60 protein-coding genes (1 of these 60 only partly in view) are annotated in these 55075 nt (G+C 58.0%); 25 read left to right on the plus strand and 35 right to left on the minus strand.

The window, feature by feature from the left end; translation table 11 throughout:
- Positions 1–1305 (minus strand): vWA domain-containing protein, encoded by a 1305-nt coding sequence (locus KO498_RS08545; protein ID WP_215959491.1) that lies wholly within the window; start codon positions 1303–1305, stop codon positions 1–3.
- Positions 1306–1390: 85 nt separating this feature from the next.
- Here KO498_RS08545 and KO498_RS08550 point away from each other — a divergent pair, with 85 nt between their 5' ends.
- The 5 genes from KO498_RS08550 to KO498_RS08570 all read left to right on the plus strand — a co-directional run bounded on the left by KO498_RS08550 (position 1391) and on the right by KO498_RS08570 (position 5671).
- Positions 1391–2161 (plus strand): DUF6502 family protein, encoded by a 771-nt coding sequence (locus KO498_RS08550; protein ID WP_215959492.1) that lies wholly within the window; start codon positions 1391–1393, stop codon positions 2159–2161.
- Positions 2154–2405, plus strand: a complete 252-nt coding sequence (locus KO498_RS08555) for a hypothetical protein (RefSeq protein WP_215959493.1) — start codon at positions 2154–2156, stop codon at positions 2403–2405. The genes KO498_RS08550 and KO498_RS08555 overlap by 8 nt, the downstream gene beginning before the upstream one ends.
- A gap of 339 nt (positions 2406–2744) precedes the next feature.
- Entirely contained in the window at positions 2745–3215 is a 471-nt protein-coding gene (gene greA / locus KO498_RS08560) for a transcription elongation factor GreA (protein WP_215959494.1), read from the plus strand.
- Positions 3216–3231: 16 nt separating this feature from the next.
- Positions 3232–4245 (plus strand): hypothetical protein, encoded by a 1014-nt coding sequence (locus KO498_RS08565; protein WP_215959495.1) that lies wholly within the window; start codon positions 3232–3234, stop codon positions 4243–4245.
- Between the two features lie 52 nt (positions 4246–4297).
- Entirely contained in the window at positions 4298–5671 is a 1374-nt protein-coding gene (locus KO498_RS08570) for a T6SS phospholipase effector Tle1-like catalytic domain-containing protein (RefSeq protein ID WP_215959496.1), read from the plus strand.
- On the opposite strand, the gene KO498_RS08575 is transcribed toward KO498_RS08570, so the two are convergent.
- From KO498_RS08575 to KO498_RS08595, 5 genes are read right to left on the minus strand one after another with little or no spacing between them, the layout of a single operon-like run.
- A complete protein-coding gene (locus tag KO498_RS08575) occupies positions 5664–6914 on the minus strand; it encodes a molybdenum cofactor synthesis domain-containing protein (RefSeq protein WP_215959497.1) in 1251 nt (416 codons plus the stop codon). The two genes, KO498_RS08570 and KO498_RS08575, sit on opposite strands and share 8 nt — an antisense overlap.
- Positions 6911–7402, minus strand: a complete 492-nt coding sequence (mobB, locus tag KO498_RS08580; protein ID WP_215959498.1) for a molybdopterin-guanine dinucleotide biosynthesis protein B — start codon at positions 7400–7402, stop codon at positions 6911–6913. The genes KO498_RS08575 and mobB overlap by 4 nt, the downstream gene beginning before the upstream one ends.
- A complete protein-coding gene (gene mobA / locus KO498_RS08585) occupies positions 7399–7989 on the minus strand; it encodes a molybdenum cofactor guanylyltransferase MobA (protein ID WP_215959499.1) in 591 nt (196 codons plus the stop codon). The genes mobB and mobA overlap by 4 nt, the downstream gene beginning before the upstream one ends.
- Positions 7986–8492 (minus strand): hypothetical protein, encoded by a 507-nt coding sequence (locus KO498_RS08590; protein ID WP_215959500.1) that lies wholly within the window; start codon positions 8490–8492, stop codon positions 7986–7988. Before KO498_RS08590 ends, mobA begins: the two co-directional genes overlap by 4 nt.
- On the minus strand, positions 8489–9322 hold the full coding sequence (locus KO498_RS08595; protein WP_215959501.1) for a formate dehydrogenase accessory sulfurtransferase FdhD: 834 nt from the start codon (positions 9320–9322) through the stop codon (positions 8489–8491). Before KO498_RS08595 ends, KO498_RS08590 begins: the two co-directional genes overlap by 4 nt.
- A 52-nt stretch (positions 9323–9374) precedes the next feature.
- Between KO498_RS08595 and KO498_RS08600 the strand changes: the two genes are divergently transcribed.
- Together KO498_RS08600 and KO498_RS08605 are read left to right on the plus strand one after the other, a co-directional pair.
- On the plus strand, positions 9375–10091 hold the full coding sequence (locus KO498_RS08600) for an AzlC family ABC transporter permease (RefSeq protein WP_215959502.1): 717 nt from the start codon (positions 9375–9377) through the stop codon (positions 10089–10091).
- Entirely contained in the window at positions 10088–10414 is a 327-nt protein-coding gene (locus KO498_RS08605) for an AzlD domain-containing protein (protein WP_215959503.1), read from the plus strand. The genes KO498_RS08600 and KO498_RS08605 overlap by 4 nt, the downstream gene beginning before the upstream one ends.
- Positions 10415–10416: 2 nt before the next feature.
- On the opposite strand, the gene KO498_RS08610 is transcribed toward KO498_RS08605, so the two are convergent.
- The 5 genes from KO498_RS08610 to KO498_RS08630 form a co-directional block, all read right to left on the minus strand.
- Positions 10417–11043: a hypothetical protein gene (locus tag KO498_RS08610; protein ID WP_215959504.1), complete on the minus strand. Its 627-nt coding sequence runs from the start codon at positions 11041–11043 to the stop codon at positions 10417–10419.
- 24 nt (positions 11044–11067) lie between these two features.
- Complete coding sequence (locus tag KO498_RS08615; protein WP_215959505.1) at positions 11068–11202, minus strand: aa3-type cytochrome c oxidase subunit IV; 135 nt, start codon at positions 11200–11202, stop codon at positions 11068–11070.
- Positions 11203–11279: 77 nt separating this feature from the next.
- A complete protein-coding gene (locus KO498_RS08620) occupies positions 11280–11726 on the minus strand; it encodes a DUF6173 family protein (RefSeq protein ID WP_215959506.1) in 447 nt (148 codons plus the stop codon).
- Positions 11727–11728: 2 nt separating this feature from the next.
- Positions 11729–12775 (minus strand): MBL fold metallo-hydrolase, encoded by a 1047-nt coding sequence (locus KO498_RS08625; protein WP_215959507.1) that lies wholly within the window; start codon positions 12773–12775, stop codon positions 11729–11731.
- Entirely contained in the window at positions 12775–14499 is a 1725-nt protein-coding gene (locus tag KO498_RS08630; RefSeq protein WP_215959508.1) for an acyl-CoA dehydrogenase, read from the minus strand. The genes KO498_RS08625 and KO498_RS08630 overlap by 1 nt, the downstream gene beginning before the upstream one ends.
- A 121-nt stretch (positions 14500–14620) precedes the next feature.
- Here KO498_RS08630 and KO498_RS08635 point away from each other — a divergent pair, with 121 nt between their 5' ends.
- A complete protein-coding gene (locus KO498_RS08635) occupies positions 14621–15583 on the plus strand; it encodes an L-threonylcarbamoyladenylate synthase (protein ID WP_215959509.1) in 963 nt (320 codons plus the stop codon).
- Here KO498_RS08635 and KO498_RS08640 read toward each other — a convergent pair.
- Positions 15560–16126 (minus strand): YqgE/AlgH family protein, encoded by a 567-nt coding sequence (locus KO498_RS08640; RefSeq protein WP_215959510.1) that lies wholly within the window; start codon positions 16124–16126, stop codon positions 15560–15562. The genes KO498_RS08635 and KO498_RS08640 overlap by 24 nt on opposite strands.
- 115 nt (positions 16127–16241) lie before the next feature.
- On the opposite strand from KO498_RS08640, the gene KO498_RS08645 reads away from it, so the two are divergent.
- Positions 16242–17030: a protein-disulfide reductase DsbD domain-containing protein gene (locus KO498_RS08645; protein WP_215959511.1), complete on the plus strand. Its 789-nt coding sequence runs from the start codon at positions 16242–16244 to the stop codon at positions 17028–17030.
- Here the strand turns inward: KO498_RS08645 and KO498_RS08650 are convergent.
- The 5 genes from KO498_RS08650 to KO498_RS08670 are packed head-to-tail and all read right to left on the minus strand — an operon-like array spanning position 17017 to position 23633.
- Complete coding sequence (locus tag KO498_RS08650; protein WP_215959512.1) at positions 17017–20394, minus strand: efflux RND transporter permease subunit; 3378 nt, start codon at positions 20392–20394, stop codon at positions 17017–17019. The genes KO498_RS08645 and KO498_RS08650 overlap by 14 nt on opposite strands.
- Before the next feature lie 3 nt (positions 20395–20397).
- Complete coding sequence (locus KO498_RS08655; RefSeq protein ID WP_215959513.1) at positions 20398–21855, minus strand: efflux RND transporter periplasmic adaptor subunit; 1458 nt, start codon at positions 21853–21855, stop codon at positions 20398–20400.
- 28 nt (positions 21856–21883) lie between these two features.
- On the minus strand, positions 21884–22348 hold the full coding sequence (locus KO498_RS08660) for an NUDIX domain-containing protein (RefSeq protein ID WP_215959514.1): 465 nt from the start codon (positions 22346–22348) through the stop codon (positions 21884–21886).
- A complete protein-coding gene (moaB, locus tag KO498_RS08665) occupies positions 22345–22869 on the minus strand; it encodes a molybdenum cofactor biosynthesis protein B (RefSeq protein WP_215959515.1) in 525 nt (174 codons plus the stop codon). The genes KO498_RS08660 and moaB overlap by 4 nt, the downstream gene beginning before the upstream one ends.
- Positions 22869–23633, minus strand: a complete 765-nt coding sequence (locus KO498_RS08670) for a uracil-DNA glycosylase (protein ID WP_215959516.1) — start codon at positions 23631–23633, stop codon at positions 22869–22871. Before KO498_RS08670 ends, moaB begins: the two co-directional genes overlap by 1 nt.
- A 115-nt stretch (positions 23634–23748) precedes the next feature.
- On the opposite strand from KO498_RS08670, the gene KO498_RS08675 reads away from it, so the two are divergent.
- From KO498_RS08675 to KO498_RS08705, 7 genes are all read left to right on the plus strand, one after another.
- Positions 23749–24705, plus strand: coding sequence for an aspartate carbamoyltransferase catalytic subunit (locus tag KO498_RS08675; RefSeq protein ID WP_215959517.1), 957 nt, complete (start codon positions 23749–23751; stop codon positions 24703–24705).
- Positions 24698–25198 (plus strand): hypothetical protein, encoded by a 501-nt coding sequence (locus KO498_RS08680; RefSeq protein WP_215959518.1) that lies wholly within the window; start codon positions 24698–24700, stop codon positions 25196–25198. Before KO498_RS08675 ends, KO498_RS08680 begins: the two co-directional genes overlap by 8 nt.
- Positions 25191–26474, plus strand: a complete 1284-nt coding sequence (gene pyrC / locus KO498_RS08685; protein WP_215959519.1) for a dihydroorotase — start codon at positions 25191–25193, stop codon at positions 26472–26474. Before KO498_RS08680 ends, pyrC begins: the two co-directional genes overlap by 8 nt.
- Positions 26474–27076: a glycerol-3-phosphate 1-O-acyltransferase PlsY gene (gene plsY / locus KO498_RS08690; RefSeq protein WP_215959520.1), complete on the plus strand. Its 603-nt coding sequence runs from the start codon at positions 26474–26476 to the stop codon at positions 27074–27076. Before pyrC ends, plsY begins: the two co-directional genes overlap by 1 nt.
- Positions 27077–27169: 93 nt before the next feature.
- Positions 27170–27703, plus strand: a complete 534-nt coding sequence (locus tag KO498_RS08695) for a GbsR/MarR family transcriptional regulator (RefSeq protein ID WP_252731350.1) — start codon at positions 27170–27172, stop codon at positions 27701–27703.
- A 61-nt stretch (positions 27704–27764) separates the two neighbouring features.
- Positions 27765–28190, plus strand: coding sequence for a hypothetical protein (locus tag KO498_RS08700; RefSeq protein ID WP_215959521.1), 426 nt, complete (start codon positions 27765–27767; stop codon positions 28188–28190).
- 14 nt (positions 28191–28204) lie between these two features.
- Entirely contained in the window at positions 28205–28534 is a 330-nt protein-coding gene (locus tag KO498_RS08705; RefSeq protein ID WP_215959522.1) for a hypothetical protein, read from the plus strand.
- Between the two features lie 202 nt (positions 28535–28736).
- On the opposite strand, the gene KO498_RS08710 is transcribed toward KO498_RS08705, so the two are convergent.
- From KO498_RS08710 to KO498_RS08720, 3 genes are read right to left on the minus strand one after another with little or no spacing between them, the layout of a single operon-like run.
- The gene (locus KO498_RS08710; protein ID WP_215959523.1) at positions 28737–30107 is read right to left on the minus strand and encodes a glutamate--cysteine ligase; all 1371 of its coding nucleotides are present in this window, start codon (positions 30105–30107) and stop codon (positions 28737–28739) included.
- Between the two features lie 33 nt (positions 30108–30140).
- Entirely contained in the window at positions 30141–30680 is a 540-nt protein-coding gene (locus KO498_RS08715; protein WP_215959524.1) for a hypothetical protein, read from the minus strand.
- Positions 30677–31402: a 16S rRNA (uracil(1498)-N(3))-methyltransferase gene (locus tag KO498_RS08720; RefSeq protein ID WP_215959525.1), complete on the minus strand. Its 726-nt coding sequence runs from the start codon at positions 31400–31402 to the stop codon at positions 30677–30679. Before KO498_RS08720 ends, KO498_RS08715 begins: the two co-directional genes overlap by 4 nt.
- Before the next feature lie 11 nt (positions 31403–31413).
- Between KO498_RS08720 and ubiA the strand changes: the two genes are divergently transcribed.
- From ubiA to KO498_RS08735, 3 genes are all read left to right on the plus strand, one after another.
- Positions 31414–32385 (plus strand): 4-hydroxybenzoate octaprenyltransferase, encoded by a 972-nt coding sequence (gene ubiA, locus KO498_RS08725; RefSeq protein WP_215959526.1) that lies wholly within the window; start codon positions 31414–31416, stop codon positions 32383–32385.
- A 113-nt stretch (positions 32386–32498) separates the two neighbouring features.
- Positions 32499–34367, plus strand: a complete 1869-nt coding sequence (locus KO498_RS08730; protein ID WP_252731351.1) for an OmpA family protein — start codon at positions 32499–32501, stop codon at positions 34365–34367.
- Positions 34367–34699, plus strand: coding sequence for a hypothetical protein (locus KO498_RS08735; protein WP_215959528.1), 333 nt, complete (start codon positions 34367–34369; stop codon positions 34697–34699). The genes KO498_RS08730 and KO498_RS08735 overlap by 1 nt, the downstream gene beginning before the upstream one ends.
- Here KO498_RS08735 and KO498_RS08740 read toward each other — a convergent pair.
- Genes KO498_RS08740 through pgsA form a run of 4 tightly spaced genes read right to left on the minus strand, consistent with a single transcriptional unit; the run spans position 34696 to position 37215 of the window.
- Positions 34696–35850: a winged helix-turn-helix domain-containing protein gene (locus tag KO498_RS08740; RefSeq protein WP_215959529.1), complete on the minus strand. Its 1155-nt coding sequence runs from the start codon at positions 35848–35850 to the stop codon at positions 34696–34698. The two genes, KO498_RS08735 and KO498_RS08740, sit on opposite strands and share 4 nt — an antisense overlap.
- Positions 35847–36296, minus strand: coding sequence for a molybdenum cofactor biosynthesis protein MoaE (locus KO498_RS08745; protein ID WP_215959530.1), 450 nt, complete (start codon positions 36294–36296; stop codon positions 35847–35849). Before KO498_RS08745 ends, KO498_RS08740 begins: the two co-directional genes overlap by 4 nt.
- Positions 36297–36299: 3 nt before the next feature.
- Positions 36300–36545: a molybdopterin converting factor subunit 1 gene (moaD, locus tag KO498_RS08750; protein ID WP_215959531.1), complete on the minus strand. Its 246-nt coding sequence runs from the start codon at positions 36543–36545 to the stop codon at positions 36300–36302.
- A 4-nt stretch (positions 36546–36549) separates the two neighbouring features.
- Positions 36550–37215 (minus strand): CDP-diacylglycerol--glycerol-3-phosphate 3-phosphatidyltransferase, encoded by a 666-nt coding sequence (pgsA, locus tag KO498_RS08755; RefSeq protein ID WP_215959532.1) that lies wholly within the window; start codon positions 37213–37215, stop codon positions 36550–36552.
- 216 nt (positions 37216–37431) lie between these two features.
- Between pgsA and KO498_RS08760 the strand changes: the two genes are divergently transcribed.
- Together KO498_RS08760 and KO498_RS08765 are read left to right on the plus strand one after the other, a co-directional pair.
- The gene (locus KO498_RS08760) at positions 37432–37803 is read left to right on the plus strand and encodes a BrnA antitoxin family protein (RefSeq protein ID WP_215959533.1); all 372 of its coding nucleotides are present in this window, start codon (positions 37432–37434) and stop codon (positions 37801–37803) included.
- A 44-nt stretch (positions 37804–37847) separates the two neighbouring features.
- The gene (locus KO498_RS08765) at positions 37848–39050 is read left to right on the plus strand and encodes an MFS transporter (protein ID WP_215959534.1); all 1203 of its coding nucleotides are present in this window, start codon (positions 37848–37850) and stop codon (positions 39048–39050) included.
- On the opposite strand, the gene uvrC is transcribed toward KO498_RS08765, so the two are convergent.
- From uvrC to KO498_RS08800, 7 genes are all read right to left on the minus strand, one after another.
- The gene (uvrC, locus tag KO498_RS08770) at positions 39047–40927 is read right to left on the minus strand and encodes an excinuclease ABC subunit UvrC (protein ID WP_215959535.1); all 1881 of its coding nucleotides are present in this window, start codon (positions 40925–40927) and stop codon (positions 39047–39049) included. The genes KO498_RS08765 and uvrC overlap by 4 nt on opposite strands.
- Positions 40928–41228: 301 nt before the next feature.
- Complete coding sequence (locus tag KO498_RS08775) at positions 41229–42008, minus strand: SDR family oxidoreductase (protein WP_215959536.1); 780 nt, start codon at positions 42006–42008, stop codon at positions 41229–41231.
- On the minus strand, positions 42005–42967 hold the full coding sequence (locus KO498_RS08780; RefSeq protein WP_215959537.1) for a calcium/sodium antiporter: 963 nt from the start codon (positions 42965–42967) through the stop codon (positions 42005–42007). The genes KO498_RS08775 and KO498_RS08780 overlap by 4 nt, the downstream gene beginning before the upstream one ends.
- Positions 42968–42970: 3 nt before the next feature.
- Positions 42971–43135 carry a hypothetical protein gene (locus KO498_RS08785; RefSeq protein ID WP_215959538.1) on the minus strand — a complete coding sequence of 55 codons (165 nt, stop codon included), beginning with the start codon at positions 43133–43135 and terminating at the stop codon, positions 42971–42973.
- A 4-nt stretch (positions 43136–43139) separates the two neighbouring features.
- Positions 43140–43937: a S49 family peptidase gene (locus KO498_RS08790; RefSeq protein WP_215959539.1), complete on the minus strand. Its 798-nt coding sequence runs from the start codon at positions 43935–43937 to the stop codon at positions 43140–43142.
- 100 nt (positions 43938–44037) lie between these two features.
- Complete coding sequence (locus KO498_RS08795; protein WP_215959540.1) at positions 44038–44799, minus strand: ABC transporter permease; 762 nt, start codon at positions 44797–44799, stop codon at positions 44038–44040.
- A complete protein-coding gene (locus KO498_RS08800; protein ID WP_215959541.1) occupies positions 44796–45722 on the minus strand; it encodes an ABC transporter ATP-binding protein in 927 nt (308 codons plus the stop codon). Before KO498_RS08800 ends, KO498_RS08795 begins: the two co-directional genes overlap by 4 nt.
- Positions 45723–45858: 136 nt before the next feature.
- On the opposite strand from KO498_RS08800, the gene KO498_RS08805 reads away from it, so the two are divergent.
- Positions 45859–46839: a DMT family transporter gene (locus KO498_RS08805; protein WP_215959542.1), complete on the plus strand. Its 981-nt coding sequence runs from the start codon at positions 45859–45861 to the stop codon at positions 46837–46839.
- Here the strand turns inward: KO498_RS08805 and KO498_RS08810 are convergent.
- On the minus strand, positions 46836–47708 hold the full coding sequence (locus tag KO498_RS08810; protein ID WP_215959543.1) for a crotonase/enoyl-CoA hydratase family protein: 873 nt from the start codon (positions 47706–47708) through the stop codon (positions 46836–46838). The two genes, KO498_RS08805 and KO498_RS08810, sit on opposite strands and share 4 nt — an antisense overlap.
- 227 nt (positions 47709–47935) lie before the next feature.
- Between KO498_RS08810 and KO498_RS08815 the strand changes: the two genes are divergently transcribed.
- Positions 47936–48679 carry a hypothetical protein gene (locus KO498_RS08815; RefSeq protein ID WP_215959544.1) on the plus strand — a complete coding sequence of 248 codons (744 nt, stop codon included), beginning with the start codon at positions 47936–47938 and terminating at the stop codon, positions 48677–48679.
- Here the strand turns inward: KO498_RS08815 and KO498_RS08820 are convergent.
- Complete coding sequence (locus tag KO498_RS08820; protein WP_215959545.1) at positions 48662–49345, minus strand: hypothetical protein; 684 nt, start codon at positions 49343–49345, stop codon at positions 48662–48664. The genes KO498_RS08815 and KO498_RS08820 overlap by 18 nt on opposite strands.
- A gap of 256 nt (positions 49346–49601) precedes the next feature.
- On the opposite strand from KO498_RS08820, the gene kynU reads away from it, so the two are divergent.
- Entirely contained in the window at positions 49602–50798 is a 1197-nt protein-coding gene (gene kynU, locus KO498_RS08825; RefSeq protein ID WP_215959546.1) for a kynureninase, read from the plus strand.
- Here kynU and KO498_RS08830 read toward each other — a convergent pair.
- Both KO498_RS08830 and KO498_RS08835 read right to left on the minus strand, forming a co-directional pair.
- Positions 50791–51675: a CobW family GTP-binding protein gene (locus tag KO498_RS08830; protein WP_215959547.1), complete on the minus strand. Its 885-nt coding sequence runs from the start codon at positions 51673–51675 to the stop codon at positions 50791–50793. The genes kynU and KO498_RS08830 overlap by 8 nt on opposite strands.
- On the minus strand, positions 51672–53315 hold the full coding sequence (locus KO498_RS08835; protein WP_215959548.1) for an amidohydrolase: 1644 nt from the start codon (positions 53313–53315) through the stop codon (positions 51672–51674). Before KO498_RS08835 ends, KO498_RS08830 begins: the two co-directional genes overlap by 4 nt.
- A 199-nt stretch (positions 53316–53514) precedes the next feature.
- On the opposite strand from KO498_RS08835, the gene KO498_RS08840 reads away from it, so the two are divergent.
- Positions 53515–55075, plus strand: partial view of an ABC transporter substrate-binding protein gene (locus KO498_RS08840; protein WP_215959549.1) — the 5' portion only. 5 nt of this gene lie beyond the right edge of the window; 1561 of the gene's 1566 nt are visible here — the first part of the coding sequence; its start codon is at positions 53515–53517; its stop codon lies beyond the right edge, outside the window.

Below are 55075 nucleotides of genomic sequence, written 5' to 3' on the forward strand. Positions count from 1 at the left end.
TTATTGGCTGCAAACACCGCGGCTATAGTTGCCGACTTGGCGGATCGCGCCTTTAGCTTCGCGACGTTGGCCTGTGAGTTCGCTGGTCAGCACGCGTCCCAATAGCTCCTTGAGCTTGGTGACTTTGTAACAGGCGATCGTGGGTTCGGCGTGGCTGTTACCCACGCCGCTGTCGTCGGTCAGGAACATATAGCGCCCGCCCGACACCAGCGCCGCCTGCCGCATCAGGAACTCGCTCTCTTTTGCCACGCCGCTCGCGCCGAGGCCAAAGATTTGCACATTCTTGCCAGCGAGTTTTTCAGATGCCCGCAGGAAACGCTTGGCCTTGTTGTCATGCGCTGGTGCGTCGGCGATGTGAAACATCAACCGCTCGCCTTTGCCGCGCCGCCAGTTCAGCTGGCTTGCCGCTTCAAACGCCTCTGCCGCTGCTTCGGGGTAGTCGCCGCCGCCGCTCGCGTTAAGCCCGCGCAGCCAGTTCTGCATCTCGCTCTGGCTCTGGGTAAAGCCGAAGTTTTTCACTTTATACACATCGCCGTTGTCGCGATAAGCGATCAGCCCGTAGCGGATGTTGACACCCGGCGCGGCGTGCTTGGCGGCGCGGACAATGCCTTGAAACTCCTTGGTGAGCCAAGCCAACTCGTCGCCCATGCTGCCCGTGGTGTCAAAAACAAATGCAAGGTCGAGAAAGTCGGGTTTCCAACCGGCATTTGTTGCGACTTTCAATGGGGTTAGCGCGGTGTTTCCTGAGCGTATGACAGTGCTTGATTGCTGCTGTCCGCTGGCAAAGCTCTTGAGCTCGACGCGCGAGGCACCACCCGCGCCATGCACCGAGGGAAACACGCTGACAACACCGTCAACACCTGAGTAGCCGCTGTAAAACGGCGTGCTGGCTCCGGCTTTGGTCAGCGTGATCGGCACACCGGCTGCGGGCTTGCCGTTTGGCCCCACAAGCCGCGCGCGCACCGCGTTGTTCAGGCTGATCCTTGGCAACCCAAGCCGCTGCGCTGCGCCGCTTTGGTAGCGCTGGAAAGCCGCAAAGTTGAGCGTGTCGTCGATGTCGCCCGCCGTCACCACACCTTGCTTGCCGCGTGGGCTGTGACGTTTGGGGGACATGGGCTCAGGCATGGGCGCAGGCATGGGCTCGATCATGATATCCGCTTCGGGGGCGGCACGTTTGCCTGCGGCTTCAACCGACGCTGAGGCGCCGTCAACCCTTGAGCTTTCCGAAACCACCGGCGCGTCGCAGGCTGTTAGGGCAAAGCCTGCCAGCCCCGCGAGCCAGAGTTTGTTTGTCATCAATGTCATCGCGATTCTCCAAAAATGTGCAATTTACACATTTCATAAATCAACCCCCTTGCGCTCGTCAACAGAAATGTGCAAAAAGCGCATTATGCTGCCGATGCTTGATCATATACTCGCCCCGCTCGCCCGCCTTCTTGTCGCGCGTGGTGTGGTGTTCTCTGACTTGGTCGAACGCCTAAAGGGCCACTATGTGCAGGCCGCAACAGAGCAATCGGAGGGGAAAACAACCGACAGCCGCCTCTCGGTAATGACAGGCCTGCAGCGCCGCGACATCGCCCGCCTACGGGCGTTCGAGCACAAACAGCCAAAGCCGAACCCGCTCACACGGCTGGTCGCACTTTGGCAGTCTCTCCCTGAATACAGCAGTGACGGCGCGCCCAAGCTCTTGCCCCGCACCGGTGATGCGCCCAGTTTTGAAAGCCTTGCCCGCACTGTCCGCCAAGACGTGCACCCCCGCGCCATGCTTGACGCGTTGTTTGCGTCGGGCACTGTCAAGCTCAGCCAGGATAGTGTTGAGCTGGTGCAAACGGCCTATGTGCCGTTGGCGGGCTCTGAAGAGCAGCTTGACTACCTCGCCGCAAATGTTGGCGATCACCTCGCCGCAGCCGCAGACAACGTGCTCGCCCCGCACCCGCCGCATTTTGAGCGCGCGGCGCATTACACTGGCCTGAGCGAAGCGCAAATCAAGGGCTTGCAAAGCCGGTATGATGCCGCTCAAATGGCCCTGCTTGAAGAGATCGCCCAAGACGCCGAACGCCTGAAGGCCCAAGCCCCAGCTGGCGCAGCGCAACGGTTTCGGGCAGGTGGGTATTTTTTTAGCTCGACAGAGAACGCCAATGAAGGGCCGACCAATGACTAGCCGCATCATCCTGCCCTTTTTGGCGCTGACCTTGCTCACAACATGCGCGGCCTATGACGACATGCAGGCGCGCAAATCGGCGGCACCTGCAGCAGAATCTGTCGCCGTAGACGCCATCGCGGTTGAGCCTGCACCCGCACCTATGGCTGATAGCGCAAGTGAAGGCAGCACCGCCGTCCACGACACGCCGCTTGAGCAATGTTCAGGCGACGGTATCGGCGGCACCGGCTGCCCGGATTTGTGAGCCAACGGAACGCTGGATCGCCACGATCTTCGTTCTCAGCCATGATATCAGTGATTGTATCTCGCCGCATAACATACGCGACTCACTCAGCGGTTTGGGCATGGGTCATGTAAAAATTCACATTCGGCCATTCAGGTATCACTTTGGCAGCTGAACCACGCGCATACCACAAAGCAACCCTGTTACTTAAACAACGGCGCTCGCTATTCCGCCCATTGATCGCATTCCCGCTTTGCCCTATTGCAAAACAACCCCCGCGTAGGACACAGTATTTCAGCACTAAGTCGTAACCGAAATTGGGCCAGCGTTTTTGGCCATGTAACCACCTGAAAGCAGATTATGGAAAAATTCCCCATGACCCGCGCCGGCCATACCGCGCTGGAAGCCGAACTCAAGAACCTCAAGTCAGTTGAGCGCCCCTCAGTTATCAAAGCCATTGCCGAAGCGCGTGAGCTTGGCGATCTCAAAGAGAACGCCGAGTATCACTCTGCGCGCGAAAAGCAGGGCTTCATCGAAGGCCGCATTCAAGAGATCGAAGCCGTGCTTAGCCTCGCCGAAGTGATTGATCCCACAACACTTTCTGGCACTGTCAAATTCGGCGCGACCGTGACGATGGTTGATGAAGACACCGACGAAGAGAAAACATGGCAGATCGTAGGCCAGCATGAAGCCAACATTGAAAAAGGCTTGCTCAACATGAAGTCACCTATTGCCCGTGCCCTGATCGGCAAGGAAGAAGGCGACAGCGTTGAAGTGCGCACGCCCGGCGGCGAAAAGAGTTACGAGATCCTGACAATCGCATTTGTCTGATAGAGAAAGACGGGACATGGCCGAGCCAAACGAAACCCGACCGACACCACTGGGCCTTTATGCCCGCGCCAACAACAAGTCGATCACCTCGGTCGAAGTGATCGCGCTTGCTTTGTCGGCGGTCTGGCTGCTCGGCTCGGCGATCTTTTTTCTGACGCTTCCCACCGCGCCGCAAACCGATGATGGCAGCGGATCGTTGCGGTTCATCATGACAATGCTGGCCGTGTTTATGCCCGTCGGGATGATCTGGGTCGCCGCAACAGCTGCGCGTTCAAGCCGGATCATGCGCGAAGAAAGCCAGCGCCTGCAGGCAGCGATTGATGCGATACGCAACGCCTATATTGTGCAGAGCCAAGCCGGAAATGCGGGCGGCCAGCCTTCGGTTGCGCGCAAGCTTGACGAGATCGCCGCAGCGCAACGCAAGACAGAGACTGCGTTGGCAACATTTTCTTCCTCACGTGAAGCACGCTCTGCCCCCGCACCAGAGCCAGCATCAGCGCAGGCTGGCGAAGAGCAAACCGCTCTGCCGTTGGGAACACGCGCCGAAGACATCGCGCCGAGCCTGACCAACGAAGAATTCATCCGCGCTGTCAACTTCCCCGAGACGGCGGAAGACACCATCGGTTTCAATGCCCTGCGAAAGGCTCTCAAAGATCGTGCAACATCGGGCCTCGTGCAAGCCAGCCAAGATGTGCTGACCCTGCTTAGCCAAGACGGCATCTACATGGACGACCTTAACCCCGACATGGCACGCCCCGAGATATGGCGCCGTTTTGCGGCTGGTGAGCGTGGCCGTCAGATTGCCTCGCTCGGCGGCGTGCGCGACCGTTCCTCGCTCGCCTTGGCGGCCGGCCGGATGCGCGAAGACCCGATCTTTCGCGATGCGGTTCACCATTTTCTGCGCCGTTTTGACAAGAGCTTTGCGCAGTTTGAAACCCAAGCCAGTGACAGCGACATATCCGAACTCGCAGGCACTCGCACCGCCCGTGCCTTCATGCTCTTGGGGCGCATTGCCGGTGTGTTTGACTGACGCTTAACAGGCGGATGCTAATGCGCTATCCTCGCCTTTAAGGAGAGCGCATATGACCAAGATCGTTATCTGCATCGACGGCACCGGCAACGAGATCGGTGATCGCGAGAGCAATGTGCTCAAGCTTTACAAGGCGATGCGCAAGGATGACCAGCAACTGGCACAATATGTTATGGGCGTGGGCACCTTTGATGGCACGCAATACATGGGCCGGGCGCGGCAGGCCGTGAATGCACTGCTGGGGCAGGCTTTTGGCTATGGCCTCGAGGATGACGTGCTAACAGCCTACCGCTTTTTGTGCCGCAATTACCGCTCCAAGGACCGCAAGCAAAAGGAAGACACCGGCCTCTCTGACGCCGCCGCCGAAAGTGACCATATCTACCTGTGCGGCTTCTCTCGCGGTGCATATGCTGCGCGGATATTGGCGGGCTTTGTTCACAACTTCGGGCTCGTCGCCCCCGACAAGCTGCACTTGATCGTGCCGGTTTTTCGGGCCTACCGACGCGTAACCGATGCTGACCCGTCAGATAAAGATGCCAAAGTTTTCAAAGCGCTGCGCGAGTATGAAGCCGTGTTGTCGCCCGAGCCCGCTGCGATACGGGCGCTGCTGCTGTTTGACACTGTCAGCTCGCTTATTCGCTTTCGCCGCCCGTTTTACAACCTGCGCAAGCACGCCAGCTTTGCCGAGTTCGGCACGCACGCCAGCGTCAACTCGAACGTCTCAGTGCGTATCGTTTTGCATGCACTCGCGTGGCACGAACGCCGCTCGCTTTTCAGGCCCCAACTTTGGAACCCCAAACCCGAAGACCGATCCGAAAAGGCACCGGACGGCGAGCCGCTTTACTACGGCAACAACTTTCGAGTGCCGGCTCGCGAACGCATTCAACAGGTGCGTCAACGCTGGTTCTCGGGGTTTCATTCCGATGTTGGCGGCTCGCCCCCCGAAGACCAAAGCGGGCTGGGAAAAATCTCGTTGCTGTGGATGCTGGATGCCTTGAGCGACGCAGAGAAAGCCGCCGATGCGCAAGACAATGCGGCCCGAAAGAAAGCCCGAAAAGGCCCGCTTCCGGGGCGCCGTCAGTATGGATTGAAGCTGAAAACCGGAGCGCGTAAAAGCTACCTTGAAGGCCAGGACCCTGACAAGAAAACGCCGGGTGGCTTGCCCTACGTTGGCCCGGACGCTGAGGCTCCTTTGCATGATTCCCACAAGCATGGCGCGCTCGCTTGGCTTTGGGTCGTGCTCGAGTTTTTCCCCAAATCGCTGCGCCGCCGTGAAACGGGGCCGGTAAAGTGGTATCGTCGTGGCTGGCTTATTGCGTGGTATTTGCCCCTGTTTGAGCCGCGTCAGGCCCACCCCGAGCAAGAGGTTGATCCGAGCTTGAGAACGCGGTTATCGCAAGACCGCGATCACCAAACGCCTAGATGAATGAACTGAACGGCAGAAAGGTCACGGCGTCGCCCTCAGCAATGTCCGCGGCTTCGTCAGGTAAAACAACAAGCCCCTCAGCCCAGCTTAACCCGCTGATCCTGCCGGAGCCTTCCGAGGCAAAAACTTCAACCCTTCCCTGACGCATACGTGCGCGCAAATACTCGCGCCGTCCGGCCTTTTTGCGTTTGGAAAACCCCGCAGGAACCGAAAACCCCTGCGGCTCAAGCCAGCCATTGCCCGCCAACTTTCCGAGCGCAGGACGGGCGAAAACCAGCAGGCAAACCAGCGCAGCAACAGGGTTGCCGGGCAAGCCGAACACTGGCGTTCCGTTCCAAACCCCGAGCGCCAAGGGCCTTCCGGGCTTGATCGCAATGCGCCATTCGTTGAGCGACCCTGTGTCTCTGAGCAGTGCCGAGACATGATCCTCATCCCCCGCCGAAGCGCCGCCCGAGGTGATGATCACATCAACTTCCGCGCTGTTCAGCCGCGCCCTCAAAACCTCACGATCGTCGCGCACCAATCCAAGGTTGACGGCGTCAAAACCCATCTGTTCAAGCAAGCTCAACAGCATCACCCGATTGGCATCAAAAATCTGCCCGTCTTGCGCTGCTTGCCCCGGCTCGACGATCTCGTCACCCGTCGAAAGAACACCGACTTTCAGGCGTTCATAAACGGGCAAAACCCCGTGTCCGACTGCCGCCGCCAGAGCAAGATCAGCCGCGCCCAACCGCTTGCCTGCTTGCAAGCATATGTCGCCCTTCACCACGTCCTCGCCCGCTTTGCGGGTGTTGGCGTTTGGCTTCACTCCGGCGCGAAAGGCAACGGCCTGCTGCGAAGCATTCACGTCCTCCTCCAAGATCACCGTATCAACGCCATCAGGCAAGGCCGCGCCGGTCAAAATGCGGATCGCGTGGCCCTCGGGAACGCGCCCTTCAAAGCGCAAACCGGCGGCTGCACGGCCCTTAACCAAAGGCAACAACTGGTCGCCCTCGCCAAGCGCAGCAAAGGCAAACCCATAGCCATCAACGGCCGAGTTAGGCAGCGGGGGATTCGAGCGCAGAGCTTTGATATCACTTGCCAAAACTCGCCCGACAGCCACACTCAAAGCCACGTTCTCAACGGCTTTTACGGGATGCAACCGCGCGTCAAGTTCTGCGAGGGCCACATCAACAGGCGTCCAGTCAACTCCGGCTGGCAGAGCAAAACAGTCGTCTCGCAAGGGCGGCGGTTTGAGGCTCATAGCCCCACCTGCGCCAAGACAAAATCAGCAATTTCAACAGTGTTATCGAGGTCAAAAACCGGCAGATCAAGCTCAAGCGGCACGTCACTCGCCACTGCTTGGATGGTGTTGTCTTCCGGCGCGATCAGCGGATTTTTTGTGGCCGCTCGATGCGCTTCAATCTTGGCATGCCCGTCGCGCTTGTAGCCTTCGACCAGCACCAGATCGACGGGTGAAAGCCGCGTTAACAAGGCCGCAAGGCTCGGCTCGTCAGCACCACGCATTTCCTGCATCAAAGCCACGCGGTTGCGCGAGGCCAACAACACTTCGCTGGCACCCGCCTCGCGGTGTCGGTAGCTGTCTTTGCCCGCGTGATCGACATCAAAACTGTGGTGCGCGTGCTTCACCGTCGACACCGTAAAGCCGCGCGCCGTGATCTCGCTGACCAGCCGTTCCATCAACCCGGTTTTGCCCGCATTCTTCCAGCCGACGACACCAAAAATCTTCACAACATCGCCTCCGCTTTAGCCAGATCTTCCGGCGTGTTGACGTTGAAAAACGGCGCGCCTTCATCTGCAAATTCTGCCAGCCTGCCGCCGTGTTTGTCTGTCCAGAGAACAACCTTACGCAAGCCGCCTTCAAGCTCGGCGCGCAGGTCGTCACGCAGCGCGACAGGCCACAATCCAAATGTCGGCTGCCGCCCGTCAGGCGTAGCCGCAAGAACCAGCGGGTGCTGCATTCCGTCAGCCTTGGCAACCAACCGCCGCACCAGATCAAGCGGGAAAAACGGCGTATCGCCTGCCGCTGTCACGATGCTTTCAAAACCCTGAGCAGCGGCCCAGTCAAGTCCGGCCAACACCCCCGCCAGAGGGCCGGCAAAGCCGTCAACGCTGTCAGCTACAACTGGCAGGCCCGTGTGCGCAAAGCGTGACGCGTCCCCGTTGGCGTTTAAGGCCAGCGCTGCAACCTGTGGCTTGAGGCGCGCAACAACCCGCTGCAAAAGCGTCACCCCGCCGAGTTTTAGCAAGGCCTTGTCGCCGCCGCCCATCCGCGTGGCGCGCCCACCTGCAAGGATCACACCTGCTGGCTGTTTCATGCTGTTCTCCAGCTTTCCAGTTGTTCCACGAAGCTCGCCTGCGTCACGCCCTCAGGCAGGGCCGCATCCGGCACAATCAGCCGCGCGGTTGGCAGCTCGATCAGGCTCGCGCCGTCGATGCCACGCACAGCCCGCACAAAACCCCAGTCGATCTCGCTTCTGATCATCGGGCGGCTGGCTTTGATGCCATCGGGCCCAACTGTCATTTCCTGTGTGCCGCCGGTTTCGTTGTAGGCCTTATGATGCTTCACCAAGCGCCCGTGCTGACGCCACCACACGACCAGCACCATCCCCGCACCGAACACCGCTGCAAAGCACATCGCAACCAAGGCATCGGGCGCAAACAGCGCGCGGTTAAAGCAAAAGATCGAAGCCGGAAACAACACCATCGCTGCAATGTTATAGAGCGCGCGCCTGTCCTTTGAAACAGGCCCGTCAAGCGGCGTTGTCACGGCGCGTTGGTAGAGTTCCGGGTCGATTTCAAATCGCAGATCATAGCTCATGGTGTCTCATCCCATATCAGTCGTTCTTCGCCGCTCAAGCACATAAACCGCTGCCCGCGCATCCGGCCGATTAGCGTCAAGCCGACTTGCTGCGCGATCTCGACGCCCCAAGCCGTAAACCCCGAGCGCGACACCAGTGCAGGTATGCCCATAAGCGCGCATTTGATCACCATCTCGCTGGTCAAACGGCCGGTTGTATAAAGCAACTTGCCCTCGGCACCCGCGCCTTGCGAGAGCATCCAGCCAGCGACTTTATCAACCGCATTATGGCGGCCCACATCTTCCATGTAGACCAGCGGCCGCGCGCCTTCACAAAGCACTGTGCCATGAATGGCCCCCGCACTCAGGTAGATCGAGGGTGTCTGGTTGATTTTGTGGGAGAGCGCGTAAATGTCAGAAACGCTGATGTTGCTCGCAGGAAGCGTTAGCCCCTCAAGCCCTTCCATCATGTCGCCAAACACCGTGCCAACCGCACAGCCGGAGGTGCGGGTTTTTTTTTCAAGTTTGCCTTCAAACTCGGTCACTTGTTTGGTGCGCACGACAACGGCCTCGGACTCTTCGTCATAGTCCACGCCCAACAATGTGTCGGCATCCGTCAGCATACCCTGGTTGCGCAGAAAGCCGAGTGCCAGATATTCGGGGTAGTCGCCAATCGTCATCGCGGTAACAATCTCGCTGGCGTTAAGGAATATCGTCAATGGCCGCTCTTCGACCACGTTTATGTCAACCAGAGCGCCGGTCTGATCGCGGCCCTGCACAACGCGGCTCAGTCCGCGGGCCTCGGGGTTGGGCGCAAGAATGTAGCTCATGTCGTTTGTGCTTGCGCTCATTTGTCCCTCGCCTAAACCTGTGGTCAACATTCCCTCAACCTAAGGTCAAACCGTGGCTTCAACCAGTTCAAAAACGCCGTATTGGCAAGGCGTGAGCGACGCGCTGCCTTTTGTGCTTGTGGTGACACCCTTTGCGCTGGTGTTTGGCGTGATCGCGACAGAAGCCGGCCTCAACATTACCGAGGCCTTTCTGTTTTCGATCACAACCAATGCCGGAGCCGCACAGCTCACGTCTTTGCAGCTCTTACAGGAGAACACTCCCGCGGTAATCGCGCTGGTTTCGGGCCTGGCTGTAAACCTGCGGATGGCTATGTATTCGGCGTCACTGACGCCACACCTGGGTGCCGCGCCGCTCTGGAAACGTGCGTTGATCGCCTATCTTCTGGTTGATCAAAGCTATGCCCTTTCGCATGCCAAATTTGAAGAGCGCAACGACTGGTCGCTGCAACAGAAAACCAGCTACTATTTTGGCTCTTGCACGCCGGTTGTGCCGCTTTGGTCGCTTATGACACTGGTCGGCGCATTTCTCGGAGAGAGCATCCCTCCGAGCATGGCGCTCGACTTTGCTGTGCCTATCGCCTTCCTTGCGATCACAGCACCGATGATGCGCACCGCGCCACATATGCTGGCGGCGCTGGTGGCGATATCGGCCTCGCTGCTGCTGGTTTGGGTGCCCTATAGCCTTGGTGTTATCATTGCCGGAGCGCTGGCGATGATCGTTGGTGCACAAGCTGAACTATGGTTGTCAAAACGGGGGTTGGCCAAATGATAGAACGTCCTGAGCTCTGGTTTGTAATGGCAGCCCTCGCTGTCGGAAGTTTCACGCTGCGGTTTTTGTTTGTCGGGCTGATCGGCGACAGGCCACTGCCCGCATGGCTGCTAAGGCACCTGCGATATACCGCCGTGGCCGTGCTACCGGCGCTGATCGCGCCTATGGTGGTGTGGCCCGCAGCAACGGGGGGCACGCTTGACTTGCCGCGCTTTCTTGCAGCGGCTGTCACATTGGCGGCGGGGCTTTACTGGCGCAATGTGCTGGCCGCAATAACGCTCGGTGCGGGAACCCTCTATCTGGGCCTCTACCTGCTCGCTTAAGCCTAGTTCAAAGTGCCGGTGGTCGGGTCATAGTCGCGCAGCACATGCGAGTTGTCGTCGCTGTCATCTTCACGCAACGTGCGGCTTGTGACACCGGGGATCTTTCCGAAAGCCGCAGACAGCTTGTTAGGATACATCTGCTGTGGAATGCTGCCAAATCCCGGCAGTTGCCGCAGAATTCCGGCAGTTGAATGCGCGCAAAATGCGTTGCCGACGGCTCCATTTGCCATCGCCAGTTGCAGCGCCTTTTCAGCGGTCGCGGCGGGCACTTCAACCTCTTGCACAATCACATAAAACGTCTCGCGAGCGTGATAGCGCGTGTAAAAGTCAACCATCCGCGGGTTGGCGCCAAACAACACATCGTTGCGCTCGGGAATTGTCTCATGAGCAAAACTGCCCGACGGATCCCAGATCACGCGTTGTGAGGCGTTGATCATCATCGAGGTATGCGCCCCTGCGCCGGAGCGCACATTCACCATTGTGAACAGTGTCAGCTTGGGGGGGCCGTTGTGACGGTAGGTCACGCGCTCGATGTCGGCGTCAGGGGCCCAAACCGGATCGGCCGCACAGCCAGACAGAAATACGGCAAAACTGAGCCCCACCAAGAGCTTGATCAATCTGATACTCATTTGGATGCCCCCAAGCTTCCGGATTTAACCGCCCAAGATGGCAATAACAACAAGCGCCACAATGATAACAATCGTGGAGCGTGTCATGAATTTGATGAAACCGTCAAAGGTTTGTTCCTGAACTTTGATGTCCATCTCGCCGTGCTTGTGGTCGCTCATTGCGTCTCTCCTAAAATGTGTTGGCCGTGAGATAGCGGATTCTCACGGCGCTGTCACTAGAACCGGCGTGTTAGCCGCTATTCTTTTTCGAGCGCCTGCGCGAGACGAAAGCCAATGCGCGTCGGTTCGGCCTCTTCCACAGCCTTGGGCAAAGCTCTGAGCATCACGTTGAGCTGGCTCACATGCTGCACCAACTGGGTTTTGGAACCAGTCGGGTCACTTCCATAAAAGGTGATCACGTCAGGGTCAAAAAAGCCCATCCCTTCGATGCGCAGCACACCCGCGTCACCGCCGGTAAAGCCCATCGCAACTTCGTGCTCGTTGTCTAACTGTTCCTCAAAGTTCTGGATGTAGAGAATCAACCGCTCGTAGGCCCATTCAGCAGGGCTTTTCTGGGCGACAGGCTTGTCATTCAGGGCCTTGGGCAGGTCTTTCTTGCCGTCTTCTCTCTGAAGTGACTCATAGCGTTTGGGCAGGGTTTCTGCCTCAAGTGCTTCTGCCGATGTGGCAATTTTTTCGTCCATACTCACCCTTTCGCGCGCCAAAGCCATGCGCCGTCTTCGCGCGCTTCACGCACGGCTCGGCCTTCTGTGAGCAAATGATTAAGGTGTGCGACAGCTTCCACAAGGGCCATTCCGTAGATGCCCTCATCAATTTTTCGTTTGAACAGGGGTGCAAAGCACTCGGCGGCGGTTTTGGGCTCGCTGAGGTGCTCGACGAGCCGCTCAAGGCAGTGCTCGTGGTTTTCGCGCAGTTGGCGCATTCGGTGCGGCAGGCCGACAAAGGGGCGCTTATGGCCTGAGAGCACAATGTGCTCGGGTCTGGCGATCGCTTCGAACTTCTCGCAGGAGGCGATCCACTCGCCCAAAGGGTCAGCCTCGGGCTCGGTCGCATAGACACCGATGTTGGGGCTGATCGACGAGATGATCTGATCCCCTGCGACGACAAAATCGTCATCGCGGCTCCAGAATGTCAGGTGCTCGGGCGCGTGCCCATTGCCTTCAAGCACGTCCCAACTGCGCCCGCCCATCTCCAGCACATCGCCCTCTTTGAGGCGGGTGTAACCAACCGGCAAATCATGGCAGGCATCCGCAAAATTGTAGGGCCGCTCTACCCTGCGCTTCTCAAGCAGGTCTTTGTCCATACCCGCTTGTGTCCAGAATTTGTGCGACTGCGCGGTCATTTCCTTCTCGACATCCAAAATCAACATCCGCGACATCAGCCAAGCGGTGCGCGAGCTCCAAAGCGCGGCGCCGCGCTCAACGAACCAGCCAGCCATGCCAACGTGATCAGGGTGATGATGAGTCAGTAAAACGCGGCCAACAGGCTTGCCTTTAAGGGCGCCCTCAAGCAGCGCTTCCCAAAGTTTCACGCCGTGTTTTGACTTGAAGCCGGTATCAACAATCGTCCAGCTGTCGCCTTCGTCAAAGGCGTAAACATTAACATGATCAAGCGCCATCGGCAGCGGCAGCCTGATCCAGAGGATGCCCTCGGCAATCTGCTGGTATCCACCCGGTTCGGGCGTGTCCGGCCAGGGAAAATCAAGTCCGGTAGGTGCATAAGGTGCGTTCATCAGGCGTCCAGATCTTCGGTTGTAATCGCATAAAGGTCGCTCGCACCTGCCTTGGCGTGGGCCAGCAGTGCCTCATGCTCGGGCAGCAAACGGTTGATGTAGAACCGAGCAAGCTTGGCCCTTGGCCCATCGCCTTCACCGCCTTCAGCGCAGGCGGCCTTAAGGTGAAAATGTGCGCCAAGCACCCGTGCAAACGCCGCCAGAAACGGCACAGAACCGGCAAAGCGTTCGTTCATGTCTTTCTGTTCAACCATCCACTCCGTCGCCTCGCGCAGGGTTTCGGTTGCATCCCACACAAGACCAGCCATGCGCGGACGCGTGGCGCGTGCCTGCTCGGCATGCGCTTCGACTTCATCAAGCAGCGCCCCTGCCGCTTCTCCGCCGTCCATCAGCTTACGGCCGACAAGATCCATCGACTGAATGCCATTGGTGCCTTCATAAATCGCGGTGATGCGTGCATCGCGCGAAAACTGCGCCGCGCCGGTTTCTTCGATAAAGCCCATGCCGCCATGTATCTGCACGCCCATCTCGGCGACTTTCATGCCCGTGTCCGAGCCGAACGCCTTTGCGAGCGGTGTCAAAAACGCGGCGCGCGCCATCCAGTCGGCCTCGCCCGTGGCGCGCCCCATATCAAGCGCAACCGCACAGGCCAGTGTCATTGACCGTGCCGCAAACAGCTCGGCCCGCATTGTCGCCAACATGCGGCGCACATCGGCGTGCTCGATGATCGTGCCAGTGCCGTTCTCAACAGGCGTGCGACCTTGCTTGCGCTCAAGCGCATAGGCCAGCGCCTGCTGGTAAGCGCCTTCGCCGACCCCGACACCCTCACAGCCCACGCCAAGCCGCGCGTTGTTCATCATCGTGAACATCGCCGCCATGCCCTTGTTTTCTTCGCCAACGAGCCACCCTGTTGCATTGTCATATTGCATAACGGCGGTCGGCGAGCCGTGAATGCCAAGCTTGTGTTCCAGGCTCACAACACCCAGCGTATTGGCAACACCTGCTTCGCCGTTCTCGTCAGGCAGAAACTTCGGAACCATGAACAGGCTGATGCCCTTGGTGCCCGGCGCCCCGTCAGGCAGGCGCGCCAAAACAAGGTGGCAGACGTTGCTGGTAAAGTCGTTGTCGCCCCAAGTGATAAATATCTTCTGGCCGCTTATCGCATAGGTGCCGTCGCCGTTTGGCACGGCCTTGCTTGAAAGCGCGCCCACGTCAGAGCCGGCCTGCGGCTCGGTCAGGTTCATCGTGCCGCTCCACTCGCCTGAAACGAGTTTGGGCAGGTAGGTTGCCTTCAGAGCGTCACTGGCGTGATGTTCCAGCGCTTCGATATTGCCTTGGGTGAGAAACGGGCAAAGCTGAAGGCTCAAACAGGCCGACGACATCATCTCGTTGACAACCGAAGTCAGCGTCGCAGGCAAGCCCATGCCGCCATACTCGGGGTCCGCAGCAAGAGAAATCCAGCCGCCGTCCTTGATCGCGCCGTAGCCCTCGGCAAAGCCTTTGGACGAGCGCACAACGCCGTTCTCAAGCCGTGCAGGCTCAAGGTCGCCGTTGCGGTTGAGAGGCGCAAGCACCTCTTCACACATGCGGCCCGCTTCGGTGAGGATAGCATCTGTCGTGTCAGGCGTGGCCTCTGAAAACCGTTCGGTCGCAGCAACCGCCTCAAATCCGACAACGTTTTGCATGATAAACTGGTGGTCACTTACGGGCGCGCGGTAGCTCATGGGTTACTCCTAACAGGTGGCAGCTTGGCAAAATTGCGTGGCCGCTTTATAGGCCGTGCAATAAACCTAATAGGTTTACAAAGCTGTTTCTGCAATAACGCGGCGTCATGGAACTACTCTGATGAAGACAAAAACGCTCACGCCTGATGCTTCCGGTGTCTCTGAAGCTGCTGCTTTGTTGGCAGATGGAGGGCTTGTCGCGCTGCCAACCGAGACAGTCTACGGCCTTGCAGCAGATGCCCGTCAGGGGCAAGCCGTGGCCAGTATCTACGCCGCCAAGGGCCGTCCAAGCTTCAACCCGCTGATCGTACACGTCGCCTCTGCGCGCGATGCGCAGCAATACGGCGTCTGGAACGCTTGGGCCGAACACCTCGCCTCGGCTTTTTGGCCCGGGCCGCTGACGCTGGTGCTGCCGCTGCGCGAAGGGCATGGCCTCGCCAGCATTGTCACCGCTGGCCTTGAAACTGTCGCTTTGCGCTGCCCGGCGCACCCTGTCGCGCAGGCTTTGCTTTGCGCTTTCAACGGCCCGCTCGCGGCGCCCTCGGCAAACCCCTCCGGCAAGATCAGCCCGACCCGCGTCGCGCATGTGCTCGCGGGGCTTGATGGGCAAGTGAATGCCGTGCTTGACGGTGGCGCCGCCGAGATCGGGCTTGAAAGCACCATCGTTGGCCTCGCGGGTGACACGCCTGTGCTCCTGCGCCACGGCTCGCTCACCCGTTCGCAGCTTGAGGCCGCATTGGGCGAGCCTCTGGGCGTGTCAACAACGCCAGCCGCCGTGTCTGCGCCCGGCCAGCTCGCCTCGCACTATGCGCCCGAGGCTGCCTTAAGGTTGAACGTTGCAACACCCGCGCCAGACGAAACCCTGCTTGGCTTTGGCAATGTCAGCTGTGCCCTTAACCTGTCGCCTGCCAGCGACATGCGCGAGGCGGCGGCAAATCTGTTTGATATGCTGCGCCAGCTAGATGAAACAGCCGATAAAATCGCTGTCTCTCCGATCCCCGAAACCGGCATCGGCATCGCGATCAATGATCGGCTCAAGCGCGCAGCCGCACCGCGTTCGTCAGGCATGCCCAGCATCGGCTGACAGCATCAGCGGGTTGATCCCGAGTTTGCCCAGCGCGCGGCTCCACTTGGCCTCGCTGCCCTCTGAAAACACCAGCTCGGCATCAGCCTCAACCGTCAGCCAGCCGTTTGACAGTATTTCGCCCTCAAGCTGCCCCTCGCCCCAACCGGCATAGCCCAGGGCCAGAATGGCCTGCTGCGGGCCGCGCCCTTGGGCAATGTCTTCAAGCACATCAAGCGAGCCCGCGAGCCGCACGCCCTCGAACACCAAGTGGCTTGATAAGCCCGAGACATACTCTGCCGAGTGCAAAACAAACCCGCGGCCCATCTCGACAGGCCCGCCAAAGTAAACCAGTGGGCTGGCCTCGGGCACCGGCGGGCTGAGCTCTAGCTGTTTGGCAACCTCCGCAAGGCTCACCTCTTCGGCTGGTTTGTTGATGATCACCCCCATCGTGCCTTCACTGCCGTGCTCGCAAACTAGAACCACCGCATGCTCAAAGCGCGGATCACCGATATCCGGCATCGCGATCAAAAGCTTTCCTGTGAGGTCGTTTACGTCGCGCATCGGCCACTCCTTATGCCCTCAGGGTGCACAAGCCCCCGCCCACACGCAAGGGGCGAAATGTTTCTCGCCGCATTGTGAGTTGGCATTCGCTGACACATGGCGCATTTGTAGGCATATGAAACATCTTGCTTACGCCTTCGCCGCTCTTTTTGCGGTTTCATCTGCCGCTCTGGCCGACACCGCGCAACACCAGTTCCGCCTGCTGCCCGGCTGGACAGAAGCCGACGGCACCCGCATCGCCGCGCTTGAAGTGACACTGCTTGAGGGCTGGCACACCTACTGGCGCGCCCCGGGTGACGCCGGCGTGCCGCCGCATTTTAGCTGGTCAGGCTCGCAAAACCTCAAGACTGTCACCCCGCGCTACCCGCAGCCCGAAGTGTTCACCCAAGACGGCATACGCACCCTCGGTTACCATCACACAATGATCTTGCCTTTTGTTGTCACACCCAAGAACGCGGGCAAACCTGTTAAGCTCAAAGGCACCTTTGGCCTTGGCGTATGCAAAGACATCTGTATTCCGATCGAAGTGCAGCTTGAGGCGCTGCTGCCGGTGAAGGCGGCACAAAGCCAACCCGCGATCAAAGCCGCACTGGCGCGCGAGCCTATGAGCGCCGCGCGTGCAGGGGTGCGCAATCTGCACTGTGATCTGAGCCCGGGCAACGACGGCCTCACCCTCGCCGTGACGATGACCCTCAAAGCGCTGGGCGGACGTGAGGAAGCCGTGATCGAAACCGGTGATCCGCTTGTCTATGCAACGCCCCCGCGCGTCAGCCGCAAAGGCAACACGCTCGTTTTGCAAACCAAGCTGGTGCATGCACTTGACGGCAGCTTTGCCGTCAGCCGCAAAGCCCTGCGCATAACATTGCTAGGCCGTGGTCAGGCCGTTGATATCAGGGGGTGCTAGGCTTTTTGAACAGGGTCATCAGCACGGCGGCAAGCAAAAGAGCCACCAACAACACAACGACACCTGCAACATAAAGCCCAAGCGCGTCGGCGTTGCTCGCACCGGCCCCGCCAAAGAGCGCAGGCAGGCTACCGGTCACCGCTTTCCAGCCCAGCGTCAGAGCGAACCAAACCAGCATCAATGCAGCCGTGACACCAAACCCCGCACGCAACTGCCCGGCACGTTTCGCGGCTAAGGCGCGCTTTAGGGCTTTGATCTGGCTCTGAAAGTCAGCTTGTATGGCAACCAGTGAAGGCACCAGCAACAACACGATAAACAAGCCAAAACCCAGCCCGTAAACCAGCGTGATCACTGTCGGCTTAAGGAACTGCGCCTGCTGGCTTTTCTCATAGAGCAGCGGCGCAAGGCCGAGCACCGTGGTGAGCGTCGTCAGCATCACCGGCCGCAAGCGGTCAACTGCGCCGTCGATGATCGAGGGGATGATCCCGCGCTCCTTGGCGTAGTCGTCGACGGTGGTGATCAACACGATAGAATCGTTGATGATAATCCCCGTCATGCCGAGCAGACCTACAACCGTGAACATGCTCAAAGGCACATCCCATGCAGCATGGCCGTAGATGGTTCCGACAAGGCCAAACGGGATGATCGCCATCACCACCATTGGCCTCGTCCAACTGGCAAAGACCCAAGCCAGCACGAGGTAGATACCTGTGAGACAGAGAATAAACCCAGTGCCGGCATCGGTGAGAAACTCCTGCTCCTGCTCTGACAGGCCCGCAATGCGGAACTCGACTTGCAACTCGCTGGCGATCTTGGGCAAAATCGTTTCTTCCAAGGCCTTGCCGATCTCCTCTGCGCGGGCTGGATCATCCTCCGATATGTCACCGGTGACAGAAACAACACGAACGCCGTTCTCGCGGCGTATGGTTGAGAACCCGGCCTGTTCGCGCAGATTGACAATATCGGACAAGGCTACATAGCTGCCGTCAGGTGCGCGCATCTGGGTGCGGTAGATGAAGTCGGCCGTCACTTCGCTTTCGGGCAACTCAACCGTGATGGCCGCACTGCGTGCCCCGTCGGGGTAGGTTGCAGCTTCAAGCCCGCTGAGGCGGTGGCGCAGCACCCGCCCGACACCGTCAATGGTAAAGCCGAGCGCCTGCCCCTGCGCCGAAAGATCAAGCACGATCTCGGCCTTGTCATAGGCCATGTTATCTTCGATAGCACTGACCTCGGGGTAGCCTGAAACAGCCTCCTTGAGTGCTTCACTGGCGCGTTTGAGCGTGTCGGCATCAGCGCCATAAAACTGCACATCAAGCCCGTCACCGCCCGGCCCCGAGCGCCAGCCGCGAAAGCTCACCGTTTCCAGCAGCGGGTGCGTCGGAAGGCGTTCTTGCAACGCCGCCAGAAAGGCAAAGCTTGAGTAGGGCCGCAAATCAGCGTCGATCAACTCGATCGCAACCGCACCAAGCTCGTCAGGGTCTTTGGTATCGGCGCCGGCAAGCCCGCGCCCCGTGCTGCCGCCAACCTGTGACAGCACATAATCAACAGGGTTGCGCCCGTGTTCGGCCTCGTATTCGGCTCCGAGTTCGTTGATGGCCTGCTGCAACAATTGCATAACTTCAAAGGTGTCTTCGCGCTGCGTGCCAGGCACCATCGCAAAGTTTCCCGAAATCGAGGCGCGCTCCGGAGCGTTGAAAAAGCGCCACTTCACATCGCCCCGAACAAACAATGCCGCCTGACTGACCAGCACCACAACCAGCCCCGCAAGCACGGGGTATCGCAGCTTGATCACATACCCCATGAAGGGGCGAAACAGCGTTTCCCGAAACCAGACAAACCCGCGGTTCACCACGCGACTGGGCACATCATACCAGTGCTCCTTGGCCGAATGAGCAATGGAATGCGACATGTGGTTCGGCAGGATCAAAAAGCACTCAACAAGGCTCGCCGCCAAGACAACGATCACGGTGAACGGGATATCAGAGATCAAATCCCCAAAGCGCCCTCCAACAAAAGTCAGCCCGTAAAAGGCTATCACGGTTGTCAGGGTTGCACTGAACACCGGCATAGCCATACGCATGGCTGCATTTTCGGCCGCCTCAACCGGCCCTTCGCCGTAGCTCTTCACTCTGGCATCGGCGTGCTCGCCGACAACGATCGCGTCATCAACCACGATGCCCAGCGTGATGATCAACGCGAACAGCGAGATCATATTGATCGTCAATCCGACCACGAACATCAGCGCAATCGTTGCCAGCATGGCCACAGGAATACCCGCCGCGACCCAAAACGCCGTGCGCGCATTCAGAAACAAAAACAGCAGCGTTACCACCAAGAGCAACCCGACCAAACCGTTGTCTATGAGTAGGTTCAAGCGGCCGGTTATGGCCTCGGCGCGGGTGCGGATCAGATCAACGCTAACGCCGGGCGGGAGCGTCTGCTCAAGCTCAGCCGCAGCTTCTTCAACATGGCGCTGAATGGCAATCGCATCACCGTTGGCGCTGCGATCAACCCTGATGGAAATAGCCGGATCCTTGCCCACATAGTAGCTGCGGTCGCGGGTCGTGCCTTCAACCTCAATACGCGCCACATCACCGATCGTCAGCTTGCTGCCGTCGGTGTTTGGCTTGAGCACAATGCCGGCAATCGCTTCGGGCGTGCGCTTTTCGGTTCCGGTGCGCACGCGGGCGTTGGCGCCGGTCACATTGCCGGCAGGGTCGGCGTTAACTTCGCCTGCAATCGCCGCCGCGATCTGGGCGAAACTCACATCATGCTTGACCAGATCAAGCGTTGAAACCACCACATTTGTTTGCTGGCCCGACACCCCGCGGATCGTCGTGCGTGTCACCCCGCGCTCAAACAGACGTGCGACAAGCTCGTCAGAAAACCGCGCGAGTTGGTCTGGCTCGACCGGGCCCGTGACAACCACATCTGTCACCCGATCACGCCATGCCCCACGCGTGACATTGGGCTCTTCGGCCTCCTCGGGAAAGATAGTGATCGCATCGACTGCGGCCTGCACATCGTCGGCGGCAAGGGCCATATCCCAGCCCGGCTCGAACTCGAGTGTAATGCTTGCGCTGCCCTCTCGCGAGGTTGAAGTCGCTTCAATGACGCCTTCAACCGCCAGCAATACCGGCTCGAGAACCTGCACGATGCCCGCGTCAACATCCTCGGCGCCAGCGCCGCTCCACGGCACTGAAACATAGATATTGTCGATAATCACATCAGGGAAAAACTGCGCGCGCATCCTTGGAACAGCGGCAAGACCGGCAACAATGAGCACCACCAACAACAAGTTTGCCACCGTCGCGTGGCGGGTAAAATACGAGATGATGCCCTTTGCACTTGTCGCCTCGCGCATCACTTAGCCCCCCATCCGGCTTTCGATCCGCTCAACCATTTTGGCAGGCACCTGATCCTCGCTCAAACGCGCCAGAATACGCTTTTTTACGTCTTCGGGCATCCGCTGGCTGGCTTTGATCGCGCTCACAAGCCTGTCGCGGCGCTCTTGGCTGAGTTCGATCATCGCCGGTGCTTCAGGCTCTGCCGCCGCGCCTGCAACAACGGGTTTCACACTTATGCCGGCCCCCAACAGAGGCGTGCGTTTTGACACAACAAGTGCGCCGTCAAGCTCGGGGGCAAAGATGATCACATCGTCGCCTTGGCGGCGCAACAGCTCGACACTGACAAGCTCGAGCCGGTTGTCATCATTGATCTTGAGCACCGTGCTATCAGCCGCCAGCCCTGTCGCGGGCAGACGCAAAACATTTTGCATCGGAGCCTCTTCAAGCAGCACTGTGACAAAGTCACCCGGCTTGAGGCCGCGCGCTTCTTGCAGCCTTGCAAACAAGGCTCGTCCGGTTTGTCCGCTGCTGTTGGCCGCGCCCTCACGGCTCAGGGTTCCGGTGCTGCTCAGGTCAACGCCGAAGTCATCAAGCACCGCGCGCACCTCGGCGGTTTTCAGGTTGCCCTCTGCATCAAGCAGCTGCGAATAGGCCTGTGTGCTCACCCGAAACGCGACTTCAAGCTGGTTCGGGTCAACCAATTCGGCGAGCCGCTCGTTGCTGTTGACAAGGCGGCCCTCAACAGCGTTCACCTCGGCAATGACGCCGTCAAAACGCGCCCGCACTTCAGTTTCTGACAGGCTGCGCTTGGCATCCGAAAGCGCGATAGCTGCGCGCGCGCGTCGCGTCGCCGAGCTGTCAACACGCGCTTCGGCCTGTGCCAAGGCCTGCCTGCGAGTCAGCACCGCCGCTTTGGCCGTGCTTGCGGCCAGCTCAGCGGTTTCAACGGCGGTATCTGTGCCCACGCCACGCTTGCGCAAATCTTGCTGTCGCACAAACGCCCGCTGCCGCAAATCCGCTTGTTCTTGCGCGTTCACTTGTTCGTCCCGCGCCAGCTCGAGCGCGCGCAGAGCGTCACGCACCTCGGCTTCGGCATCCATGACATCTGCCTCGGCCCGCTCGAACGCTGCTTGCGCATCGGCATCGTCGATCTTGAGCATCAAATCGCCTTGGGAAAAGCTGCCGCCGTCAACAAAATTAGCTGACATCTGGGTGATCATCCCGCCAACGGCGGGCCTGATTTCCAGCGTGCGCAGGCTTTTGATTTCCCCGTAGGCGGTTAGCACGGGGGTCAGTTCTCCAGCGACAAGCCGTTGCGCGTTAACGGCAAAAACACGTTCCTGTATCCTTGGTGCCCGGGCACTTTGGGCGGCGCGCTCGGCAAATGCGCCGCGCAGCAACAGCACGCTAAAGCCCAACAGCCCCAGCGTCAGCGCCAATATGCTCAGGCCCGTCAGCCCGCGTCTAAAAAACCGCATATGTGTCCCTTCTCAAAGATACCGCCTACTATATACGCGAGCCCGCGGCAGTTCCGTGGAAAAACTTTTCAAAAAACCGTGTGTAGGTTTCAATGAAATCCATTTCTGCAATCTGCGCCGGGGTCAGAAACGCAAAACCCGCCCCTTCGCCCAGCCGCACATCAGCCGGATCAACCTCCGTCGCGAGGGCAAAAATGTAAATCTCCCAGTCAGGCTTCACTGTCGAGGCAATCTTGGCCATCGCGGTCAAGTCGGTTGCTTCAACCCGCAGGCCCGTTTCCTCAAAAAACTCCCGCTGTGCAGCCTCATGCAGGCTTTCACCTGTCTCGACTTTTCCACCAAACAAGCTCCACTTACCACGCGCCGCAACATGGGCAAAATCATCGCGCAGCTGACAAAGAATGCGCCCCTGTGCGTCTTGGGCCAAAACCGCCGCGGCACGTTCGCTGACAACCGCCGGCGCCGAGCCGATCTGTTCAAAGGCATCGCTCATTTGCGTCGCTTGTGCTCTTCCAGGCGCGGCATGATCTCGACAAAATTGCAGGGCTTATGGCGGTAATCAAGCTGATGCACGAGGATCTCGTCCCAGCCGTCTTTGCATGCGCCGGGGCTGCCGGGCAGCGCAAACAGATAGCACCCGCCCGCAACACCCGCCGTGGCACGGCTCTGCACCGCACTGGTGCCGATCTTTTTCATGCTCACGATCGTAAACACCGTGCCGAAAGCGTCGATCTCTTTCTCATAGACATCGCGGTGCGCCTCGACCGTCACATCGCGCCCCGTCAGCCCCGTGCCTCCCGTCGAAATGATCACATCAACGTCGCCCGAGGCCACCCAAGCGCGCAGCTGATCAGCAATCTCGGCGCGTTCGTCGCGGAGTATCTTGCGCTCCACAAGTTCATGCCCCGCCTCTTGAATGCGTCCAACCAGCACATCTCCCGAACGGTCATCTGCGGCCTCGCGGCTGTCTGACACCGTCAGCACAGCAATCCGCACAGGTATAAACTCGCGCATCACATCAACCTCGCTTTGAGTTCCAGCAAATCAGCCCAGGCGTCTCGTTTCAGCTGCGGTTGGCGGATCAGTTGCTCTGGGGCAAACATTGGCATCGCGGGCCTTCCGTAAACCTCGGCCCACGTGCCGCGCAACCGCGTTATGCCGCGCTTCATAAGCGTCGTCTCGCAGCTGATATTGCCCATCAGCACAACAACTTCCGGTGCCGCCAGCGCAACATGCCGCTCAACAAAGGGGCGCATCATCGCGATATCCTGCGGTTTTGGCTCTTGGCTCATTGGCCGCCAAGGCAGCACATTCGTCAGGTAAACGCTTTCGTCACGCGTCAGCCCGATTGCCGCCAGCATCTTATCAAGCAGCTTGCCTTGAGCGCCGCTAAAGGGCTTGCCAGCCTGGTCATCGTCGCGGCTTGGAGCGTCGCCGATGATCATCACCCGCGCACTCGCAACCCCGCCAGAAAACACCAGATTGCGCGCGCCCTTTTTCAGCTCACAATGCTCGAAACCCGCCAAAGCCGCTTGCAATTCTTCAAGGTTTGAGGCCCCCTCCGCCGCCGCCGTAGCCGCCGCAATGACGTCAACCTTGGGCAGTTCAACGGGCGTGGTAACAGCGACGGGTTCCGCCACCTTGGGCACCTTGGCTTTCACCATATCAACCAGCTCGAAACGGTCGATAGGCGTCTCGCTCAGAGCCTCGTCAGCCCCGAGTTCGATCTGCCAATCAAGGGCAGCGCGCCAAGCGTGATATTCTTGAGCCGATTCCATGCGCGCAGCCTAGCGCAACTCGTCACGCAGCAAAACCGCGAAACCGCCAGCGCAACGCTTGCACGCCATAGCCGCCTTGCGTATACACCGACAAGATTTGAGAGGAGCCGCGAGCATGAGCTTTGCACACCGTCACCTTCTGGGAATTGAAGCGCTCTCACAAGCCGATATCACCGCCATTCTTGATCTCGCTGACCAATATGTGACGCTCAACCGCTCGCCTTCAAAACACTCTGACGCCCTCACTGGCCTTACCCAGATCAACATGTTTTTCGAGAACTCGACGCGCACGCAGGCTTCCTTTGAGCTCGCAGGCAAGCGCCTCGGAGCGGACGTTATGAACATGGCGATGCAGGCAAGTTCTGTCAAAAAAGGCGAAACGCTGATCGACACCGCGCTGACGCTCAACGCCATGCACCCCGACTTGCTGGTGGTGCGACACCCCAACTCCGGCGCGGTTGATCTGCTGGCGCAAAAAGTAAACTGCGCCGTGCTCAACGCCGGCGACGGGCGGCACGAGCACCCCACGCAAGCGCTGCTCGACGCGCTCACAATCCGCCGCGCCAAGGGCCGTTTGCACCGTTTGAACATTGCGATCTGCGGCGATATCGCCCACTCCCGCGTGGCCCGTTCAAACCTGATCCTGCTTGGCAAAATGGAAAACCGCGTGCGCCTTGTTGGCCCACCGACGCTCATCCCCTCGCAGTTCTCCGAGTTCGGTTGCGAGGTTTACCACGACATGCACGAAGGGCTGGAAGACGTTGATGTGGTGATGATGCTCCGCCTGCAAAAAGAGCGCATGGATGGTGGCTTTATCCCCTCGGAGCGCGAGTATTATCACCGCTACGGCCTTGACGCCGACAAGCTTAAGCGCGCCAAACCTGACGCCATTGTCATGCACCCCGGCCCGATGAACCGCGGTGTCGAGATTGACGGTGATATCGCCGATGATGTCACCCGCTCTGTGATCCAGGAGCAAGTCGAAATGGGCGTCGCCGTGCGTATGGCCGCGATGCACCTGCTGGCCGAAAACGCCAAGGCCGCGGCGACATCCAAAGGCACTTATGTCTGAGCCCGCGCCTCTTGAACGGGCCAAAAACCCGCCCCCCGTCACCACGCTGCTTGACGACGAGGCCTTCCTCGGAACGTGGCAGCCCGACATCAAAACATTTGCCATACGCGCCCTTGCGCTTGGGGCCGTGACGGCGCTGTTTATCGGGCCATACTTTGCACTGAACCCGCTCCTCTGGTTGCCGATCATGCTGATCACCTCGCTGATCTACGTCTTTTTGTTTGACGATCACCTCAACTGGCTGCGTCACCGCAATGACGTTTGGCACCTCACTTCATTTCGGCTCATCTACGAAAACCAAATCGAACCCGCCCAGAACGCCACAACAAATTTGCACGATATCGACACCGTGAAGCGTGTCATGTGGAAATCCCTACGCATCCGCCTGTTCACAGGGCAAAGCACCGTGGCCAAATACCTCGCCAACCCCAAATCCCTCAAAACCGCGATCTTGCAAGCCAAAGCCAAAATCGAAGGAACCAGCGATGCCTAAACTGCTGTTCACCAACGCCCGCCTGATTGACCCAGAAGCCCAGACCGAGGCACTCGGATGGTTGCTGGTTAAGGATGGCAGCATCGCAGCAACAGGCGTTGACGCCGCGCCAAGCGCTGATGAGGTCATTGATTGTAAAGGCAAATGCCTCGCCCCCGGCATTGTCGATATCGGCGTCAAAGTCGGAGAGCCCGGCGAGCGGCACCGCGAAAGCTATGCCTCGGCGGGCCGTGCTGCGGCAGCTGGTGGCGTCACCACGATCGTCATTCGCCCCGACACATCGCCCGCGCTCGACACGCCCGAAGCGCTCGAATTTGTGATGCGCCGCGCGAAGGAAGACAGCCTCGTCAACGTGCTGCCCATCGCCGCACTCACCAAGGGCCGCTTGGGCCATGAGATGTCAGAGATCGGCTTTCTGCTCGACGCCGGTGCTGTCGCTTTTTCCGACTGCGACGCTGTTGTCACCAACACCAAAGTCTTTCAGCGCGCCCTCACCTACGCCAAAAGCCTCGGCGCGTTGGTCATTGCCCACCCGCAAGAGCCGACGCTCTCGGCAGGCGCTTGCGCCACCTCCGGCAAGTTTGCCGCCCTGCGCGGTCTGCCTTCTGTCTCGCCAATGGCCGAGCGCATGGGCCTAGACCGTGACATCGCCCTCCTGGAAATGACAGGTGGAAAAACCGGCGCGCGCTATCATGCGGACCAGATCACCACATCGCGCGCCCTGCCCGCCTTGGAGCGCGCAAAGGCCAACGGGCTTGATATCACCGCAGGCACCTCGATCCACCACCTGACGCTCAACGAACTCGATGTGGCCGACTACCGCACATACTTCAAACTCAAGCCGCCCCTGCGCGCCGAGGATGACCGCATCGCGACAGTCCAAGCTGTCGCCTCGGGCCTTATCGATATCATCAGCTCGATGCACACGCCCCAAGACGAAGAGAGCAAACGCCTGCCCTTTGAGGAAGCCGCCTCAGGGGCCGTTGCACTCGAAACCCTGCTGCCCGCCGCCCTGCGCATGGTGCATGCCGAGCAGATGACATTGCCACAACTTTTCCGTGCATTGGCGCTCAACCCCGCCAAGCGCCTTGGCCTTGCAACTGGCCGTCTCAGCAAGGGCGCACCCGCCGACCTAACGCTGTTTGACCCCGACAAGCCCTTTATTCTTGACCGTGCCACACTCATGTCAAAATCCAAGAATACACCCTTTGACGGGCAGCGCCTTCAAGGTAAGGTTGTGTCTACTTATGTTGCTGGCGAAAAGGTATTTGGCTGATGCCCCTGATCGAAAACACCGCCACCGTGCTGCTCCTTTGGGCCGCGGTTGGCTATCTCCTCGGCTCTGTGCCCTTCGGCATTTTGGTCGCACGCGTCTTTTCGCTCGGTGATCTGCGCAGCATCGGCTCGGGCAATATCGGCACAACCAATGTTTTGCGCACCGGCAACAAAACCGCCGCAGCGCTCACCTTACTGCTGGACGCTGTCAAAGGCGTGGCGGCTGTTCTCCTCGCACGTTGTTTTGCGGGTGAAGACGCGGCACAGCTCGCGGGCCTCATGGCTTTCCTCGGGCATTGCTTCCCGCTCTGGCTTGGCTTCAAAGGTGGCAAAGGCGTTGCAACATTTCTGGGTATTTTGCTCGCCCTCGCATGGCCTGTCGGCCTCGCCTGTTGCGCGACGTGGCTCGCGGCCGCCCTCATCTGGCGCTTTTCCTCATTGGCCGCGGTCAGCGCCGCCGCCAGCTCGACAATCTGGATGGCGCTTCTTGGTGCCCGCGCCGAACTTCTGCTCGGCATTATCCTCACAGTGTTGGTGTTTTATACCCATCGCCTGAACATCGAGCGCCTGCGCAACGACACCGAGCCAAAGATCGGCCAGTAACGCCTTCATAAAAAAGTTCCTGAACGTCTTGTAAATCTCCTATCTTTCTATTATTTCTGAATTAACAGAAATTTCAGAAATAAGAAGAAGCACATGCATCTAACACCTGCCATGCAAAACTTTATCCTCCATTGGGGGGAAATGGGCACCAAGTGGGGCGTCAATCGCTCGGTCGCACAGGTTCATGCTCTGCTGCATATTTCGCCAGACCCGATGACAGCCGAAGACATCTGCGAGGCCCTAAACCTCGCGCGCTCGAATGTCTCGACCGCGATCAAGGAGTTGCAGGGTTGGAAGCTGGTCAAAGCCAGTCGGCAACTCGGCGATCGGCGTGATCATTTCACGTCGGTTCGCGACATGTTTGATCTCGTCAACACCGTCGTCGAAGGCCGACGCGATCGTGAGTATGCGCCTACGCTTGCCGCCCTTCGGGTTGTTGCGCGCGAGGCCGAAAGTGACGGCACCCCCGAGCACATCCGCGCTCGTTTTGCCGAGACGCTCGAAACCATGCAACAGTTTGATGCGTGGTATGCCGAGATCGCGCGCCTACCGCGTGGCACTCAAATGACCCTTCTCAAGCTCGGCGCCAAAATCGCTCGCTTCCTACCTAAAGGCTCTTCTTCCTAGAGCCTGACAGTTAAAGCTTTGACTGATACAGTTTTGACTGCAAATTTCGGAGATTACAGAAATGACCGCAATTGCAAAAACTCAACCTCTCCCCCGCAGAACCCTCTGGGCAACCCGCCGCATTCATATGCCGGCCTTCTTCGGCGCGCTTGTGCTCGCGCCGATCCTTGACACAGCGCTCACGTTCTTTCTGATCATTCCCTTGTTTGCACTCTACATGGGTGCCCCGTTCTACCTCCTCATCGGAACGCCAACTTTGCTCTGGATGCTCTCTCAAGCAGAGTGCAGGCCAGTCAACTGCGCAGTCGCGGCCGTGCTTTCAAGCACCACCGCCAGCGCCTTGGTGCTCGCCTATAGCTGGATCACACAGGACGAAAGCCTCTCGCAAGCCGCCCTTCTCTACCTGTTTTTCGGAGCCATCTTCGCTCCGATCTGGGGCGCAACCTTTGGCTACCTTTACATGTTTTTCACCAAACCAACCGCGTAAGAAAGGAGCACCTCATGCTAACCTACGCACTTGTTTACCTCATCGCCGCACTTTTGGCTGTCGCAACTCTCAGCTTCATGATCCTCAAGATCGGCACTCTGCTCGCCGACTGCCCGCAAACCGGAAAGAACGCCCGCTCCGCGGCACTTTCAGTCGCCACAGGATATGCCGCGATCGGCACTGGCGGCGTGCTGCTCATCGGAGGCATGTTGCCCCTTCTTCGCGACATGCCTGAAGCGGGTGCGACTTTGGCTCTCGGTTTCGCCGCCCTCTGCCTTGGCCTTGGGTTCACCCAAGCCGTCGGAACCCTGCGTGATGTGCTCAAAGTATCTGACGCAGCCTAACAAAGCGTTAAACGAGAACAACAAAAGGCCCCGTTTGACCGGGGCCTTTTTTGTGTGCGCAACGTTCGCTGCATTAAGTTAACTCACATTAACCCCATGCTCGAAACTGTCAGCACGCATTATGCACTGTGGTATGCACTGCTATATGCACGCAAGTCACCTGCGAGAAGCTCGCAAAAACAAGCGTTAATCAAGCCGCGCGTTAGTATGAATAATCGCTGTAAATGCGGTTCAAATCGCCTTCCCAGTCGGTCTCGTAACGGCGCAAAAGTTCGTCGGCGGGCACTTCTCCACTTTCTAACGACTCCTTAAGAGCATTCAGGAAATGGGTTTCATCTGGAATCATCCCGCCAGCCCCCGCCTGTCCTCGCGCCTTCAAACCGGCCTCGGAAATATCAACGATTTCGCGCGCCAGATCATGCATCTTGATGCCGTTCACTTCGGCTTGCAAACCATCAACAGAAGCCGCCACACGCAGCCCTTCGCGGGTCTCTATGTCCCAGCCTTTGGCAACGTCCCAAGCCGCATCAAGAGCACCTTGATCATACATCAAACCAACCCAGAAAGCCGGCAATGCACAGAGCCTGCGCCACGGCCCTCCATCGGCCCCGCGCATCTCCATATACTGCTTGATCCGCGCTTCAGGGAACAGCGTTGTCAGGTGATCGGCCCAGTCAGATAACGTCGGTTTCTCACCGGGCAATGCGGGCAACTCGCCCTTTAGAAAGTCACGGAATGATTGCCCTAAAGCGTTGATATACTTGCCATCTCGGTAGACAAAATACATCGGCGTATCGAGCGCATACTGCACCCAGCGCTCAAAGCCAAAGCCCTCTTCAAACACAAACGGAACCATGCCGGTGCGCGCGTCATCAAGATCGCGCCAAACACGGCTGCGCCAGCTTTTGTGGCCGTTTGGTTTGCCCTCAAAAAACGGCGAGTTGGCAAACAGAGCCGTCGCCACCGGTTGCAACGCAATCGCCGCACGCAGCTTCTGCACCATGTCGTTTTCAGAGGCAAAATCGAGGTTCACCTGAACGGTGCAAGTCCGGCGCATCATCACGCGGCCCATGGTGCCGACTTCTTGCATATAGTTGTTCATCAGCTCGTAGCGCCCTTTGGGCATCAACGGCATCTGCTCATGAGTCCAGATTGGCGCAGCTCCGAGGCCGATAAACTTGACGCCAACCTTGTCGGCGATGTCTTTAACCTCTTTGAGGTGAACGTTCACTTCATCGCAGGTCTGGTGGATGTTTTCCAAAGGTGCGCCCGAGAGCTCGAGTTGCCCCCCCGGTTCAAGGCTCACATTGGCCCCATCCTTCTCTAAACCAACAATATTTTCTCCTTCAAACACGGGCGTCCAACCATGCGCATCACGCAGCCCTTCCAGCACAGCAAGCACCGAACGTTCACCCGCGTAAGGAATTGGTAACAAACTGTCCTTACAGTAACCAAACTTCTCGTGTTCGGTGCCAATACGCCAGCTATCACGTGGTTTGCAGCCCTCGGCCATATATTCGGCCAGTTGGGCATGGTTTTCGATCGGCCCGCCGCCCGATTGAGGAATAGACATATCAGTGCTCCGCGCTGTTTGCGTTGTGAACGCCTAGGGTTGCTTGCTCGCGCCGCGAGTGTCAATCGCAAGATGTGCGTCGCGCTGCCAAATCACCAAGGCGTTACCTTTGGGGGTGCGCAACGCTTGCAACAGCCGCTCGGCGCTCAGGCCGGGCAAGGCTGCAAATGCGTCAAACAACTCGTTCGCGCCGCTGGCCGATACAGGGATATACAGATCAGGCAGTTGTGGTTGCCGCAGCACCCATGCAGCTTCTTCACCGTCGGTCTCATATATCAGTTGCGTCAACTCTCGCACCGCAACAGCTCCGCCTGTATGGGCCGCGTAGTAAGTGATCTGCCCTTCGATCACCTCAACATAACCCGGCCCGTCTTCGGCGCCCCCGAACCAGACCCGCTGCAAAAATGAAAAAAACAGCACAGCCGAAAAGGCAAAAATGATCCACCCGAGCCATGACAGCACGCCAAATGCTGTCAGCGCCCAGTATAACCCGAGACCGCCCAAGGCTGCGGCAACAAGTAACTCGCGCACCCGCCAAACCGCGGCGCGCGCCTCTGGGCGTACAAAGCTCACGTCCAGTCTCCGAGTTGCATTTGCCACATCGTAAGCGCCGCGACAGCCGCCGTGTCAGCGCGCAAAATACGCGGCCCGAGGCTCACGGGATGTGCGAAAGGCAACGCCCGCAAACGCGCACGTTCGCTGGCAGAAAACCCGCCCTCCGGCCCGATCAGGATCGCCCAAGGCGCGCCCTTACTGTCTGCGTCAAAGGGCGCACCGTGTTCCAACGATTCGTCGCAAAACATCAGTTTTCGGCCTTCAGGCCAGTCATCAAGCATTTGATTTAACTTGGATAACTCAGCCACTTCAGGAACATATGTGCCACCGCATTGCTCTGCTGCTTCGACAGCATGTGCCTGCAGACGGTCCTGCCTGATGCGCTCGGCATTGGTGAACTCGGTCTGCACCGGAATGATTCTGCGCGCGCCCATTTCGGCGGCCTTTTCGACTATGAAATCGGTGCGTGCTTTCTTGATCGGCGCGAAAACAAGCCACAAATCAGGCGGGTCAGCTTGCGGCCTTCGCAGCTCGACAACGTCAAGCTCTCCGCCCCGCTTGTTCGCATTCACAACCTGCGCCAACCACTCGCCATCAACCCCGTTGAACAAGGCCAAATGTGCGCCCTCGGTTTGCCGCATCACCCCGAATAGGTAGTGCGATTGCGGCTTTGTGAGCGTAAGCCGTTGCCCTGCCCCCAATGCCTGCTCTACATAAAGCCTGATTTTCACATTCGTCATGGGCAAAACATATGAGCAGTGAGGGCAAGACACCAGAGCCAACAGGACAAGTTTCGGATGCGCTGAAAGACAACTGGGTAGACCGCTTCGCACCCGTGGCAAGCCGCCCTTATCTGCGCCTTTCACGCGCCGACAGACCGATCGGCACATGGCTTTTGCTCATCCCTTGCTGGTGGGGCCTTGTCTTGGCGATGCTGCATGACAGGCAGGCAAGCTGGCACGATCTCTGGATCTTCTGCGGCTGCGCAATCGGCGCGTTTTTGATGCGCGGCGCAGGCTGCACCTGGAACGACATCAGTGACCGCGACATAGACGGAAAAGTCGCGCGCACCCGCTCGCGGCCTATCCCCTCAGGGCAAGTATCACCCAAGCAAGCCGCTCTCTGGATGATCGTGCAAGCCCTTGTTTCACTGGCCGTTCTGCTAACTTTCAATACAGCTGCAATCGTGCTTGGCGTCCTCTCGCTCATTCCTGTCGCAGTCTACCCGTTTGCCAAACGTTTCACATGGTGGCCGCAGGTTTTTCTTGGGTTGGCATTCAACTGGGGGGCGCTTCTCGCGTGGACGGCCCATACCGGAAGCCTCTCTGCTCCGGCCCTTTACCTCTATGTTGCAGGCATTGTCTGGACGCTGTTTTATGACACCATTTACGCCCATCAAGACACCGAAGATGACGCCCTTATTGGTGTCAAATCAACCGCGCGCTTGTTTGGCTCGCAAACGCCCACATGGCTCAGCCGCTTTCTTGCTGGCACGGTAACCTTACTTGGAATTGCCGTAATCGCGGCTGCGCTTAACCCTCTCAACAACCCACTTGCGTTGTTCGTCGCTCTCGCAGGCGTCATGGCGATGGGCTGGCATCTGCTTTGGCAACTGCAGAAGTTCAACCCGGACGACAATGCTGTTTTGCTTAAGGTTTTTCGCTCAAATCGCGATGCCGGTCTGATCCCTCTGCTGTTTTTTGCCGTAGCCCTGTTAGTTTGATTGAAACCCCCCGCCGCAAGGCTTAGAGAAAGAGCAGAACACCGCTTTAAGAAAGTCTCATGCGCGTATCTTCACTTCTCATATTGTTGGCTACTTTTACTGTAGCAGCTATTTTGTCATTGGTTTCAGCCCAGTTTGCTGTGAAGCTGGTTGAAGAAACCTCTGAATACAGTGTTCGCAAAGCTCTTGATGAAAACGAGCTGACCTGGGCCGAAGTCTATGCTGACGGCTTGCAAGTCGTGCTGACAGGAACAGCCCCTTCCGAGGCGCAACGCTTTTTGGCGATCAGCACCTCCGGTAAGATTGTCGATGCCGCGCGGGTAATAGATGACATGCAAATCAAAGCCTTGGCCGATCTTGCGCCGCCGAGGTTCTCTATTGAAGTGTTGCGCAACGAGAACGACATTTCCTTGATCGGCCTGATCCCTGCACAAACCGACCGTGAGGCTTTTCTGGAGCGGGTCGGAGACCTTTCTGACAGCAGCAACATCGCCGATCTCCTTGAAAGCGCGGACTATTCTGTTCCTGAACGCTGGGAAGAAGCCGTTGAATTCGGGCTCGATGCGCTTGAAGCACTGCCGCGCTCGAAGGTTTCGATCGACGCCAACCGCGTTGCAGTTACCGCAATGGCCGACAGCGAAACCCAGAAAAAGGATGTCGAAGCCAAACTCGCCCGTCGCGCACCCAAAGGGCTAAAGGTGACGTTCGACATTTCATCGCCAAGGCCGGTGATAACACCTTTTGCGCTGCGGTTCATACAGGACGAAAACGGAAGCCACTTTGACAGTTGCTCCGCAGATACCGAGATCGCCCGCGCGCGCATTCTGACGGCTGCCGCAACTGCCGGGTTAGAGGGCAAGAGCGAATGTAAGATCGGCCTTGGCGTTCCAACACCCAGCTGGGCCGATGCTGCAAGCAAGGCGATTGCCGCTGTAAACGCCCTGAAAGGTGGCAGCGTTACCTTCGCTGATGCCGACATCACACTCGTCGCTGCGGAGGGCACGCAACAACGTGAGTTTGACCGAGTCATCGGCGAGCTAGAGCATGCTCTCCCCGAAGTTTTCACGCTACATGCCGTCTTGCCGGTCGTGTCAGACCTTGGCGAAGGCCCGCCCGAGTTCGTCGCGACGCTCAGCCCGGAAGGACTTGTCCAAATGCGGGGCCGCTTGAACGATGACGTCCTCAGCACGACAGCAATGAGCTTTGCAACCGCGCGCTTCGGTAGCACTTCGGTGCACAACTCTGCGCGCACGGACGAAACCTTGCCAGCAGACTGGCCGCTAAGAGTTTTGTCGTCGCTTGAAGCCCTGTCGCACCTTTCAAACGGCTCCGCCACGGCAACGAGTGAGTCGATTGAGATCAGCGGCAATACCGGCGACAAAGAGGCGAAAGAAAAGATCGCCGCTCTGCTATCAGAGAAGCTCGGCAACAAGGCGCGTTATACGATCAACGTGACCTACCTGAAAAAGCTTGACCCGATCGCCGGATTGCCGACACCCGAGGAGTGTGAGGCGCAAGTTGCCGAAGTTTTGGCACAAAACAAGATCACCTTTGAGCCCGGAAGCGGCACGATCGCGGCTGGAGCGCAGGGAACGCTCGATTCTATCGCAGCCATTCTGAAGAAATGTGGCGATCTGCGCATGGAAATCGCTGGGCACACCGACAGCCAGGGCCGCGAAGAAATGAACCAGAACCTGTCTAAGGAACGTGCACAAGCGGTTCTCAACGGGTTGCGCGACAGGCGGGTTCTGACGATGGGTTTCAAAGCTGTCGGGCACGGCGAAGCTCAGCCTATTGAAAGCAATGACACCGAAGAAGGCCGCGAAGCCAACCGCCGGATCGAGTTCAAACTGGTGCGTCCCGAGCCCGTAAAAGAAGAACCAACAACCCTTGAAAGCACAGAGCAAGACAGCGCTGAGCAAGGCGGGGAAGCACAAACCGAGGAAGACGCCGAAGGCGCGCCGAGCGAGGAAACAGACTAATGTCGAGAAATGAATTCATCATAGCAACAGCGATAATTCTATTTATCGCCTTCAGCTTAGGTTGGTTTGTTAACTGGCTCATTCACCGGTTTACACGTGTATCGCGAGGCGACATGGAAGAGCTTGAAAAGATGGCTCAGGAACTTCACGAAGCCGAGGAAACCCGTGATCAGGCGATCACCTATTTGCAGCAACGCGAAGCAGAACTGACCAACCAGCTAAGCCAAACAGAAGCAGAGCTTTCGGCTGCAATGGACGGTTTGCGCGATGCGCGACATGAGGCCGAAGAGATGCGCGCCTATGTTGAACGTGTTGGCCAAGGCCAGGCCTAAGGTTCTGCGATCAGTCCGGTGAAGCGAGCCATGCGGGCCAGTTCACTTTCAAAACGCGATTGGCGGCTTGCAGGCCATGCAACGCCAGCTTCCGGCCAGATGTTCGCAACCCTTAGCTTTCCGGCCTTTCGATCAGCCTTCAGTTCTGTGCGCCCAATAAGCCGGGCCCCTTCCAAAACCGGATAAACATAGTAGCCGTATTGGCGCTTTGCCTCGGGCACGAATATCTCATTGCGATAGTAAAACCCGAACAAATGCTCGGTGCGTTTGCGGTCACGAAATGCGGGGTCAAACGGATTGATAATTCGCAATCTGGCCGTTGGTTCAGGTGCAGACTCAAGGCGGGCTACAATGTCGGGGAGCCCTAAGCATTGCTGGGTTTCTCCTTTGGCACCAGTCACTTGCAAGGGTATCAAACCGGCTTTGTTTTGCTCTATCCACGCTCGCACTTCGGCGGCACTGCAAGCATCCCAAAACCGTTGAATTTCGCCTGGCGTTGCAAACCCAAGCCGTTCAAGTGCGGTGCGGCAAAGCGCGTCGATCTGCTCGGCCTCACTCAACGATTGGAGGCGCAAATCCTCCGGGAAAACCCGCTCGGCCAAGTCGTAATACTTGACGAAATTCTTCCGATGGCAGGTAGCGAGTTCACCCGCATACCACATGTAATCAAGCCCGAGTTTGTGCGGTGGGCGCTGCCACATTTCTTTCAACCGTGGGCCTTCGCTGTCAAAGTCTCGGGTGCTGAGTGCGCCCTCTTGGCGGATGCGCTCACGGATCTCTGCGCGACCTTCGGCATCGGGCATTTTGCGCCACCATCCCGCCGCTGATATCCTGTCAGCCGTGCGTTGGAACTGGCGCTGCCACATAGGCAAAAAGCCCATCGGAATCAGACTGGCATCATGGGTGAAGTGCTCAAACAACGCGCGTGATTTCAACATCTTATCGAGCTCACCCAGCCGATAATTTTGGTTTCGTGTCCACATGATATGCTCGTGAGCGCGCTCGATATGGCGGATAGAATCAAGTTGAACAAAGCCGATGTCATGGATGATTTGAGCAAGATCTGCCTTGCCCGTCGGGGTGTTTGCAAGCCCATGTGTTGACAACCAGAGACGCCTTGCCTGAGCGTTTGAAACCAGCAGCGCGCTCATTTGGTCCAGCGCTTTAGAGCCGCCTCGTCGGTGTCTTTGGCCGCGACCCAATTGGTGTCATCCGACGTGATCTCTTTTTTCCAGAACGGTGCGCGCGACTTGAGGAAATCCATCAAAAATTCAGCGGCTTCAAAGGCGTCTTTACGGTGCGGTGCGGCGGTCGCGACCATCATGATCGTTTCGCCGACTCTAAGGCTTCCAAAGCGGTGAACGACCAGAGCATCTTCCAGCGCCCATTTGGTCTTTGCCTCTCCCGCGATGCTCTGCAAAGCCTTTTCGGTCATCTCCGGATAGTGCTCGATTTCCATGCGCTCAAGCGTGCCGGCAGCGTTGTTCCGAACGATACCTGTGAACGTCACAACCGCTCCGGAAGTGCTTGTTTTCGAGGCGAATTTCTCAGTTTCTTCGCCAAGCCAAAAAGCCTCTTCCTGCACACGGATATCCAAGCGTCAGCCTCCTGTCATCGGTGGGAAAAAGGCCACTTCACGCACGCCTGCTAGGGGCGCATCAAAACTCGACAGCTCTTGATCAAGCGCCACGCGGAGTGCCGAGACATCGGCGAAAGCGGCCGCGTAACGCTCTTCGCGGGCCGACAGCTCAGTGACCAAATCAGCGACTGTTCTGGCAGTGGTTTCAACCACCTCGCGGGGCAGACCGATGCGTTCGCGCACCCATGCAAAATAAAGCACATCCATAGCGTCAGTCCTTCAAATAAGGGAGAGCTTTTCTGAAGTAATCCCATCCAGTGACCAATGTAAGCACAGCCGCCAGCCAAAGCAGAGCGGTTCCGGTGTAGCCAGCCCAGGTGCGTGCGGAGGCCTTCCAAAGCAAGCCTTGGGTGTCTTCGATTTCGCCCGCCATGATGCCATTGAAGAGCTCATCATCCATGCCCCAAGCGGAGATCACGAGGTAATGCTCAAACACGCCCTTGGAAAAAAGCACTGCGATTGCAACCATTTGCAAGGTGGTTTTCCATTTGGCCAAGGGCGTAACCTTGAGCGTTCCGGCCGTGTCGCCGAGGAACTCACGCAGGCCGGAAACAAAGACTTCGCGGAACAGAATGAAGGTCGCGGGGAGCACGATATAGGGCGTCCAGCTGGTGTCGGAATAGCCGATAATCACAGCGAGGGCGATGACGACCATGGCCTTGTCAGCGATCGGGTCAAGCATGGCTCCGAGCTTGCTTTCCTGCTTCCAAAGGCGGGCTAGGTAGCCGTCAAACCAGTCGGTTATAGCGGCCAAGCAAAACAGGATCAGCGCGAACCAGTCGGCAAGTGGGCGGTGAAAATAGAGGAACATCACGGCGACCATCGGCGCAGCGATCAGACGGAGAACCGTCAGGATATTTGGTATGTTCCATGTCATCTTGTCTTGAGTTGTAGCGGGGTTTTGAGCCCACGGAAAGACGCTTCGTATCGCCGGCCAAAATACCAAAGGTTAACGCGTGAAACCGCCCGCACAACGGGTGCATACCGTAGTGCATACCACAGTGCATAATGCGTGCTGACAGTTCGCAGGGCTCAAAAGGCGTTAACTTTTTACGTCCAGTCTTGCCAAACCGTTAACCAATGGAGGCCAAAGATGACACGCCGCACAAAAGACAGCGCCCGTATTGAAGTGATCGACGAACTCAAGCAACTACAGGATGATCTGCGCAGCACATGGCTTGACCGCTCGCTCCCCGAGGGCTGGAGCGGGCTTGAACAAGCCGCCGTCACCACCCGCAAGAAAGAGCGCATCACCATCCGGCTTGATGAGGATATGCTCAAATGGTTCCGCGCTCAGGGGCCGGGCTATCAAGTCAGGATCAACCGGATTTTGCGCATCTACTGGGGCGGGCTGATCAGCGGCTTGGTGCAAAGTCACTACAGCGAAGACAGCGTGACGCCGACATTTATGGAAATGGTGATCGAGAAGGCGCGACTCGCAGAGGAGAAACGCAACAGCGAGTAGGTTTGCACTGGCGCGTCACGGCCCTTTCTGTTCGGGTGCATGACATGACGGCAGCGAACAACATCCGGCTCTACCCGTGGTTCAAGTTCTTCCAGAACCTGAACTTCTGGCAAGCCGTGTGGTTCTTGTATTTTCAGGCCGCCGTTGGCCCTGCTGAAGCGATCATGCTCTATGTGGTTTATGATATCGCAACGACCGTGCTTGAGGTGCCTTCGGGGTATATGTCTGACAGGCTCGGGCGACGACGGACGCTGATTGCGTCAGCGGTTTGCGGCGGGCTTGGGTCGCTGGCGCTATTTGGCGGCGGCGGATTTTGGGCCTTTGCGCTCGGGCAAGGCTTGCTCGGCGCAAGCACGGCGTTTTCCTCGGGAACAGACTCGGCCTTGCTCTACGAATCGCTGGCGAAAGAAGGGCGGCAAGACGAGACAGATGCGCAGGAATTGCGCGCGTTTCGCGTGTCCTATAGCTCTTTCGCGATGTCGGCTTTGGTTGGTGGAGCGCTAAGCTATTTGAGCCCTGCCCTACCTTTTGGAGTCACGGTTCTGGCCTTTGTCGCGATGCTCGCTGTCGCGTGGCGGTTTGTCGAGGTGCCGAGCGTTCTGGAGGAGTCACTTTTAGGCGGCCTTGGCGTATTGAAAGACCCATTCAAAAACCCGGTGTTGCTCTGGCTGTTTGCCCTCGCGGTGCTGATGTATGGCTTCGGGCATGTGCCGTTTGTGTTTGGGCAGCCATTTATCTTGCAAGCGCTTGAACGCCTTGGTTTGGCGGCGCAAGCACCTTTGGTTAGTGGTGCTGTGAGTGCTTTGATGATGATGCTGGCTGTCACTGCGTCGCTGGTGGCTTTGACACTGCGTAAGCGGCTTGGGCTGGTTGCGGTGCTGCTCTTGGCGTTTGCGATGCAGATCGGCTTGGCAGCGGTTATGGCGGCAACCGATCATGTGTTGGTGATCGGCGTTTTGCTGCTGCGGTTGGTGCCTGACTCTCTGTCGTGGCCGTTTATCTTAGCGCGTTCACAGCCCTTGTTGCATGACAGCATACGCGCGACTTACCTGTCGTTGCAGGCGTTTTTCGGGCGGATGGTGTTTGCCGCGACGCTGTGGTTGGTGACGCTAAAAACCGAAGCGGTTGACGTGCTGACCCATGCGCAGATGAGCCCGATACTGTGGGGCTATGCCTTGGCTGGATTGCTCTGTGTTGCACTGTTGGCCGCGCTTGCACGGCGCTCGGGGGTTGAACCGCGCGCCTAGCCTTTCTCGTGAAAATAGTCGTAGATCGTTTCGGCGAGTTTGCTTGAAATGCCCGGTGCTGCTTTGAGGTCAGCCAGCGCGGCGCGGCTGACGGCTTTAGCACTGCCGAAGTGCAAAAGCAGCGCGCGTTTGCGGCCCGCGCCGACGCCGGGCACGTCATCAAGCGGTGTTGCGCCTATGGCTTTGCTGCGCTTGGCGCGGTGGGTTCCGATGGCGAAGCGATGCGCCTCGTCGCGCAGGCGCTGGACGAAATAGAGCACCGGGTCATTGTGTCTGAGGGCGAAGGGCGGCTTGCCGGTGCGGTAGAACTCTTCCTTGCCAGCGTCGCGGTCAACGCCTTTGGCCACCCCGACCATGGGGATGTCGTTGACACCCATTTCATCCATGATGGCACGCACCGCCGAGACTTGCCCGATGCCGCCGTCTATCAGCAGGAGGTCAGGCCAATGGCCTTCACGCTTGGTCGGGTCTTCTTTGAGCAAGCGCTTGAAACGGCGCATGAGCACCTCTTTCATCATTCCGAAGTCATCGCCGGGGGTGAGGTCTTCGCCTTTGATGTTGAACTTGCGGTATTGGTTTTTCATGAAACCTTCGGGGCCGGCGACAATCATTGCGCCGACGGCGTGCGCGCCTTGGATGTGGCTGTTGTCGTAGACCTCGATGCGCTGCGGCGGGCCGTCAAGGCCAAACGCCTCGGCAAGGCCTTTGAGCAACTTACCCTGCGCAGCGCTGTCGGCCATTTTGCGGGCCAGACTTTCGCGGGCGTTGCGCGAGGCGCTCTCGACAAGCTCGGCCTTTTCGCCACGCATAGGCAACAGGACTTCGACCTTGCGGTCGGCCTTTTCGCTGAGTGCTTCTGCGAGCAGCTCGGGGTTTTCTAGCGGGTGCGAAACGAGAAGCAATCGCGGTGGCTCCTTGCTGTCGTAGAACTGGCCGATGAAGGCTTCCAGGACTTCGCTTTCTTCGATCTCGGCGCTGCCAACCCGCGGGTAGAAATCGCGGTTGCCCCAGCTTTGGTTGGCGCGGATGAAGAACACCTGAACGCAGGCTTGGCCGCCCTCAAGGTGCAGCGCGATCACGTCGGCTTCAGGGGTTGAGCGCGGGTTGATGCCCTGCGCGCCTTGGAGCTGGGTGAGCGCTTTTATGCGGTCCCGGATGGCGGCGGCTTTCTCAAAAGCGAGGCTGTCGGAGGCGGCTTGCATGTCAACTGCGAGCTTGCTTTGCAGGCCGGTTGATTTGCCTGACAGGTAGCGCTCGGCGTCGCGGACGTTTTCGGCGTAGTCTTCGGCGCTGATCTTGCCAACGCACGGCCCCGAGCAGCGTTTGATTTGATATTGCAGGCAAGGCCGCGTGCGGGTTTCAAAGTCGCTATCGCTACAGTTGCGCAAAAGGAAGATACGCTGAAGCTGCGCCAGTGAGCTGCTCACCGCACGAGCCGAGGCGAAGGGGCCATAGTAGTTTCCCTTTTGCTTTTTGGCACCGCGATGGCGTTTGATCATCGGAAAGTCGTGATCGGTGACCAAAATATTCGGGAAGCTTTTGTCGTCGCGCAGGAGCACGTTGTATTTCGGTTTGAGCTGTTTGATCAGGTTTTGTTCAAGCAGCAGCGCTTCGGTTTCTGTCTTTGTTGTCAGAAACATCATCTCGGTGGTTTCCGAGATCATCTTGAGAATGCGGCCCGAATGCCCCTTTGGCCGCGTGTAGCTTGTCACCCGGGCTTTGAGGTTGCGCGCCTTGCCGACGTAGAGCACCCGCGCCTGCGCGTCGAGCATACGGTAGACGCCCGGCTGGCCAGTGAGCATGCGCACATATGCAGCGATCACTTCGTGACCGGCTGGCACGGGTTTGCTCTCGGTTTCGGGGGGGTGCTCACTCATCTCGGGGCTTTCTTGATTCGGGCCAGTTGCTGCAATGTTACCTCACTTGCCGCAAGAGAAAACCTGTCCACGGTTCTTGTGGATAACTCTGGGTGTAACATACGGCGAGCGCCGAAATTCTGTTGTATTTGGTGGGGTTCGTTGATCTGCCTAAAAATTAGGCACATTAGCAACGCCTTGAAACTTAAGGATAATTTTTATTGCTTTCGGCAACCCACTGGAAACATTAGGTTTTTGTAAACTATTTGTGAAGCCTCCGGCGCTTCGGTGCATGACTTACCTTGCGTGAACGTCCTGTGGCTTACTCAACACCCAACACATCAGGCGTTTGCCAGCCAAGGTGTTGGCCTCCGTCGACGCACAAAAGCTGGCCAGTTACGGCGGGTGCGTCGAGGAAATAGTACAGTGCCGCGGTGATGTCAGAAGGGTTCGCGCCGCGTTTGAGCACGGTGTTGGCGCGCTGGTTTGTGAAGTGATCCTCGCTCTGGCGCGCGCCGATCAGGGTTGGGCCGGGGCCGATCGCGTTGACGCGTATGTGCGGCGCAAGCCCCTGCGCGGCGGTCTGCGTGAAGGCCCAGAGGCCCATCTTTGCGATGGTGTAAGTCGAGAACTCGGGTGTGAGCTTACGCACCCGTTGATCAACCATATTGATGACGAGCCCAGCAGCGACAAGCTCGCCACGGCTGTCGGCGTTCGCCTTGGGAGACTGCGCGGCAAAGGCTTGCGTGAGCACGTAAGGCGCGCGCAGGTTCGAGCCGATGTGACGGTTCCAGCTTTCAAGCGTGGCGGTTTGCAGAGTGTCATATTCAAACACCGACGCGTTGTTGATGAGGCAGGTCAGCGGCTTGCCGACGGCTTTGCTTGCGCGCGCAACGAGGGCCTGCGTGGCCTCTTCATCCAGCAAATCGGCCTGCAATGCGATGGCGTTAACGCCCTGCTCTTTCAGCTCTTGAACCAGCGCTTCGGCGGCCTTTGACGAACTGTTGTAATGCACCGCAATGTCATAGCCGCGTGCGGCCAAAGCGCGGGCCATTTCGGCCCCCAAACGCTGTGCGCCACCGGTTATGAGGGCGGCACTCATGCCATCACCACGATAACAATATAGCCAAGGTAAAGAGCTGTCAGCAACACGCCCCAAGCGCGGGTGAGATTGCGTTTGAAGAAAACAAAAGGCACCAGCATGAGTGTCGCGCCGAGCATCACCCAGAGATCAAACCGCAGGAATTGCTCATCAACAGGGATCTTCCCGACAAGTGCAGTAACGCCGATGATTGCCAGCAAGTTGAACATGTTAGAGCCGATGACATTGCCGAGCGCGACATCGGCCTGACGGCGCAGCGCGGCCATTGTTGTTGTCGCCAACTCCGGCAGCGACGTGCCAAGTGCGACCAACGTGAGGCCGATCACCGGCTCGCTGATATGGAAGGTGCGCGCGATGTTGATAGCAGCGTCAACCAGCAAGTCCGCACCAAGCGGCAGGCCGACAAGGCCGAGCACCAGAAACAGAATGATCTTCCACCACGGCAGCTCGGGGTCGGCGCCTTCGAGGTCTTCAAGGTCATCCTCGCAGGGCGCGCAGGTCGCAGCGTTGCGGCGGTGTGCGCGGGCATGCATAAAGCTGTCCGTCAGGATCGCGGCGAGCACGGCCAGGAGCGCCAGCCCTGCCCAAAAGTCAAACACCCCACGGAAGGCCAGCGCGATAAACAACAGCGTGCCGCCGAGCATATAGGCAAAGTTTTTGCGGGTATCGCACTCGGATGTATGCATTGTCGCCAGCAGCGCCGGAAAGCCGAGCACCAACAGCACGTTGGCGGTGTTGGAACCGACAACATTGCCCATCGCGATGCCGGGTGCGCCGTCAAACACCGCACGAATGGCGATGAGCAACTCGGGTGCGGATGTGCCGAAAGCGACGATGGTAAGCGAAACGATGAGGGCCGGAATACCGACGCGCAGCGCGAGGTTTACCGCACCACGCACGAGGCTATCACCTGCCAGAAGCAGGATCACCAAACCAAGCACTGCATAGAGCCAATCCATGCTTTAACCTTTACCTTTGCAGGGGCATTGCCCCTTGCCGATACGAAACCGCCCACAAGAGGGGCAGCGTTTGTTGGCGATCATCTTGCTGCCCGGGAGGGTGAGCTTGCCGAACATTGCCAGCACGCCCATGCCCACCAAAAACAGTGTGACGATCTTGAAAATCATCGCGTTACAGCCCGAAGCGGGCATATTCGGCCCGCTCTTCCAAAGCGGTTAGCCCGTCTTGCACGATCTGCGCGCCAAACCGCGGCAGGAGCGGCTTTTTGCGGCTGTGGCGGATGAGCTTAACCTTGTCGCCGTAGAGCTCTTTGAGCTTTGGAACAAGGTGTGCCTGCCCGTCGATGAGGCCGAGCGCTTCCGCTTTGCCAGCGAGCCAGAACTCACCTGTAAAGAGTTCCTCGCCCATCACCAGCTTGCCTTCACGGCGGGCTTTGACGTGGTCAATAAACAGCCCGTGCATGTCATCAAGGATGCTCTTGAGGCGCTTCACGTCGGCGGGGTTTTCTTTAACGAACGGGTCAAGCTGCGACTTTGAGCTGCCAGCAGTGTGCACGCGCCGCTCTATGCCCTGACGCTCTAGCAAAACCTGCGCGCCGAAACCTGCCGAGATCACTCCGATCGAGCCAACAATGCTTCCGCCGTCTGCCCAGATATCGTCTGCCGCACAAGCGAGCCAATAGCCGCCCGAGGCCGCAACGTCTTCAACAAAGGCGTGCACGGGGATGTTTTTTTCGTCGGCCAAGCGGCGGATGCGCGAGGCGATGAGGGCCGATTGCACCGGAGAGCCACCCGGCGAGTTGATCACCAGCGCCACGGCGTCGGGCTTGCCTTTGGAGAAGGCTTTGTCGATCAGCGGGCCAAGGCCAGCGTCATTGAGGGCGCCACGACCACCGGAGGCTATGGTGCCAGCAAGCGTCAGAACAGCAACGCGCTTAGCGGATTTTTTGAAAGGGATTTTTAGTTTCATATTGGCTCATGTAGACAGCGTGATGCCTGCAAACAAGGGCTGCACGCTATGTTGACGTAGGGTGCATGCAAAAAACTTGAACGAGTGCGGCTTGAGAGCATCATGGCTTGATTTTATACCCAGTCTTAAAGATCAGCCCGATGATCACCATGCAGAGCAAGGTAAAGCCGGAGATGGCCAGCAGTGACAGGCCAATTGGCACGTCGGCGGCACCGTAGAATGACCAGCGGAAGCCGGAGATCAGGTAGACCACAGGGTTGAAAAACGACACGCTTTGCCAAACGGGCGGGAGCATCGAGATCGAGTAGAACGCGCCGCCGAGGAAAACCAGCGGCGTCACAACGAGCAGCGGGATCAGCTGGAGTTGCTCGAAGTTACCCGCCCAAATGCCGATGATGAAGCCAAACAGCGAGAAGCTCAGGCAGGTGAGGATCAGGAAGGCGAGCATCGCCAGCGGATGATCTATTTGCAGATCAACAAACAGCGCCGAAGTGGCGAGAATAACAAGCCCGATGAACAGTGCTTTTGTCGCTGCCGCGCCGACGTAACCGAGCACGATTTCAACGAAGTTGACCGGCGAGGAAAGCAACTCGTAGATCGTGCCCATGAACTTGGGAAAATAGATGCCGAAACTGGCATTGCTAAGTGATTGGGTCATCACCGAAAGCATGATCAGCCCCGGCACAATGAAAGCGCCGTAAGAGATACCGTCGACCTCCTGAATGCGCGATCCGATGGCTGTGCCAAAGACCACGAAATAGAGGGATGTCGAGATCACCGGAGAGATCAGGCTTTGCCCGATGGTGCGGAAAAAGCGTGTCATTTCGAAAAAGTAAATTGCCCAGACTGCTTTGAAGTTCATGCTGCGCTCTCCCCGACAAGTCCAACGAAGATCTCTTCAAGGCTTGACTGTTTTGTGTGTAAATCGGCCAGTTTCAAGCCTGCTTTGGAAAGGTCTGCGATCAACGCTGTGATGCCTGTTGCCTCGCCTTGAGCGTCAAAGCTGTAGGTGATCATTTCGCCTTCCTCCGAGAGTGTTAGCGCGTAGCTTGCCAGTGTTTTCGGGATCGACGTCACCGGCTCTCGTAGGGTAATTTGCAGCTCTTTTTTGCCCATCCGCGCCATCAGCGCGTCTTTGTTCTCAACCAGCAAAAGCGCGCCGCCGTTGATCACACCGATGCGGTCGGCGATGGCCTCGGCTTCTTCAATGTAGTGCGTGGTCAGAATGATCGTCACGCCGTCTTTTTTGAGATCAGCAACGATCTCCCACATATCGCGGCGCAACTCGACATCAACACCGGCGGTCGGCTCGTCGAGGAACAGAACGCGCGGCGAATGACTGAGCGCTTTGGCGATCAGAACGCGACGCTTCATCCCGCCGGAAAGGGCCAGAATGCGCTCGTTACGTTTGTCCCAAAGTGACAGTTTTTTGAGGATATCCTCGATATGCGCCTCATCGCGCGGGAGGCCAAAGAGGCCACGTGTGAAGCGCACGGCGTCAGCGACTTTGGAGAACTGATCGAGAGCGATCTCTTGCGGCACCAGACCGACAAGGCTGCGCGCGGCGCGGTAGTCGCTCACCACGTCATGCCCGCCAATTTTCGCCGTGCCGCCCGTTGGCGACACAAGGCCGCAAACCGCTGAAATCAAAGTGGTTTTACCCGCGCCATTGGGGCCAAGAAGAGCCAGGATTTCGCCTTCCTCAATGTCGAGTGTGACGCCTTTAAGCGCCTGAAATCCGCCTGCATATGTCTTCTCAAAATCGCGAATTTCGACGATCGCCATTGGCTTGCTCCCGCAGTTCTGTCGGTGGTTTGAGCGAACACTAGCGCGAGGCCGCAAGAGTGGAAAGCGGGTTTTGTCGCAAAGCGGCTAGCGCTGTCGCGGGCAGGCTGTTAGCGCTGTGAAAAAGGAGCAACACATGGGCGAGGCACAAAACCGGCCGACAGCGGGCATTTTGTTTTTGATCGTTGGCGTGATCGCGATCACGTTCAATGACTTGATGATCAAGCTCTTGTCGGGTGGCTATCCGCTGCATGAGATCGTGTTTATCCGCTCCAGCATCGGGATTATGGCCAGCCTCGTGTTTGTGTATTTGGAGGGCGGCTTTCAGATACTACGCACCAAAACGCCGGGGCTTCACCTGTTGCGCGGCATCATTATTGTGATCTCGAACATGACATACTTTGCCGCGCTTGCAGCTTTGCCGCTGGCCGACGCAACGGCACTGTTCTTTGTTGCGCCGCTGTTGATCACGCTGCTCTCTATCCCGCTGCTTGGTGAAAAAGTCGGCGCTTGGCGGCTTGGCGCGGTGGTTGCCGGCTTTGTCGGCGTGCTCTTGATGATGCTGGCGTGGCGCGGCGATGAGGCACCAGCGGATGTGCCGTTTATCGTGCTCGCGCTGCCGATTGTTGCTGCGCTGACCTATGCGCTCAACCAAATTATGACACGCAAGCTCGGGGTGGCCAGCAAAGCGAGCGCGATGTCGGTTTACATCCAGCTGACGTTTATTGTGGTGTCACTTACGTTTTTTGTGGTCGCAGGCGACGGCAGGTTTGCGAGCGAAACGACAAACGAGAGCCTGCAATTCTTGCTGCGCGCTTGGGTGATGCCCGAGGGGAACGACCGCTGGGTGTTTGCCGCACTTGGGCTTAACTCGGCGGTGATCGGCTATTGCCTCGGGCAGGCCTATCGCCTCGCTGATGCGGCGACGATAGCCCCGTTTGAATACCTCGGCCTGCCGCTGGCGGTTTTTTGGGGCTGGCTCATTTGGGCAGAATTCCCCGCGCCCTTGGTGCTCGCGGGGATCGCGCTCATTATGGGCTCGGGGCTATTTGTGTTTGTGCGCGAACGCATCAAAACAAGACCGATGATCAAGAAACGCGTGCATCGAAGATACTAGCGGTTGGTTTTGGGCAACGGTTGGTTTGTCGTCCAATCCCAAGTGCCTTCGTCGCGGTTTTGCACAGCTTCTTTCCACCCCTTCTCCTCGGATTGAGCTTTGAAGTTTAGCCCCTCAGGGGAGTGGCGTGTAATGCCGTCAAACACAGTCGCAAGGCGTTGGGTTGACGTGATGCTGGCCTCGATTGTCTGGTTGATGACCATTTTTTGCATCGCCAATTGGTTGATCGGCACAGAGGCCATACGCGCGGCCAAGGCTTCGACTTCGTCATCAAGTTGATCGTCTGGCACAGCTTTGAGAACGAGACCCATTTCAGCAGCCTCAACGCCAGAGATTTTGTCGCCCGTGAACATCATACGTTTGGCCTTTTCCGGCCCTAGGCGATAGACCCACATCGCCGTTGTCGGACAGCCCCAAACGCGCACGGGCATGTAGCCGATCTTGGCGCTTTCGCCCATAACGACCATGTCACAGCAGAGCGCGATGTCAGAACCACCAGCGACAGCAAAACCGTGAACTTTACATAGAACCGGCTTCATGCAGCGAAACAGCGACATGAAATTCTGGGTGTTCGACCACATGAACTTATAGTCTTTGATCGGGTCCCAAGGCATCTCTTGGGTGACGTTGTTGGTTCCGTTTTTCTCGGCGTAGAACGCGAGATCGTAGCCTGCACAAAAGGCCGCTCCATTGCCCGACAGCACGATCACATGCACGCCGGTGTCGGCCTCGGCCATGGCAACTGCAGCAGCAAGCTCACCCGGCAGATCATCGTCAATTGCGTTCATCACTTCGGGCCGGTTGAGCGTGATACGCGCTAGGCGGCCGTCTTTCTCATAGAGCACTGTTCTGAAGCTTGTAGAAGTCATAGTTTTCTCCTCTTTTAAGAAAAGAACCACTGCTTTGGCAGCCGAACAAAGGGTTTTTAGGTTACGCTACGTCATCCTAAGTGACGCCACAAAAATGGCGCTATTTAGCGTCATCTTCTTGACAAGCGACACTTCAATACCGCAACAATTCAACCGACATTAACCCTTTGATTTTTTGTTTTATGCCCGACGATATCCCTTCAAGGCAACAGCGACAGCAGGTTCTTGTGAACAAAGAAGAGTTTTATGACCGGCTAAAACGGGCGATCGACGCCTCTCTCAAGTTCCACGGCTCGACCGAAAAAGCTGCGGCAGCTGGCGGGCGCTCGCAGCACTATCTTGATATGGTGCTGGCCGAAAAAACCGAGCCCGGGTTTTTCTTTGTGGCGCAGCTCGCACGCGAGCTCGGGATTTCGATGAACTACCTTGCCGGGGTAACCAACGAGCCTTTTGATATTTCAACCTTGATGCCGGGCGACAATATGGACCCCGCCGCGCTTGGCTTTTTCGATCAGATTTCGGGCAAGTTACGGCAGGCCGCACTCAAGCGCGGGAGTGAGCCGACTTTTCATGACGTGCTCGAACTCTGGCACCAGCATGAAAAGAAGCTAGAGGCTTTTGAAACAATCATCGAGTGGTTCGACATTTACGAGGTCCCCGATGCCAAGGCTGACGGCATTCAGCTTGTGCGCATGGGCTCCAACAGTTTGGCCGCACGCACCCTTGAAAGCGCGAACCTCTCAACATTGCAGTATGCGCTTGATCATGTTGACGACGACCTGAAGAGCGGGCTTTTGAACGCTTATCGTGACGCGGCAAGTGGCAAGCCTATTCTGACCGAGGAAGTGCTAAACGTGCGCGCGCCTGGCAGCAACCAGAAGATCGAACTCAAGTATTTCCGCCTCTTGCTGCGCGTCGTGTGTAAAGACGGCAAGGCTACGATTCTGAGCTACTCACAAGCGTTCCGGTGAAGCGAGATACATCTCGACCAGCGCGTCGAGATCGGTGTTTGAGAGCATAACCACATACTCACTGTCCTCACGCGGCTCGGGCGCGGGCTTGACCCAGCGTTGGGGACTGGGGATGAAACGCGGGAAGTTGTAATAGTAGTTCGCCCCGCGGGAGAGGTCTTTTTCGCGCACGAAAGCATAGATACTGTCGGGGTTCCATTTGAGGAATGTCCAAAGGTGTCCGGTTAACACAAACAACCTGAGGATGCGCCGCGAGCGCCCCGCCTCGGGTGTGAAAAACAGGTCACCATAATAGGCAAGCCGCCCGCCGAGCACCTCGTCAACCTGCGGCGACACCCATTCGACAACCTCTCGCTCGCCCTCGCCATACTGACGTTTGAGTGATGATTTCCAATGATCGGATAGTTTACGCGTGCCGAGGTTCTCAAAGCGGCAGCCTGCGGCACCAACGGTTTGCTCGCCATTCTTAAGCAACATCCAGAACGTGTCTTCGCTGGTGAAGTCATTGAATTGTGGAGAAAGTTTTGGCGTCAGGTAGGGTTTACCAAGCGTAGCAATGATCTCGGGGATGTTGCTAACATCATCAAGAACTTCAACGTCGTATCCTTTTGACTGCAATTCTGAAAGGCACAGATGCAGCAATCTGGCATAATCAAATTTTCTCAAACCAATCCCCCGATTGTCACTAAATGAGCGATCGAAACGGCAGGCAAACACACGCCTAGCTAGCACCCTGAACGCAACCATAGGATTAGCGTAGAGAGGTGTGGAAACATAAGCGCTATTCTATGGGCAAACTGTTCGCAACTTGGAAACAGTTAACCATGATTAACAGGTAGGCAACCTGTCAAAGACGCCTTGCAACTTTTCGGAAAGAAGCTGACACTTTGCGCCAAACGACCAGCAACAGGGCAAGTTAACTATGACCGATTTCAGCAAAACCAAAGAGATGTTCTCGATCCCCGAAGGGATGATTTACCTGAACGGCAACTCGCTTGGGCCGATGCCCAAGGCCGCACCGGAGGCGATGAACCGCTTTCTCAACGACGAGTGGGCGACAGAGCTGATCAAAGGCTGGAACACCAAGGGCTGGTTTATGAAGACCAACACGCTTGGTGACCGCATTGCCAAGCTGATTGGTGCAAGCGCGGGCAGCACAGTTGTCGGTGACACCCTTTCTATCAAGGTGTTTCAGGCGGTTTCGGCGGGGTTGGCGCTGGTGCCTGATCGCCGCGTTATCTTGTCGGATGACGGCAACTTCCCGACTGATCTTTATATGGTCGAAGGGCTGATGAAGCTCAAAAATGATGGCTATGAGCTGCGCACGCCAGCGCCGGAAGCGGTTTTTGACGCGATCACAGATGAGGTTGCTGTGGTCATGCTCACCGAGGTTGATTACCGCACTGGCCGCAAGCACGACATGAAGGCGATCATTGAAAAGGCGCATGCGCACGGCGCGGTTGTGGTCTGGGACCTGGCGCATTCGGCGGGGGCTATTCCGGTTGATCTTGAAGGGGCGGATGCTGATTTTGCGGTGGGTTGCACCTACAAATACCTTAACGGCGGGCCCGGTGCTCCGGCGTTCATCTATGTTGCGCCCCGGCTCATTGATGTGGTCGAGCCGTTCCTGTCGGGCTGGCACGGACACGCAGCGCCTTTTGCTTTTGACACGGGCTATCGGCCGATGGCTGGCAAGATCGAACGCATGCGCATTGGCACGCCGGCAGTCGCGACTTTTGCCCTGCTTGATGCGGCGCTGGACGCTTGGGAGGGCGTCGATATGGGTGATCTACGTGTGGCGTCGGTTGCCTTGCAAGAGCGTTTCATCAAGGAAGTTGAAGCGCGCTGCCCGGCCCTGACGCTGGCCTCGCCGCGCAACCCAGACGAGCGCGGCAGTCAGGTGTCGTTCCAGTTTGAAGACAGCTTTGCCTGCATGCAGGCGCTGATTGATCGCAAGGTTATCGGCGATTTCCGTGCGCCGGATGTGATGCGCTTTGGCTTCACGCCACTGTTTATCAACGAGGCCGATGTGCTGGCGGCGGTTGATGTGCTGGAAGACATTATCACGACGGACGCTTGGAAAGATCCGCGCTTTCAAGTGCGCGGCGCGGTCACTTAAACAGCGCTTCAAGCCCGGCTTTGTCGAGCTGGGCTTTGAGGCCAATGCAGACAAGTTCTGACGGCATTTCATGTGCAAATTCAGTAACTTCAGCGCGTTTTCCGACGAGCTGAATGAGCTGGGTTTTGCCGGCCGTATCGCGCAAAAACCCTTTGGCGCGCACCAGCCCATAGCCGCCGGTGGCGAGGGTTTGGGCGAGCGCAACAGCGTCGGTTTGGCGCGGTGTGAACACTATGCTTTCATAGTCACCGTCTGCATGCGGAGCGCTCACCGGCACTTTCCGGCTCTCAACGCCAAGCAACACATCCCGCGGAATTTGCCCCTGCTCGGCCACGATATGCGCGGCTTGGGGCGCAGTTGTTTCAAGAAAAGCAGCGACTGTTTGAACCTCTTCTGAGCTCACCAAAGAGGGCTTGGTTTGCACCACGAGGTCGGCCTCTTTGAGTTGCCTTATGACCGTGTCGCCGAGGTAGTCATCACGGGCTTGCTGGCGGATGGTTTCACTATCAGCCAACACCACGATACCGGCAAGCGAGAAGCCCGCTTGCAGCCCGACATTGGCAGCAATAGCGGCGGGCATCGCCACGCCTGACGCCTCGATGATGACGTGATCAGGGCGCGGGTTGCGTGCGCCCATATCAAGCAGCGCTGCGGTGAGGTCGGAGCCAAATGAGCAGCACACGCAGCCGCCAGCGATTGAAATGAGGTCATCGCTTTGGGCTTCGATCAGATCTTCGTCTATCGCCAAGGCGCCAAACTCGTTGACCAATACTGCCAGCTTCAGCCCGTCGGCGTTGCGCAACAACTGGTTGAGCAGCGTGGTTTTGCCTGCTCCGAGGTAGCCGCCGATGACCGTAACGGGGAGCGTTTCACTCACAGATCGGCTGCGGCAAAGATACGCCCGCCTTGCACAGTGCCCCAGACAGGCACGTCTTTGAGTGCTTCGGGTTCAACTTCGGTCGGGTCAGCTTCCAGTACCGCAAAGTCAGCGCGCTTGCCGGTTTCTATCGAGCCGATCTCGCCGTCCATATGCAGGGTGTAAGCCGCGCCAAGGGTGATGGCGTGCAGGGCCTCATTCACGGTTATGCGCTCTTCTTCGCCTTGCACGCGGCCCGAGGCGGTGATGCGGGTGACTGCGCCCCAAGCTGTAAACAACGGTGCAAGCGGGGTGATCGGCGCGTCGGAATGCACGGCAAGCGGCAGGCCAGCGTCAAGCGCTGTGCGGCAAGCGTTCATCCGCGTTGCACGCTCGGGGCCGACAGTGAGGGTGTAGTGCTCATCGCCCCAATAGAAGTGATGGTTGGCAAAGAGATTGACGCACATTCCGAGCTTTGCTGCCTGCTTGAACTGCGCCGCGTCGGCGAGTTGGCAGTGCTGCAAAGTGAAGCGGTGATCAGGGTTCGGGTGTTTTTGCAAAGCGGGTGCGAGCTTGTCCAAAGCGAGCTGCGTGGCTTGATCACCATTCGTATGCGTATGGATTTGCAGGCCCGCCTCAAGCGCGCGCTCGTACAGCTCGGCGAGATGATCAGGAGCGATATACCAGAGGCCGTTTTCGGCACCGTTGTGATATCCGGGCCAGCGGAGGCGTGCGGAGAAGCCCTGAATAGAGCCATCGGCGACAACTTTGATGCGCCCCATACGCAGGCGCTCGGTTGAGCGTTCCTTAAGTGCTTTCACCTCTTCGATAAGTTCTGCTGCAGGCAGGCCCATGAAGAAACGCAGCGGCACGATACAGGCGGGAAAGCCCGGAGCGCCAGTGACGCGCAGCATCATCTCGACTGTGTCAGGGTCCATCCGCGAGGCGAGGTCGGTGATCGTAGTCGTGCCCGAGCGCACACAAAGCTTGGCAAAGTTTTGCAGCCCGTCTTCGTCAGCATCAAGCAGGTTGCGCTCGAATCCGACGTGCAAGCCAACCGGTGTCATCGCGTCGGGGCCTCTAAGCTCACCTGTTGGCAGACCATCGTCGCCAAGCGGAATACCGGGATGATTAACGCCTTTCTTGAGCAGGCCAGCGAGTTCAAGCGCGCGGGTGTTGACGTTCATGATGTGCCCCGAGGCATGCAACACGCCAACGGGGCGGCTTTCAGACACACGGTCAAGATCAGCCCGGCTAACGCGGCTGTTGTTCATGTAGATCGGGTCAAGTTGCCAGCCGGAAACCGGCGCTTGATCGTCACTCAGTTTGTCGGCGGCGGCTTTGAGGCGGGCGATCACATCATCGAGGCTCTTGAGGCCATCCCATGTCTTTCCGTCAGGGTCGGCGCGGTCAAACCAGCCGCAGTAAACTTTGCTCCAGAGCGAGCCTTCCATCGTGTGTGCATGACCCTCGACAAAGCCGGGCATGAGCACTTTGTCGGCAAACCTTTCATCGAGCGTATGCGCGCCCCATGTTGCCAGTTCTTCCAGTGTGCCTGCGCCCAAAATACGGCCGTCGCGCACGGCGACGTGGCTTGCAACGGGGCGCGAGGGGTTCATCGTGATGATCTTTTTGGCGGCATAGATTGTGATGTCGGACATGGGCGGCTCCTTGAATGAGCTGGGGATGATCTGTGTTTGATTTGTTTTGGTCATGCTCAGTTATCCCTCAAAGCAACGCCCATTTGCCTAAGAAATCAACGATTCCTGAACAGGTTAATTAAAATTTGTTAGGGATTGCCAAAACTCGGTCTAAGCTTGAGCATCATAACAATAGAGAATCTGTCAGGGAGACATAGATATGAAACATCTGATCAAAGGATTTGCTGTTGCCGCATTGTTGGCGAGCACAGCGATCGCGGAAGACGTGCCCAAGAAAGGCGGCACGCTTGTGACCGTGATCGGCACCAATGTGCGCAACTTGAACCCTGCTGTGCAGTCGGGCATCGCCACGGGCTTTCCGGGGGCGCAACTGTTTGCATCGCCGCTGCGCTATGACGATGACTGGACGCCACAGCCCTACCTTGCCGAAAGCTGGGACGTGGCGGAAGACGGGCTGAGCGTAACGCTGAACCTGGTGAAGAACGCCAAGTTCCATGATGGCGAGCCGATCACTTCAAAAGACATCGCGTTTTCTGTTGATGTGATCAAAGCCAATCACCCTTTCAAGTCGATGTTCGCGCCTGTTGAAAGCGTTGAAACACCTGACGAACACACGGCGATCATCAAACTGAGCAAGCCGCACCCTGCCCTGTTGCTGGCGATGTCGGGCGCGCTGATGTCAATCATGCCCGAGCATATTTATGGTGATGTGCCGATTGAAGAAGTGAAGACACACCCGCGCAACACCACTGACACGGTTGGCTCCGGCCCGTTCAAGCTAGTTGAGTTCAAATCTGGCGAACACATTATTGTTGAGCGGTTTGACGACTTCTTCATCGAAGGCCGCCCCTACCTTGATAAGATTGTGATGCGCATCATGGCTGACCCTGCCGCCCGCGCGATTGCCTATGAAAACGGCGAGTTGCACATGGGGGCGTTTGAGTCACAACCGCGCATCCTGAAGCGGCTTTCAGCTGTTGACGGCCTGACTGTAACACCAGAAGGCTACGGCGGCATTGGCCCGCTTGACTGGCTGGCGATCAACACGCAACGCGGCCCGCTCAAGGACGTGCGCGTGCGCAAAGCGATTGCTTATGCGATTGACAAGAACTTTGTTTTGAACGCGCTGATGCTTGGCACAGCCGCCGAAAGCAAAACCGGCATTCACCCTGACAGCCCGTTTTACAACGACGAAGTCGAGAACTACGAGCTTGACCTCGACAAGGCCAACGCCCTGCTCGACGAGGCTGGCTTTCCGGTTAAGGACGGCACGCGTTTTGCTCTGACCATCGACTTTGGCTGGCCCGATGTTAAGCCGCAAGTCGAGTATGTCAAAGCCGCTTTGAAGAAGGTTAACATCGACGTTGAAGTGCGTTCGAGTGCTGACTTCCCGACATGGGCCAAGCGCATGGGCGAGATGGACTTTGACCTGAGCTGGGACACTGTCTTTAACTGGGGTGATCCGGTTATCGGCGTTCACCGCACGTATGACAGCACCAATATCGGCAAGGGTGTTTGGTCAAACACGCAGGGCTATGCGAACGCCCGTGTTGACGAGTTGATGACGATGGCAGCGACCGAAAGCGACCCCGCCAAGCGCACGGCGCTCTATAAGGAGTTCCAGGAGATCATCGCCGACGAGCTGCCGATCTACCACACCAACACGCTGCCTTATCACACGGTTTACAGCGACAAAGTTGGCAACCCTCCGATGGGTATCTGGGCGACTTTGTCGCCGATCGACAAGACCTACCTCAAAG

The sequence above is a fragment of the Lentibacter algarum genome (assembly GCF_018860975.1).
Lineage (GTDB): Bacteria > Pseudomonadota > Alphaproteobacteria > Rhodobacterales > Rhodobacteraceae > Lentibacter > Lentibacter algarum_A.

Excerpts from the sequence above, each read along its gene's own strand:
- KO498_RS08670 (WP_215959516.1), bottom strand. The coding sequence starts at position 23,633 with ATGGAATCGGCTCAAGAATATCACGCTTGGCGCGCTGCCCTTGATTGG.
- KO498_RS08710 (WP_215959523.1), bottom strand. The coding sequence starts at position 30,107 with ATGTCTATTCCTCAATCGGGCGGCGGGCCGATCGAAAACCATGCCCAA.
- plsY (WP_215959520.1), top strand. The coding sequence starts at position 26,474 with ATGCCCCTGATCGAAAACACCGCCACCGTGCTGCTCCTTTGGGCCGCG.
- KO498_RS08735 (WP_215959528.1), top strand. The coding sequence starts at position 34,367 with ATGTCGAGAAATGAATTCATCATAGCAACAGCGATAATTCTATTTATC.
- KO498_RS08675 (WP_215959517.1), top strand. The coding sequence starts at position 23,749 with ATGAGCTTTGCACACCGTCACCTTCTGGGAATTGAAGCGCTCTCACAA.
- ubiA (WP_215959526.1), top strand. The coding sequence starts at position 31,414 with ATGAGCAGTGAGGGCAAGACACCAGAGCCAACAGGACAAGTTTCGGAT.
- KO498_RS08615 (WP_215959505.1), bottom strand. The coding sequence starts at position 11,202 with ATGAGCGACCACAAGCACGGCGAGATGGACATCAAAGTTCAGGAACAA.
- mobA (WP_215959499.1), bottom strand. The coding sequence starts at position 7,989 with ATGAAACAGCCAGCAGGTGTGATCCTTGCAGGTGGGCGCGCCACGCGG.
- KO498_RS08695 (WP_252731350.1), top strand. The coding sequence starts at position 27,170 with ATGCATCTAACACCTGCCATGCAAAACTTTATCCTCCATTGGGGGGAA.
- KO498_RS08555 (WP_215959493.1), top strand. The coding sequence starts at position 2,154 with ATGACTAGCCGCATCATCCTGCCCTTTTTGGCGCTGACCTTGCTCACA.
- KO498_RS08765 (WP_215959534.1), top strand. The coding sequence starts at position 37,848 with ATGACGGCAGCGAACAACATCCGGCTCTACCCGTGGTTCAAGTTCTTC.
- KO498_RS08650 (WP_215959512.1), bottom strand. The coding sequence starts at position 20,394 with ATGCGCGAGGCGACAAGTGCAAAGGGCATCATCTCGTATTTTACCCGC.
- KO498_RS08625 (WP_215959507.1), bottom strand. The coding sequence starts at position 12,775 with ATGAACGCACCTTATGCACCTACCGGACTTGATTTTCCCTGGCCGGAC.
- KO498_RS08620 (WP_215959506.1), bottom strand. The coding sequence starts at position 11,726 with ATGGACGAAAAAATTGCCACATCGGCAGAAGCACTTGAGGCAGAAACC.
- KO498_RS08780 (WP_215959537.1), bottom strand. The coding sequence starts at position 42,967 with ATGGATTGGCTCTATGCAGTGCTTGGTTTGGTGATCCTGCTTCTGGCA.
- uvrC (WP_215959535.1), bottom strand. The coding sequence starts at position 40,927 with ATGAGTGAGCACCCCCCCGAAACCGAGAGCAAACCCGTGCCAGCCGGT.
- kynU (WP_215959546.1), top strand. The coding sequence starts at position 49,602 with ATGACCGATTTCAGCAAAACCAAAGAGATGTTCTCGATCCCCGAAGGG.
- KO498_RS08800 (WP_215959541.1), bottom strand. The coding sequence starts at position 45,722 with ATGGCGATCGTCGAAATTCGCGATTTTGAGAAGACATATGCAGGCGGA.
- KO498_RS08545 (WP_215959491.1), bottom strand. The coding sequence starts at position 1,305 with ATGACATTGATGACAAACAAACTCTGGCTCGCGGGGCTGGCAGGCTTT.
- KO498_RS08645 (WP_215959511.1), top strand. The coding sequence starts at position 16,242 with ATGAAACATCTTGCTTACGCCTTCGCCGCTCTTTTTGCGGTTTCATCT.
- moaB (WP_215959515.1), bottom strand. The coding sequence starts at position 22,869 with ATGCGCGAGTTTATACCTGTGCGGATTGCTGTGCTGACGGTGTCAGAC.
- KO498_RS08810 (WP_215959543.1), bottom strand. The coding sequence starts at position 47,708 with ATGACTTCTACAAGCTTCAGAACAGTGCTCTATGAGAAAGACGGCCGC.
- pyrC (WP_215959519.1), top strand. The coding sequence starts at position 25,191 with ATGCCTAAACTGCTGTTCACCAACGCCCGCCTGATTGACCCAGAAGCC.
- moaD (WP_215959531.1), bottom strand. The coding sequence starts at position 36,545 with ATGGATGTGCTTTATTTTGCATGGGTGCGCGAACGCATCGGTCTGCCC.
- pgsA (WP_215959532.1), bottom strand. The coding sequence starts at position 37,215 with ATGACATGGAACATACCAAATATCCTGACGGTTCTCCGTCTGATCGCT.
- KO498_RS08785 (WP_215959538.1), bottom strand. The coding sequence starts at position 43,135 with ATGATTTTCAAGATCGTCACACTGTTTTTGGTGGGCATGGGCGTGCTG.
- KO498_RS08565 (WP_215959495.1), top strand. The coding sequence starts at position 3,232 with ATGGCCGAGCCAAACGAAACCCGACCGACACCACTGGGCCTTTATGCC.
- KO498_RS08605 (WP_215959503.1), top strand. The coding sequence starts at position 10,088 with ATGATAGAACGTCCTGAGCTCTGGTTTGTAATGGCAGCCCTCGCTGTC.
- KO498_RS08630 (WP_215959508.1), bottom strand. The coding sequence starts at position 14,499 with ATGAGCTACCGCGCGCCCGTAAGTGACCACCAGTTTATCATGCAAAAC.
- KO498_RS08775 (WP_215959536.1), bottom strand. The coding sequence starts at position 42,008 with ATGAGTGCCGCCCTCATAACCGGTGGCGCACAGCGTTTGGGGGCCGAA.
- KO498_RS08720 (WP_215959525.1), bottom strand. The coding sequence starts at position 31,402 with ATGACGAATGTGAAAATCAGGCTTTATGTAGAGCAGGCATTGGGGGCA.
- KO498_RS08740 (WP_215959529.1), bottom strand. The coding sequence starts at position 35,850 with ATGAGCGCGCTGCTGGTTTCAAACGCTCAGGCAAGGCGTCTCTGGTTG.
- KO498_RS08835 (WP_215959548.1), bottom strand. The coding sequence starts at position 53,315 with ATGTCCGACATCACAATCTATGCCGCCAAAAAGATCATCACGATGAAC.
- KO498_RS08655 (WP_215959513.1), bottom strand. The coding sequence starts at position 21,855 with ATGCGGTTTTTTAGACGCGGGCTGACGGGCCTGAGCATATTGGCGCTG.
- KO498_RS08805 (WP_215959542.1), top strand. The coding sequence starts at position 45,859 with ATGGGCGAGGCACAAAACCGGCCGACAGCGGGCATTTTGTTTTTGATC.
- KO498_RS08590 (WP_215959500.1), bottom strand. The coding sequence starts at position 8,492 with ATGAGCTATGATCTGCGATTTGAAATCGACCCGGAACTCTACCAACGC.
- KO498_RS08795 (WP_215959540.1), bottom strand. The coding sequence starts at position 44,799 with ATGAACTTCAAAGCAGTCTGGGCAATTTACTTTTTCGAAATGACACGC.
- KO498_RS08705 (WP_215959522.1), top strand. The coding sequence starts at position 28,205 with ATGCTAACCTACGCACTTGTTTACCTCATCGCCGCACTTTTGGCTGTC.
- KO498_RS08570 (WP_215959496.1), top strand. The coding sequence starts at position 4,298 with ATGACCAAGATCGTTATCTGCATCGACGGCACCGGCAACGAGATCGGT.
- KO498_RS08700 (WP_215959521.1), top strand. The coding sequence starts at position 27,765 with ATGACCGCAATTGCAAAAACTCAACCTCTCCCCCGCAGAACCCTCTGG.
- KO498_RS08610 (WP_215959504.1), bottom strand. The coding sequence starts at position 11,043 with ATGAGTATCAGATTGATCAAGCTCTTGGTGGGGCTCAGTTTTGCCGTA.
- KO498_RS08640 (WP_215959510.1), bottom strand. The coding sequence starts at position 16,126 with ATGCGCGACGTAAACGACCTCACAGGAAAGCTTTTGATCGCGATGCCG.
- KO498_RS08575 (WP_215959497.1), bottom strand. The coding sequence starts at position 6,914 with ATGAGCCTCAAACCGCCGCCCTTGCGAGACGACTGTTTTGCTCTGCCA.
- KO498_RS08635 (WP_215959509.1), top strand. The coding sequence starts at position 14,621 with ATGAAGACAAAAACGCTCACGCCTGATGCTTCCGGTGTCTCTGAAGCT.
- KO498_RS08595 (WP_215959501.1), bottom strand. The coding sequence starts at position 9,322 with ATGAGCGCAAGCACAAACGACATGAGCTACATTCTTGCGCCCAACCCC.
- greA (WP_215959494.1), top strand. The coding sequence starts at position 2,745 with ATGGAAAAATTCCCCATGACCCGCGCCGGCCATACCGCGCTGGAAGCC.
- KO498_RS08790 (WP_215959539.1), bottom strand. The coding sequence starts at position 43,937 with ATGAAACTAAAAATCCCTTTCAAAAAATCCGCTAAGCGCGTTGCTGTT.
- KO498_RS08760 (WP_215959533.1), top strand. The coding sequence starts at position 37,432 with ATGACACGCCGCACAAAAGACAGCGCCCGTATTGAAGTGATCGACGAA.
- KO498_RS08680 (WP_215959518.1), top strand. The coding sequence starts at position 24,698 with ATGTCTGAGCCCGCGCCTCTTGAACGGGCCAAAAACCCGCCCCCCGTC.
- KO498_RS08660 (WP_215959514.1), bottom strand. The coding sequence starts at position 22,348 with ATGAGCGATGCCTTTGAACAGATCGGCTCGGCGCCGGCGGTTGTCAGC.
- KO498_RS08550 (WP_215959492.1), top strand. The coding sequence starts at position 1,391 with ATGCTGCCGATGCTTGATCATATACTCGCCCCGCTCGCCCGCCTTCTT.